The sequence below is a fragment of the Pleomorphovibrio marinus genome (genome assembly GCF_003347495.1).
GTDB lineage: Bacteria > Bacteroidota > Bacteroidia > Cytophagales > Cyclobacteriaceae > Pleomorphovibrio > Pleomorphovibrio marinus.
The window spans coordinates 1-57671 of the sequence record NZ_QCXY01000014.1 but is presented as its reverse complement, the minus strand read 5'-3'; the positions used below and the strand labels follow the sequence as shown (position 1 = coordinate 57671).

The following is a 57671-nucleotide window of genomic DNA, read 5'->3' as shown; positions in this document are numbered from 1 at the left end:
TTTCAGCCTTTGATTACCCCTTGGGGCTTTTTTTGGGGAATTGCAGACCTTGAAAAGTTGCTTCTCGAATACCCATTGGCAGCATTCCTAGAGCAGTTTCATGTCCGTAGGGAAACGGATATAGCTTTCATAACAGGAGGCGTCCCTGCCTGCGGCAGGCAGGCATGAAAAGCACGTGGGTGTTGTCAATGTCCCCCTTCCAGTAAGCCAGGAGTACTTCCTGCACCCTCTGCCAGTCGGCATGTTCGGCCACGTATGTCCGTACCCTGCCGACGATGCCCGAATCCCTTATCAGCTGTTTTTCCTTCAGGAGCTTGCCGCAGAAAAGCTGTATGCCCCAGTCGGTATTGAAATGCTCAACCAGTTTTTCGTCGCTGAGGTCAAAATAGGACTTGAGGAACATCAGGGCGAACATCCCCTTTGCGTCAAACCACTTGGGTGCGCCGGGCCCCTGGTTTTCGGGGGGGAGACAGGCTGCCAGTTCCTCCCAGGGCATGGTGTCGTGGAGTTTTCCCAAAAACAAATTCTTGAAAATGTACCATTTTGGAATAAATTCCTGAAAGTCTTGGAAAATGCGGAGTTGTGGAGTATCTTTCATTGTATTTGAGTTTCGTAGCTTCAAAATACACAACTAAAACCCCGGAAACAAGCCCTAACGGGCCTTTTTCGGGGTTTTTTAACAAAAAATATTTTGCTTTATCACTTGATTATCTGTGGGTTACGAATACTCAAGGAAACCCTAAATTAATGGATGGGACAGATTTTGAAGGAGAGGACATTATCATCATCAGATAAATCTTTAAATTTTAGATTTAAAAGGCGTTGGTTTCAAACCAACTTCTTTATTTCTCTTTTTCTCCCCTACAAATTCGGTAGGCGTAACACCATAATACTGCTTGAAGGAACGGCTGAAATAGGTGAGGCTGTTAAAGCCCAGGTTGAAAGCTACTTCACTGATGTTCCCATAATCCTTAGCTAATAAACAAGCTGCCCGTTTCATACGAAAAGTCCTTATGAATTCGGTAGGGGCCTGGTCGATAAGCGCTTTGAGCTTCCGGTGCAGGTTTACCCTGCTCATGCCGATTTCTCTACTCAACCTTTCCACATCAAACTCTGGATTGGAAAGGTTATCTTCCATGATGGAAAGAAGACGAGTCAGCAGGCGCTCATCGGTGGAGGTAACCGTGATTTCCGATGGTTCAAGGGAAAAGGACTGACTGTATCTCATCCTTAATAATTTCCTGGATTTGATGAGATTTTTAATTCTTACCAGTAGCTCTTCCATCTGAAAGGGTTTGGTCAGGTAATCGTCCGCCCCGGTTTCCAACCCATCCAGTTTACTGTCCTTGTCCGCACGGGCGGTCAACAGGATGATGGGAATATGGCTGGTCCTTTCATCCTTTTTTAGTTGGTCGGAAAGGGTCACCCCGTCCAAATCCGGCATCATCACATCGCTGAGGATGAGGTCGGGCATCAGTTCCACTGCTTTTTCAATACCGATTTTGCCGTTTTCGGCCTCTGATATCCGGTAATTTTCTTTCAAGTTCTCCCCAATAAACTGCCGCATTTCCGGATTGTCTTCCACCACCAAAACTAATGGTCGGTGGGATTTAGGGGGGGTGAAGGTTCCATTCTTGGTAGAATAGGGGGTAAGAATGTTTGGTTCTTGTGCCAGTGTCAGCGGTATTTCGGATTTGGGCAAGGGAATATCAATTGCAGGGACAGGTTTTAGCGGCAGGGTCAATTCAAAAACTGAGCCCTGACCGGGTTCGCTTATTACCGAAACATCTCCTCCTTGCAACCTTACAAGCTCATGTACCAATGAAAGGCCTATCCCGGTGCCCTCATAAGCGCGGGTGGAAGCTGACTCCACCTGATAAAACCGTTCAAAAATATGGGTCAGTTTTTCCTTTGGAATGCCGATTCCTGTATCCTTTACCGCAATTTGAAGGTGATGGATTCCATTCTCCAATGGCCCAACATCCACCCGGAAAACCACCTCCCCACCTTTGGGCGTGAATTTAAACGCATTGGAAAGCAGGTTGGAAATGATCTTTTCCAGTTTTTCGCTATCGAAATAAACATAAACCAGACTTTCATCCATCTCGATTTTATAGGTTATTTGTTTGCTTTCAAACAGGGACACAAAAGATCCCGCACACCTGCGCAAAAAGGATACAATCTCCCCGGGTTGTTCGTCAACCTTTAGCTTTCCGGCCTCCAGCTTGGACAGGTCCAGTAACTGGTTGATCAACTGGTGGAGTCTTGAGGCATTTCTATGGATAAGCCCATAGTCTTTATCCCTTTTCGACAGGTTTTCATCCTTGTTCTTCAGTTTTTCAACCGTTCCGGAAATCAACGTCAGGGGAGTGCGGAACTCATGGGAGATATTGGCGAAGAATGAAGACTTTGTGCGGTCAAGCTCATGCATCTTCTCTGCTTCCATCATTTGCAACTTAAGGTCTCCTTTAAGGCGTTCCCGGTTGACCACCGCTTTACGCATGCCCAACAGGGTCAATATCCCAAGTGCAACATACAGTGAATAGGCCCACCAGGTCTGCCACCAGGGAGGAAGGATTGTGATGGCCATGCTTGTCCCGGTTTCGTTCCAGACCCCGTCGTTATTGGATCCCTTCACCCGAAATACATAATTTCCGGGGTTTAGATTGGTATAACTGGCATAACGCCTGGTACCGGAGTAAATCCAATCTTCATCAAAATTTTCTAATTTATAAGCATATTGGTTTTTATGAGAATTGATGAAATTCAGCGCGGAGAATTCGAAAGAAATGAATTTCTGTTGATGGGCAAGCGTAATACCTTCCACTTCTTTCTCTTTCCAGCCTGAAAGGGGTTGATCCAAAACACGGAATTCGGTGATAACGATGGGGGGAATTTTTTCATTGACCCTGATTTGATCCGGATAAAAGGCATTTAAACCATTAATTCCTCCAAAATAAAGCCGTCCATCCTTTCCTTTAAAGCTGGATCCTAAATTTAAATGCCCTGTAGCAAATTGGTTGCTTTGAAGGCCATCACTTGCGTCGAAGGTTAAAATTTCCTTGGTGATAGGATTAAACCGACAAATCCCCTTGTTAGTGCTTAACCACAGATTTCCTTCTGCATCAATTTCTATCCTATTTATGGTATTACCAGGTAATCCATCTTCAATGGTATATGCGGTAAAAATTTCTTTTTCAAGATCAAAATGACAAAGTCCCCCTCCATAAGTAGCCAACCAAAGGTTTCCTTTTGAATCATCCTGGATATGGCGAACAGAATGACTGCTTATGCTATTGGGATTTAGAGGACCCTGGGAGTAGTGGATAATTTCACCTGTTTTTCTGTTCATTCTGTTCAAGGCAATACTCCCGGTACCAATCCATAGATAACCTAACCGATCTTCAAAAATGCTCAGGCAATGATGATCACTAATAATACCTTCTTTCTTATCTCCGGAAAAGAAATGTTCAATTTTTTTGGTTCTTGGGTGAATTTTCTTTAATCCGTCTTGGGTGCCCACCCAAATATACCCATCACTATCCTCAAAAATAGTCAAGACCTCCCGGTCTGCGCTCCCGGTCCTTTCTGAAGCCTGAATGGGGATATGGGTAAATTCACCCTTGTCCCTGTCCATTACACTTAAACCTCCCACTTTTTTGAAATAATTTCCCCCGGCATATCCTATCCAAAATACCCCGTTCCTATCCTCGAGCAACGCACTCACATTATTAGTCATCAAGCTTATGGGATTGTGGGGGTCATTCAGGTAATGGTAAAAGGTGTTATTTTTTCTGTCCAATTTATTCAGTCCTCCGCCTTCAGTGCCTACCCAAACCACTTCTTCACTATCTTCTAAAATGACCCTCACGTGGTTGCTTTTCAGGGAAAATGGAATTTCCGGATCATTTTTATAATGATCGAAAGGTTGCTTTGTTTGAAGCATTCTATTTATTCCTCCATTTATCGTCCCTATCCAAATTACTCCGGTTTTGTCGATCAAAATGGGAAGGATTTCATTGCTGCTGAGTGAGTTTGGGTCGTTGGGATCATGACAATACCTACTGAAGTGTTTTCGGTCTGGACCTAACTTATTTAATCCCTGGGAGCTGCTAACCCAGAGGTTTCCTAAAGCATCCTCAGCCATGGATGAACTGAGGTAATTGGTACTGATGGAAGTGGAATCTTCAGGATTGTGTTTAAAATGATGGAATATGTTTGACTTTTTATCCCATTGGTCCAGGCCATTGATGTGGGCAATCCATAAAAACCCCTTGTGGTCCTCAATAATAGACATGACGGTGTTGCTGCCCAGACTCTCTTCGTTGTTTTCATCGTGTTTCCATTGCATCAGGCTTTCGGAATAGATGTTGCCATTTTCTTCTAGCCTGATTTTAAACAGGCCATGGTAGAAAGTCCCTACCCATAGGCTTTCTTCTGAATCCAGGTACACCTTATTGATCGCAGTATTCGTTGCTTCACCCAAGGGTACATTAATTGCTTCAAAGGAGGTAAGGTCAATTCTAAACAACCCGTCCATAGTGCCTGCCCAAAGATAACCAAATCGATCTTCTACCAAAGTGACAGTGGTAATGGCGGATTCTTCCCCTAAAGAACTCGTAAGACTCAAGGTAATATGAGAAAAGGTTTCTGACCAAGGATCAAACCTGTTTAATCCCCCACCGGAAGTACCTACCCAAATAAACCCTTGACCGTCTTCATAAACTACTCTTATCGGATTTTTGGATAAGGAGGAAGTATCCTTATAAGAATATTGATATGCTTTAAACGTATATCCATCAAAGCGATTTAAACCATCCTGGGTACCAATCCAGATAAAACCTTTTTTGTCCTGAATTATGCTCACCACATTATTATGAGAAAGCCCATCATTTATCGTCAGGTGATTAAAGGATATATTATCATGCTGCCCCATTCCAATTCCAGGAAAAACAGCTACTAAAATCAAGGATATGTTCCAAAATCTTATCATACAAGGGGAATTTCAAAGAAATGGCATTATCAATATAACCTAATAATCTGAAATTGTGAAATTTATAAGTGCTTAAATAAGGTATTCAATTTTTAAAGTAGAAATTTGAATTTTACCTTTTCTTGAGCTTATGATGAGCTATCACTATACCAACCATTAATCCACCACTATCTTTCTCAAGCCTTCCTCACGTTTTCAATCCATATTTACTCTTTTCCTCTCCTCCTCTGAAGCAGATTTGATGTCAACAGGCTTTAGCTTTTTATTGCTGATGTTTCTTGTATAGGTCAACCTGAAGCTTTGGTTTCTAAGAAAATAATCCATACTAAAATTGATGGGAGGATCAGAAATTACAGATTTAGCAAGCGTATTTTCTGTAGCGAGTAAGTCAATGAAGGATAACCTGATTGAATTAGGCGCCTGATTAATAAGTGAGGGGGCTCTGTAAATCAATGGGTTATAAATTCTTATTTATTAAATTTCCCAGGCAATTTTAGCAAATTGAGTAATTTCCAGATCTAAAACGCAATTTATGGTCAATTGACATATATTTTAGTATTGGGTAAGTGCCTAATTCAATAACCTGATATTCCCTTTTTCCTCTTTTAATTTTTTTTGGAATCCGGCATTCAGGGAACCTCTTGGTTTATATATCCATATTCCCAAGTTTCGGCGTGATTGATAATATCCTGATAGTTCGGCAGAATAACCTTTACCTAAAACAAAATTGTTGACCATGTTTAAATTGAAATCAACTATTTTGAAAGCCTGGTCATTTGACAGGTGCGTGGTCCTAAAATGCCGGTGTTGGAATTGGATATTGCTTTGAATATCCCACCAATCAGTAATGATCCAAGGAATGGACAATACTAAACCCGAAATTTTAGTGTATTCCAAATTTTGGGAACGCATCACCTTAATATTCCTATCCAGATCGAATTCTGGCTGAAACTGTGCGATATCATTTTTGATGACGTTATGTTCAAATCCGATCAATGCACGCTTAAAGCTTAAATCAAGTTTAAAGCCATCAAGTACTGCCGGTAACAATGTTGGATTACCTGAAAGATAAGTATTGGGGTTGACTATCAGGATCATGGGTGATAAGGCGTTCAATGTCGGTCGGGTGATTCTCCGTGAATAACTGAAAAACAGATCAAGGTGATCTTTTAACCTTCTTTTGATATAGAAACTTGGGAAAAAATTACCAAAATTTCTGTTGATCAATTCTTCTTTCTCCGAAGTCTGTATTCGGGTGTCTGTTTGTTCGTACCTTATTCCCCCATTGATTTGAGTTTTCTCGTTGATCGTCCATTCTGTGGAAAGGTAGCCGGCCGTAATTTTCTCTTCCATTTCCGCAGACGCGGTAAAATCCTCCATTTCGGATTTCACACCCTGTACTGTGAAGAAAGATGCTACATCTTTTTTAAATGAAGCCTGTGTATTTTTATATCCAGCCTGGAGTTTAAAGCCAGTATTGGGTTGGAAAGTATATTCCACAGCCGAAATATTAAATCCCATTGGCGTTTCATTATTGATTTCTATTTTGTTGAAAGTCCGAGTACCATTTTCCGGGGAAAAAAAATCATTATCATAAGATGTTGGATTACTGTATCTATAACTCAGCCAATCATAATCGAACCTGATTCGATGATTGGTATTGAAAGAATGGATGATATGAAAATTCGTGCTGATATTTTTCATGATCCTAGTCTCGTCAATCAAAATTCTGGCAATTATACTGGAATCAGGTTTTATGCTGCTTTCACTATCAGTAATGGCATCATTGTGGAAATAGTTGTTGTTCAGGTTCAGGAGCGCACCGATAGTGGATTTATTATTTAGTTTTAAAATGATCCCTGTCCGGAATGTCTGTGACAAGTTAAGGTCAAATCTATCAAATTCCGAATTTAATTGGTTTACAAATCCCTGTTCCTCAAATCGATACTCATTGATAAACAACCGCCTGTTTCGGATATGCAAAATCGAATAATCCATAAACAGGGACACTTTATCCGTCCTATGATACATGCTGAAATTAGCACCCAGAATTTCTCTTCTTTTCATGCCTGCGGTCAACCCGAAATTGCCATTGGTGCCCAATTCAGGATTTTCCCGCATCACAATATGGATGATTCCTCCTGATCCTTCGGCATCATAATTAGCCGGAGGGTTGGTGATCAGTTCTATTTTCTCCACATTGGCCGCACTCATCCCCTCCAACATCTGCAGGGCGGCCTCTATGGACATGCGGGTGAGGTTATTGTTGATCATCACCATGACACCGCTTTTGCCGTTCAGAGTGAGGGTATAGTTTTGCTGGTTGACTACAACCCCCGGAGAGTGGGAAATGACTTCCAAAACAGAATTTCCAGCAGCCGTAATACTTTCCTGTACATTCACCACCATGCGGTCGATCTGTTTTTCATATAGGGGCTTTTTGGCAGTGACGGTGATTTCTTCAAGTTCCTCCTCCATTTCCTGCAAAATGGTGGGGGGCAATTGCACCACAGGTTGGGAGCTCCCAGGTAGTTTTTGGATATGTGACTGATACCCCACGAGAGAAACAGAAAGAAGGTACTCTTCATTTTCCAATTCGGCTACGGAAAAACGGACATTGTCCTCGGATACGGCTCCTTTAACGAGGGAGGAATCTAAAACGGAAAGCAACAGGACATTGGCATAAGAAAGCGGCTGTCCTTCCGGATCCTGCACCGTCCCGGAGATCTGCCTTTGGGCAAAAAGGGGAGTGATCAGCAGGAATAATAGGATGAAATCTGCCAGTTTTTGCATAATCATCGTTTTATGAGAATCCCAGAAACGTAAGGGATATTTTCCTAGGCTGCCAATTCAAAGGTTATTGAAAGATCCTTTGATGAATTTAGTGCTTACCGCCACATGGGGGTTAGTACAAATGTTTCAATAGTTGTAATTTTTGCCAGTAGCAGTCCCGCTCTGTATGACGTTTGCGTCATACTCGATTTCATCCTAGTTTTGATTGAGATATAGGCATTTTTTCCCTGGACCTATGAGGGTGGATGAAAAAAAATAAAAGTATTTATTCTTGGAAAGAAAAACCTTCCATCCTGTGACACAAAGCTTCGATCTTGTTACAGCCCGGGAACTCATTGCAGGGATCACCTCCTATACCACGGATAATCCACCCACCGAAGAGGAATTAGCTCAAAGCGTGCAAAACAGCCTGCTGAGTATTCCTGGGCAATGGGAAACCAATGCTGCCATTAATGCAGATATGAAATCGAGCCTGTCCTGACGGCAGTCAGGGCATGACGAGCACGTCACACACTGGGATGATTATCGTTGCGAGATTTCATGTGGCCGCTGAAAAGAAATTATAAACACATGAAAAGATTGGTCAATTTAGGGTTGGATGAATCTTATCTAGAGGGCTACCATGATAACCTTAGAAACTTGGACGTAAAAACCTTGATGGGTACGGCAAGGGAATTCCTCCATTCCAACCAAATTCATTGGTTGATCATTGGGGATAAAAGTAACTATTTGAAAGCATTGCAGGAGCTTGGATTAGCTGAAATCGAGGAGATATTAGTGGAGTGATGGTTAAGGTTGACTACTTTTCTTGTCTAGGTGGTTCCAATTCATCAATGCATTCCACAACATGGGGGCATCGTGGTGGTTTAGGAAGCGGTGTAAAGGGTTAAAGGTAAACCCCAAAATATGGCCTTTTCCAACCTGTACGTCGAAAATGGCCCCATGACCTATGATCTTTTCCTCGTTTCTCACCATACCTGAAAGCACATAGGGACCGGTTTCTTCCTCCTCCCGGACTTCACCTTTGTCATTATCAGCACCCCATACTTCTCCCTCATAGGGTTTTTCGTCCTTTAACAGGTCTTCGCCAAATTGAAGAACCATATGGTCTCTAAAATACAAATTGGTCTGCACCAAAGGGTCATTGCCCATAAAGAGGGGAAAGGTTTCCCCATACCCAAACAAAACAGGATGCTCTCGCTTTCTCACCTTTGCATTTACAATGGATCCCGGATGAAACAAGTCTGTTTTTGGTGCAGGGGTCAATTTGGGGATCAAACCAACTTCTGCCAATAAAGAGGTACTTCTTCCCATGGAAATCAGCACCCCTCCCTGCTCCACAAAATCGGACAGATTTGCTAGGCCTAGAAGCCCGGGGCCGCCCGTGATATCATCGGAGGAATCTGGAAACCCATGGGAAGGATAGGCATCGGTTTGCGTGTAGGCCATTGGGGAAAAATCACTGGAAATGCCATTGATGAAATCATTAGAACTCCCAGACCCAATTCTGGGAACAATGATGACATCATACTTTTCCTTAAGGTGCCCGGCCCGGATATGATCTTTGTGAAGGCTTTCGAAGGGGACCCCTCGCTCCTCAAAAGTGAACCTTGCCCATCCATGGTCTTGGGTGCTATACCAGGTATGATAGAGGCCAATTCTAGGAAGTGAAAGGGGTTTCCAATTTGATGCCTCCACTTCAATATCTACCCACTCCGAATCGATGGAAAAGGATTGGGCTAGGGAATTGGCCAAATCAGCATCAATGTTTTCGATCATTACGGACCCCAAAGGCAAAGTGTCATACTGAAGGATGATGGGCTTATGCAAAACAGCGACCCGGATATCAGGTTTTTCCTCACCAATTTGGTATAATGCGCCCAATAGAGTGTTTTGTCTTTGGTTGGGGATAAGCAAATTTTTCCCCTTGCCGGTTATTTTACCGATATAATGCATTTTTTCGCTAATCTTACTTCCTCCTACCTTTTCGGGCAGGGTGTCCAAAGTGATTACCTCCACCCCGTTCATTAAGCTCAGGGTCCAGGCCACATCATCATAGGGCGGAAACTTACTGTCCTTAGGATAATCCTGCTTGGAAAGCAGCGAAAGAGCAAGGTTTCGGTAAGGCTGCTGTAAGGGCACCAGATAATCCTCGTCTCTTTCTAAGACCTCAATTTTTTGTGTCAATAGTTGGTTTACGGTGTAGATTGCCATGGCAGGATCCCTTTGGGTTTTGGGGATGGTAAAAGCTTTTGGGCTTTCATTTTCACCTTTTTTCCAACTGTTGTATCCCTTTTGGTAGAAGTTTTTTAGGAGAAAATTAGGATTTTTGGCGGCGTATTCAAGTGAGGCAAGTACTCCTGCCTGCATATAGTTGATGTTGTTTCGAAAAGACCAATAGATTTTTTGAGGAGGGGGAGTCTGTCTGTACCATTGCTTTGAGGTCACGGGCTCTCCGGCATAATTGTAGAATGACAAGTCTCTCATCAGGGTGTTGGCACCTGCATTGCCGAAGGTCTCAAAAAACCTTCCCGTGCTGTTGTGGTTGCTGGCTACCCACATGCCGTAGCCAATCCACCACCCATCTGTAAATGCCCAGGTAAAGGCACCCGGAAGTCCTTGTTGGGCTAGGGTGTTCAGGTCATGGTGGGCCATGGTCTGCCATTCTGCCACCAAGATGGGATCATAGTTGTCATTATAGGGGCCTGTGCCCATGGAGGTGTAAAACAAGGGAAGAGACTCATGTAAGTCCAACATTACAGTGGGATGCCAATCATGATAGATGGAGTGAAGGGTTTTGGTGATTTCCTGGGTGACCTGTATGCCATCCCTGTTGTTGTCATGGAAGGTATATTTTCCCCAATAGGGCGGTGATAAGGTTAATTTAACTTCCTCTTCTTTCTCCAGGTGTTTCGTGTGTCTATTGTACCAATCGACCTGCTTATCCCAACCGTCAGGCTCAGATATGGGGTTGATTAATATGACCAGGTTTTTCCTGATTTCTTTGATGTTATTTTCTTCACTTGTCACCAATCTATAGGCAAGCTCCATGAGCATCTCAGGAGAACCTGTCTCTGTGGAATGCATGCCCCCATTCACATAATATACAGGCTTAGAATCGGAAAGTATTGTTTCCAAATCATTGGAAGAAAATTCTCTAGGATCGGCCAATTTTGCCAGTTGGGACTTATAATGGTGAATTCTATTCAGAGTTTCCTCACTGCCTATTATGGCCAAATACATGGGTCGGCCTTCCTCAGAAGTTCCTACTTTTTCCCATTTCAGCCGTGTTGAGGTGTTGGATAGTTTATCGAAATAGGAAAAAATTTCAGTGCTGCGATGGAGGATGTCAGGTGCTCCGATGATTTCCCCGAAATGTGCAAGGTGAGATGGGATTTTGGGGTGCAAGGGAAGGTTGAGCACCGTCTCAGGTAGGAAACGTTCGTCTGTGGTATAAGCCTTGATTTTTTCGTTATACGCTTGATCAATTTGTTGGGCAATAGTCTGGGAAAGCCCTATTATCAAACTTATGAAAAGAAGGGAATATTTGGTCATGGAAGTATTGGGTTCTAGTAATTTACATAATATAAAAAAGAAATCTCAGCCTTTTAAGCTATTAGCGGATTTATCCATCATTTCAATCAACATAATTTTTGTGATTTAAGCTTTGAATTTCAGTTTTTTCTTCCACCAACCACCCCATCCTCCTGGCCAGGGCATCGGTATTGGGCTCCCTGCCCCTAAAATTGACAAACATCTCCATGGGGTCTGCAGAGGCACCTTTGGCGAGTATTTCCCTTCGGAAGGATTCCGCCAGCTCCCGGTCGAAAATGTCCCCTTTTTCCAGAAAGGCCTCAAAAGCATCTGCATCCAGCGCCTGGGACCAAAGATAGCTGTAATAGCCTGCATCGTGATTGAATACTATGTGAGAGAATTGAGTGATTCTGTCCGGGAAAGGTAAGTCACTGAATTTATCCCCAAATTTCTTTTTGACCCTTTCCGAAAAATTAGAGATATCACCTTCAAAAACTTCTCTAATTGTATGTAATTCCAAATCCAATAATGTAGGAAGAAGAAAATAATAAGCTAAAGAGTAGCCATTATAGGCTTTTTCATTCATTAAAATTTTTTCGATCAGCCCTTCATCGATTTGTTCACCCGTTTCATGGTGTTTTCCAATTTCTTTTAAAACAACTGGGTGACGTGCCCAGTTTTCCATAATCTGTGAGGGTAATTCGATAAAGTCCCAGGAAACCCTGTGATAATTTAAATTTAGAAATCCCACTTCCGAAAATAGCCCGTGCAGAACATGGCCAAATTCGTGAAAAAGAATTCTTACCTCGAAAGGGGTTAATAAACTTGGGTGGTTTTCGGAAGGTCTTGGAAAATTACAAACTAGCGATACAACTGGAACATTTTCATCTGCGTTATTTGGAAGGTTATAAAGTGCGACCCACGCTCCTGGGTTTTTTGAAGATCTAGGGTGAAAATCCATGTAAATTACTCCCAGAACTTCCCCGGATTCTTCCCTAACCAAGTACGATTTAATCTCATCATGGTACCTGGGTATATCATTCTCTAATTCAAACTCAAGTCCATAAATCCTATTTGCCACCAGAAACATTCCATCGATTACATTGTCCAAGGGGAAATAGGACTTTACCTGGTTTTCATCATAGTTTAAATTAGAATTTTGTAGTTTCTTCAAATAATAATCTATGTCATAACTTTTTGGAAAATCTTGAATTCCTTCATCGAGCATTTTTCTCTCTATTTCCAGAACCTCTTGATTTGCCTGGGTTAAAATTGGGTTCATTAGCTTGGATATATAATCCTTGACTGCCTCCGGATTCTTAAGCATATAAGGTTCTTGACGATAGTGGGCATGGTTCGGATAATTTAAAATTTGTGACTTTTTCCTTCTTAATTCAATTAATTGAAGAATGATATCCCTATTGTCATATTCATCCCCATTTCTACCTAAAGAATTGAAAGCATTATTCAGTTCTTTTCTTAATTCTCTGTTGTCAGCATATTCTAAAAAAGGATAATAAGAAGGTTCAATAAGGGTAAAAACCCACTTACCTTCAAGTCCATATTCTTCTGCGGTTTTTTTTGCAGTTTCAATCATATCCGATGCTAAGCCAGAAAGATCCTCTTTGCGGTCAATGACCAATTTGTAAGCATTCCTTTCGGCCATTATGTTTTCTCCAAACCTTGATTTAAGTTCGGAAATTTCCATATTAATTTTTTTTACTTTCTCTTTATCACTCTCATCCAGAAAAATTCCGTTCCGTTTTGAATCCAAATAATACATTTCCACCAATTTTTTACGCTCTGCATCTAATTCATCTCGTTTTTCCCAGATCCTGTCAATTCTTTGAAATAAAAGCTGGTTCATTTTCAGTTCATCCTCAGCAAGCGACATTGTAGGGGCTAAATTCCTTGCTATTTGTTGAAGTGAGTCATTGGTATTAACCGCATTCAGATTAGAAAGCAAAAATTGAACTCTGAACTGGTTAACCTTGACCTTTTCCATAGGTTCAATGGTATTCTCAAACGTAGGCTCCTCATCTTGTCCGGTGATCCTCTCCACCTCCTTTTCCACTTCCTCAATCAGGTGCAGGATGGCGGGTTCAAAGTGGCGGGTATGGATACGGTCAAAGGGAGGAACCCCATAGGGGGTGTCCCAAGGTTGAAGCAAGGGGTTATCGGATAAGTCTTCTTCCTTGGAACAGGAAGAAAAGAGGGTCAGCAAGGCAAAGAGGTAGCAAGCTAGGTTTTTCATGGCTGGGCATGGGTTTAGGAATAGAATCTTGTTTTGAGGATTCTAAATTTACTTTTAATCGGCTCCGCCAAGCTTCAATCCTGTGCCAAAAAAGTTTGATTTTGTGACAAGGATTCTAGAAACTGCTATCTTTTCAAATTAATCCAGATTTACCATGACAAAACCCTTTCCCAGCTAAATACCTCTTCCTATACCTTTTCAATTAAGAAATCCCTTATAAAAGCCTCTGTTTCATCTGGATGAGAAAGATAGAGATAGTGATTTGCTCCTGTTATCTTTTTCACCGAACCTTTTTTCACTTCTTTTTCAAATAGTTTAATTTGGTCTCTATCATACTTACTTATTATCGTAAAAAGAGTGTCGGCTTTTATTCTGTTTTTTTCGTCAAGGGAATCGTAAAAAGGAAAAACTTGGGATTTAGTTGTTTGAAACGCATAAATTGCGAGAGCGGGGCATAGAATTCCACCATAATTTGGCCTTTCAACTCCTAGCATAATTTTTCCTCCAATTTCATAAGAAGTTTTTTCATTCAGGTATATTCCTTCCTCTGAAAAAACAGAAATACTTTTGATTTCTTCATCAGGAATCGAAACTCCATAAATATTTTTTAGAAAACATCTATAATTTTCAAAAGATGATAAGTCTTCGGCTGTTGGAGTTGGTGTAGACGGCATATATGGGTCAAACATATTGACAAAATTGCTACGGTCATACGCAGCATCTAAACAAATTACCTGATTTACCTTATTTGGATAAGTGGATGCAAACTTTGTAATCTCGTCACCCGCTATCAAGAATATGCTTAATATATTTTTCATTTTAAGGTAATAATTTGATGTCAAAGTTTTTGATGACCATTTTAAAAGAATCCGAATGAATACATCCGGATTCTTCTTTAAAAATTCTTATGTTGAATCAATTACCTGGCATAATCGACAAGCTTCCATAGTTCTGTTTTTACAAAAGCTCTGCTTGATACCAGTTTTGAGGTTAGTTCATCTATATTTTTTATATCAGGATTTGCCCTTGTGAGTAAATCTACCCAACCATAACTTCCTATTTGATCAAACTTGTCATAGAAATCTGCACTGATCCAATTATAACCCAGATCATCCCCACTGGGGAAAATAGTTACCCATAATCCCCATCCTCCCATTTTCCCTTCTTTTACAGCAATATCAAATGCCGGTTTTACATGGTCTGAGCGAAGGCCGTAATAATTAAACTCGGGTATGGACTTTTGATAGTTGACCACAGCATAGCGGCTTGGTTCCCTTGGAGTATCTGGGGATGATAGGAGTGTCCATTGCAACAACCTGTTTCTTACGAGTTCTCTACTTTCTAGGGTCTTTGATATAAATTCGTTTATCTCCACTTCTGGATGTATCTTGGTAAGTAATTCGGCACTATACCATTCCTCTTCCATATTACTACTTCCCTTTATATGTGTAACAGTAACATAATTATATTCATCACCGGTTCCGGTATATGGGATACCATATAAATACCATCCTACTATTTTACCTTCCTTTACCAGCTCTTGATGTATCGGTTTCCAATAGGTTTTTTCCATATCTACATAATCAGCCCCACCACCTTGTTTGACTTTCATAAAATTTACTATGGTATAGATGGGTTCTTCTTCCTGTGCCAGACATGTTTCTGATATCATCAAGAATATTGGCATGGCAACAATAAGCGAATGGAGGAAACTTTTCCTCGCGGTAAGGATTGATGTTTTCATTTTTTTTGGGTTAAGTTTTAATTGATTGGCTTAAAGGCTTCTATTTCCTAATACAATTTACTCATAATAAAGGGATTTTAATCCTTATATTATGAATTTAGCTAATATATACTTCTATAGATATAATCCGATAAATGGTTTTTAAATCTGGTAAACCCTCTGAGATTATTGCCTTCTGATTTGAGTAAATGAAAACTTGTAACTATCTGAATTATAACAGTTTTTAATTTATTCATTAAGTGCTTAATTCAATTATTTTAACTTATATGAAACCACTATACCTCCTTTATGAGAATATTAGCATTTGTTGTTTCAAAGGCACATCTGATTTTCCTATCATACAGTAACTCAATTCTTTGAAATCAGATAAAAGTAAAAAATAGCTATTGTAAAAGGCTTCAATCCTGTGCCAAATAGGTTTGATTTTGTGACAAATAGCTGGGAGTGCTAGGGTTTCCTTATAAACGCCATCTTTTGTATACCAAACATGCTGATCTCAAAACGGTTTACCCCCGCCTCCTCCTCTCTCAGAAATGTGATGGGTACCAATAATCCTCCTATTTGCCAGATAAATTTCCCCTCACCCATAGGGATAAGCGCCTTCTTTCCATGCCGAAGGTGATGGATGTACAACCGCCCATTTTCGTTTGAGATTTTATAGAAGCTAAGCAGTTCATCACTGAAATACATCCCTATGTAATCTGAATCAGAAACTGAATCAGTGCTTTCCGGCAATTTCTTGCCTTTAATTTTTTCTTCATTTGGGAAGGAAATAGCGATATTTTTGGCATCCTGGTCAAAAGTCAATATTAATGATTCCTCTTCTGCAATAAATGATGTATCACTAATTGGGAAAAGCATATATTGAAGATTCTCGTGAATCCAAAGTGACAAGCCATGCTCTATCTTTTCTATTTTGATCACCATGTTTAAATCGTTCAATTCATATAGACCGGTTAGTTCTTCCAAGGTTTCAGTAGTAAGATTGACCTTCTTAGTAATAGAGCCGTCTTTTTGATTTTCTGTTTCCAAATAAATTTGCGCAATATGATGGGCTATGCTTGTGGCAGTAATATTGGCCTCATTGGCGAGTAAGATCACGCTGAGTTTTTTCTCAGGAAGTCTTAAAAAATGGGTTCTAAATCCGGCATCCCGCCCACTGTGTTCCAAGGTAGCAAATCCATCTAATTCTCCTGACTCCAACCCTAATCGATAGGGGATTTCCTCTCCGGAATTCAACTGATGGGTTGCTGTCATTTTCTGGAAAGCTTCCGAAGGGAAAGTGTCATCCCGGTCAGACGGTTCCAATCCGTCATCCCGGTCAGACGGTTCCAAACCGTCAGACCGGTATAGTTGTGAATTATCCCATGCCATGGCCCACTTGGCCAAATCCTCCGCAGTGCTGAACAAGCTTGTGGGACCTACCGTCTCATAATTCAGTAACTTATTCTTGACAGGGTTTTCAGATTGGTCATAGGAGTAGGCACGGTTTTTTACTATCTGTCCAGGATCTGAAAAGAAAAATGTGTTATACATTTTCAATGGCTCAAATATTTTTTTGCGGGTAAAAGATTCAAAAGATTCCCCACTTATTTTTTTCACCACTTCCGCCAACAGTGTATAGCCTGTGTTGCTATAATCAAATTGATCTCCAGGGGAAAAATTCAAGGATTGTTGACGTTGGATAATTGAAATAATTTGTTCTGTCTTTATTACATCCTCCCATTGCCAACCAGCTAGCATAAGCAATGCGAACTGTTCCCTCAGTCCCGAGGTATGGTGGACCAAATGTTTTAAAGTGATGGAGTCCCCCCAGGCAGGAAATGCAGATCGGTCTGAGGGTTTGGCATCGGGTGACCCAAAGGTGGATCGGTCTGACGGTTCGAAACCGTCTGACCGAAAGAACTTGCCAAGGGGGTCGTCCCAACTTAGTTTGCCTTCGTCCACCAAGAGTTGTACAGCCATTGCAGTAAACTGTTTGGAAACCGAGGCAAGGTGGAAAGGGGTTTGGGTTGTAATAGGAATGCCATATTCCAGATTCGCCTGCCCTTGTCCCAGGGCGCAAACCAATTCGCCTTCCGACACCACGGCAAGGGCAATACCCGGCCCATCCTCATTTACATATTTCGAAATTAATTGATTGACCTTATCGATCTTAAGGGAGTCTTCCATTCCTGAAAACTCTTTGGATTCTGGCACCACAGTGCTCTGCAAAGCAGAGAAAGGGTTACTTGAGCTGAGTGAAGCATATAAGGTAAAAGCAATTATTGCTAAATAGTTATGGTGCATGTTTACTAATTATTTTCCCTTTTACTGTGCCCTTTCGTTGATATCTTCCGAGGCCGTTTTCCTTTTTCTGGCCTGCTTTACTTTATCCCCTCCAAAGCCACGTGAGAAGCTTACCCTGAAAATCCTTGATTCATAATTATCCCACATATGGGAGTTAATCGGCCCCTGGAAGAAATCGTAGGTCCAGTTCCAGGTATTGAATATATCGTCAACGGATACCCTAAGGTTGTTTTTGCCCCACTTTTTGGAAATACCCCAGTCCGTTCTGAATTGATGACCAACGACCCAGCCAGCCATTGCCAACGGGGAATTGTACTGAAAAGATAGTTCCATCATCAAATTGGCCGGGAGGTTTATGGTGTTTTGCACTTTACTCTGATAGGAGTACATATCCAAGTTGATCCTGCTGTTTTCAATAAAATCAGAAATGGTTTGCATATATATGCCCGTGAGGGTCATATTTACTGTCCAAGAGTCTATTGGGTTAAATATACCTACCAGAGTGGTATTTAGGTTTCTAATGGTATTGAAGTTCCTACGGGTAAGGAAAAAGGGTTGTCTTCCAGGGTCTTTTTCCATTACAAACTGTATGGCATCTCGGGTAACCTGGTAATTACTTATCCAGAAAAACCTCCCTTTTATACTGTAATTCATGTTTAGGATTTGGGCGATTTCCGGTTGTAAAAAGGGGTTTCCCCTATAAAAAGTAAAGGGGTCTGAAATACTTTCAAAAGGATTAAGGTCTTGGTAATTTGGACGGTTGATCCTCCTACTGTAGGAGAGGGATAGGTTTTTTCCACTCCCCACTTCTCTGGCAAGGGTAATATTAGGAAAGAGGTTAAGATAATCCCTATCCACTATGGAATCCATGGCCACGGAGTTGGCAATTGCCCGGGTATGCTCAGCTCTTAAACCTGTTTCAAGCTGCCAGGTATTGGCCCATTTTCTTTTAAAACTTAGGTAGGCGGCATTGATGTTTTCATCGTAAATAAAATGATCGCTTACATCTTCTTCGACCAACCATTCTTCCCCCTCCCGGATCCTGAAATCAAACAGGTTCTCAGAATATACCTTACTGCCTTTAATGCCCGTTTCCATCTGCCAACCTTTAAGGTTTTTGGTATAATCCAATTGATAAGCCATTATGGATAAATCTGAATTGGCTTCTATTTCTACTTCTGAATTGCCAACAGCCAAATTTTCATTGTTGACATATTCAGTGTTTAAATCCCTGTATGCAGAGGTTCTCCATCCCCCCCAGTCAAGATCAGCATTCAGTTTCCCACCTTTGCCAAATTCATGAGTTAAGTTTACATTAAAATTAAGGTTATTATTGTTTCTTTGTTTACGAGTGAAGGTTTCAGTACCCTGGTAGGGGTTTTGGAACTCCCCAAAAAGTCCGGAGATTACATGATCCCTTCCAAACCTATAACCAAACAGTGTGGACTTAGCTAAAATACCAATAGTGGTATTTTCTGAGACATACCAATCCGTTCCCACATTGAAGTTGTGACTACTTTGGGGATATATGGAATACAATGCCTGATCTATAATGGTGGTACCGGGTAAGGGTTCTCCGGTTTCCAAATCCAGATTATCCAGTTCCCTATAAATTTCCAATTCCCTAAACCTCTTATTATAGTTGTAGGAATACCCTCCGAATAAATTGAATTTCTCTGCCCTATGGTTGACGGTAAAAGAAGGGTTTATTTTTTCGAACCTGCCATTACCCCCGATTAAACTAACAGTGCCATTGGTGCCCAGACCCTCCGGCTTTTTTAATACGATATTGATCATTCCGGCGGTACCAGCAGCGTCATATCGGGCTGGCGGATTATCCATCAGTTCCACCTTTTCTACCTGTTCGGCAGGGGTGTTTTCCAGTAGCTCTGCGAGTTGCTGTTGGGAAAGAAAGGTCTGCTTGCCATTGATGACCACCAATACATTCCCACTTCCTTTATATTGGATGTTATTTTCCTGTCCGAAGGTAATTCCTGGCAACCTTGACATCATTTGAAGAAGGTTGCCGTTTTGTAGCACCGGGCTACTGCTTACATTGACCACCAATGCCGCACCGTCCATTTCGAATGCGGGCCTGGAGGCTTCCACCACCACTTCGTCAAGTTCAGAGGTTGCCTCTTCCAGCAACACCTCGCCCAGATGCGTTTCACCATTTATTTCCAACTCAAGGTATTTGGCTTGATACCCCATGGTATGGCACAACAACAGATATTTTCCCTGGGAAATATTAGTCATGCCAAAAACCCCATTCTCATTGCTTATCGCCCCCTCGGCAAAAACAGAGTCTTCGACGGTAAGCAACTGGGCATTGGCAAAGGGTACGGGCTGCTTATCCTCGTTAAGTAGCTTGCCGGTAAGCTGGTGCTGGGCCAATGCCGGTAGAAATTGGAGGTACTGCAGTGCAAACCCAAGGAAGATGAATTTAATGCCACTCATATTTCTAAGTTATTTTCAGGTGTAAGAAATTGTCCCGATCCTACCCGAAAGGCTAGCTAGTAACGGGACTTGTCAACCGTGGTGAATATTTACGGTTTAGTTTGAGGGTTCCATTATGTTGGATTTTATCAAATCATCTTTGGGTTTTTTTCCGAATGCCTTTTTGTAACAGGTAGAGAAATAGTTGGCGGAGGAAAAACCCGTTTGATAGGCGATTTCTGAAACACTTGAAGCCTCACCGGAATAAATCATTTCCTTGGCCCTCCGTAAGCGGAAATCCTTGATATAGGCATTTGGCTTCTGCTCCGTAACTTCCTCTAGTTTTCGGTATAGGTTCCTTCTGGACATATTCATTAGTTCGCTAAGCTTATCCACTGTGAGGTCCGGTTGATCCAGTCTTTCTTCCAATAATTGGTTGAGCCTTTTTAGAAGGGTGGGATTTCTGATGTCAGGGGAGCTGCTGGCCTGCCGACTGTCATCAATAAAGGATAATGTCCATTTGCGACCCTCATTTTTGCTGAAACGATGGAAAGGTTTCCATAAAATGAAGGTCAGTATTAACGTAATTGCGATTATCCAAATTGGTGGAAAAAGAGGTGGCTCATGAGTTCCCTGCAATGGCATCCAATTACCTTGGGCCATCACGATTTCATCAAGTTGCAAATGGGAATCCAAGTTTATCCTTTGAAAATAGGTCTGGAACCCCATATAGTGACACATCAATAGGTATTCCCCCTCAGAGACATCCTCCAAATGAAATTCACCAGTCTCATTGGTGACCACTTCCTCAACCTCCTTAAAGTTGGAAAGATCCAATAGTACCGTTTGAACAAAGGGCATGGGCTGACCCCGCTCGGAAAGTAGGCTACCCCTAAGCTGGTACTGGGATAATGCAAGGTTTGGTATTGCAAACAGAAAAGCGATTAGAGAAAATAATATGGACTTCATAAGCATTAAAATTGGAGTGGTTAGCAATATTTTCCTGCACTCAAGGTAGGATATTAACCATTTTTTCAATGGTGAATTCGTTCCAATTACTGGTAATTTTGTTTCAAAACATCTGTAATGGGTTCTATTAAGTGGTTATTATTTGTAGAGCAGGGGAATAATCGAAAAAATATACCGAAGGCCTTGTCCCCCGAATATGGATTCCATTTACTGGTGATGGCAAAAAAAATGGATGGATTATTAGAAGATGAAATCGAGCCTGCCTGGACCGCAGTCAGGTGTGACGCGAGCGACACACGGGGGGATGATTATAGATTGCGAGATTCCATCTGACCATTGAAAAACAAATATAAACAGATGAAATCGAGCATGACGAGCACGTCACACACTGGGATGATTATAGACTGCGAGATTCCATATGACCGCTGAAAAGACAATATAAACATATGAAAATTTTAAAATCTACTAATGTAATGCTGGCCGAATGCTTAAGTTCCTCACCACCTCACCCTCAATCTCCATCATTTCATTCAATCTGCCATAGACCGTTTTCTCATCGAAATAATGAAGAGCCAACTCCACAAAAATATTCCCATGTTTGGCCTCTGATGTCCACAGCATCTTGTAGAATTTTTTCAGTTCAACATCTTCCAGTGCCTCTGAAACCATGCGAAACCTTTCACAGCCCCTACATTCCACGATGGACCCCAACAGCATCCTAGACAAAAAACGGCTCTCTGCCGTACCCCCGTGGGTGAGGGGCATTAGTTGCTTAATGTAGGGGTCTTCCTTCATCTCTTTGTTCAGGGGCACTCCCCTTTGCTGCATAATTTCAAACACCTGCTGAAAATGTTCCAACTCCTCAATGGCCGTTTCAATCATATCGGGGATGATTTTTTCCCGATCAGGATACTTGGCGATCAGTGAGGTGGCCATGGCAGAAGCCTTGCGTTCGCAATCGGCATGGTCTTTTAGGAATTCATCAAAATCCCCCATCACGGCGTCCAGCCATTCCTGAGAGGAGGGCACTTTCACATCTATGGAATACTTCATCTGTTTATTATTTGCTGCACCAGTCAGACGGTTCCAAACCGTCAGACTGTTAATCAATTTGCTGCACCAGTCAGGACGGTTCCAAACCGTCTGACTGTTAATCATTATCATTCCCTACCAAAGAATCCATGCCCAGCAGCATGCCGGTTGCAACGATAATCATTCCACTGTTTATCGCCTGCGCCATGCCCTGACTACCCCTCAGGACAGTCCTGCCAGGTCCGGTAGGCAGGCTCGATTTCATCTATGACAAATTTTACTTCTTCCTAGACAGCCATTGGATCTTATTCCCAATCATTGATAATAAGTTAAAGCCGAACAAAACTGTCTGGAAATTTGCTTCAAGAATGCTAATTTGGCAAAAATAAACCTAAAAGACATGAGATTGATTTTCCTTTTATGCCTGCTTTTACCCCTTCAAACCCTGGCCCAGGATTTTGTCCCTAATTACGATGAGGGCAAGGTTCCTGATTATCAGCTGCCTGATCCCCTAGTTTTGGAAAATGGTGAAAGTGTGAATAACCAAGGCGATTGGGAAAAGCGACGGAAAGAAATATTGGGGTACTTTGAAAGAGAGGTTTATGGAAAAAGCCCGGAATGGGATGGGGAGATAGAAGCAGAGGTTGTCTTGGAAAATGACAATGCGGTAAATGGGAAAGCGCATAGAAAAGAAGTTAAACTCACTTTAAAGCGTGAAGGAAAGAAAGCGGAGGTTTTCGTGTTGATCTACCACCCTAAAAACAACCATCCTGCTCCTTTTATTTTGGGGCTCAATTTTTATGGCAACCATACCTTGTCGGAGGATCCTTCCATCCGAATAACCGATGCTTGGATCAGGAACAATGAAACCTATGGTTCTGCCAACAACCGTGCTTCCGAAAAAGGACGCGGCAAGAGAAGGGCCAATTGGGCAGTGGAGGAGGCCATTGAAAGGGGGTACGGTATTGCGACCCTTTATTATGGAGAATTGGATCCAGACTTTGATGATGGATTCAGGAATGGGGTGCACGCACTTTATGAGGAAGAAAGAAACGAGAGTTCCTGGGGAGCGGTAGCTGCATGGGCTTGGGGACTTTCCCGGGTCATGGACTACCTGGAAACCCTTGAAGAGGTGGATGCAGAGAAAGTTGCTGTGCTGGGTCACAGTCGATTGGGCAAAGCGGCACTTTGGGCGGGAGCCACGGATACTCGGTTTGGCCTGGTGATTTCCAACAACTCAGGTAGTGGTGGAGTAGCACTATCCAGAAGGAGATACGGTGAAACAGTGGGCAGGATCAACAGGGTATATGGCTATTGGTTTGCAGAAAGGTTTAGTCGATATAGTGAAAATGAAGATGAGCTGCCCATAGATCAGCATCAACTGATTGCCCTAATGGCGCCGCGACCTGTGTATATCGCCAGTGCAGTGGATGATCAGTGGGCGGATCCCAAAGGAGAGTTTTTTGGGGGACTTCACGCTAACCCAGCCTATCAATTATTTGGAAAGACCGGTATGCCTTCCAATCAACAACCGCAAGTGGACCAACCCGTGATGGGAGATATTGGATATCACCTACGAAGTGGGGGACATGGGATGCTGCCCTATGACATGCAGCAGTATTTCAATTTTGCCGATAAGCATTGGAAGGGGAAATAACACAACTTTAGGAGCCGCAAATAAAAAATTTGGAAGAGAGTTAGTCAGGTAAGCGAGTTTTGTATATAAAATGCTGGGTTTAATATCAAATAGGAAAACAAACTGGAAAGGAATAAATTTTTTCAGTTATCTCCATAGGTGGATAAACATGAAACTTTCAGCGGTTCTGACAATTTGAAACTATATTGCAGAAAATTATCTCACAAACATGTCGACGTTACCTTTTAAAACCTTTTTCCTTCTCCTTTTATTTTCCTCTAGTGTAGTGGCCCAAACCCAGAAAGTATGGTTGGATGCCGATACGGGCAATGAAATGGACGACCTTTATGCCATTGCAAGGGTGCTCAAAGATGAGACCATAGACCTTAGGGGCTTAAGTTCCGCCCACTTTAATAATCCCGACCTGTTGGTATTCGAGAAATGGAACGCCTACGATACAGAAGGTTTGGTAACCATAGAAGACAGCCAGCGGCTTAACGAGGAGATGTTGGAAATTATGGGGATGACGGATCTTCCCCATCCAATAGGTGCGGACAGGCAGATAGGCAGGGCCTGGGGTGGCCGGGAGCCAAGGGATTCCCCAGCCGCACAGGCCATCATTCAAGAGGTAAACGAATTAGGAAACGATGAAAAGCTGGATATCCTTACCTTAGGAGCCTTGACCAATGTGGCCTCCGCCATATTGTTGGAGCCAAGTATCTTACCGAAGATAAGGGTTTATTCTTTGGGGGCCAGGTATTTTTTGGATCGAAAGGCCTGGAGTAAGAATGAATTCAATATCCGAAATGACCTTAACGCTTTTGATTACCTGATGGACTTGGAGGAACTGGATTTTACGGTGCTGCCTGTGGAAGAGGCCCTTCCCCTGAAATTTGACAGGGATGAAACTTATGCAAACCTGGACGATGACCAACCCCTCGAAAAGATGTTGGCTGACCGATGGAGGGAGCAAAACCCTCAGGACAAGACCAGGGTGATGTGGGACCTGGCGCTTGTGCAGGCTTATCTTCGTCCCGACCTTGCCGAAGTTTTAACGGTAAACGCCCCTCCGGAGAATAAGAAATTCAGTGTGAAGATCTACGCACGTATCAATGCCCCTGAAATGGAAAAGGAGTTTTATGAGGTATTGAGAAAATAATCCGGGATAGTTATATGGAAGTTTCTTTTAGCCATATATAAAGGGTTTTACGGCTGATGCCCAAGGAAGCCGCTGCCTTGGTTTTGTTTCCGTCGGCTTCGCGAATAGCCATCAGGGCCCTTTCACTTTTTGGAACTTCCATTTCAATAGACCTATTCGTTGACGAAGAAGGTTGAAAGTTTTTTCCTTCCAATATGGGCTGGTCTTCCATAAGCACCTGTCTGGTAATTACCTGTTCCAGCTCTCTTACATTTCCCTTCCAAGAGTGGGTCATTAATTTCTCCATAAACCCATCTGTAATTCCTTGGATTTTTTTATTGAACCTCACAGCAAGCTTTGAACGGATATATTCGACCAGTGAAGGAATATCATTTCTCCTTTCCCTTAATGGAGGGAGCTTCAAAATGATGGTGCTTAGTCGGAAATATAAATCCTCCCTAAACTTGCCCATTTCCACCAATTGTTCCAGGTTTTGATTGGAGGCGCATAGGAGCCGCACATCCACAGGGGTCACCTTTTGCCCACCAAGGGTGACAACCTCTCCCTGTTGGATTACCCTCAACAATGCCGCTTGGGCATGGGGGCTGAGGTCAGCCACTTCATCCAAAAAAAGGGTACCCCTATGGGCAAGTTCAAATTTACCTTGTTTTCTAAAGTTCGCGCCGGTAAAGGCCCCCTTCTCGTACCCGAAAAACTCGCTTTCTACCAAGGTGTCAGGTATGGCTCCGCAATTTACAGTGATAAAAGGATGACCCTTCCTTGGGCTCAGAAGATGGATTTGGTTGGCCACCAATTCCTTACCAGTACCAGACTCCCCATCAATGCACACATTTACGTCATAGGGAGCCACTTTTTCAATCCTCTCATAAAGAGCCTTCATCACTGGTGTACTACCCACCAGGTTTCCGAACTGCGGTGCATTTCTCTTTTGTTGGTGGACATCGATTAATTTGAAACTCTTGACCTTTAAAACCACCGATTCCAACACCGGGAATCGATCAAAGACTGATCCGCCGGCATAGCCATGAATGGGAAGCTGCAGGAGGAACTCCTCAAAATCCGCTGGTTCCGTGAGGGATCCTCCATAAATCAGACAAATAGGATGCTGATCAGAGCGTTGCACCTCCGCCAACATTTTTTTTGCCTTTGTGATCGACAATTGTAGCTGGTTTCTTTTTTCTATGGTGTCCTCAATCTCAAAAGTAAGCCCAACGTTCAAAATGAGTGCATCCACGCCGCTCTCGGCAAAAATAAAGGCATCCTCCGCCGAAAGCGCAAAACCAAAAGTCATAAAGCCCAATTCCTTGGCTATTTCCAGTAATGCTACCTCCGCTTGCACTCCCAAACCATCCTCCTCCATGGCCTTACGAATTTCACCATCTATAAACCCAACGGCAGGCCAATTGGTGATTCCTTCGATACCCAGCTCCTTCAGCCTTACTAACCTTTTCCGAATACTTGTGGTTGGATCAGATGCAAAAACGCCGGCAATTACCGGGGTGTCTTTCCTATGGGGCAAAATATGCTGTAAAAGTAACTTTTCAGTTTGGTCGTTGGCGTTCCCATAGGGCATAAAGGCAGCCAAGGAACCGAACCCCATATTTCTGTATAACCCGGCATTTAACGCGATGATCATATCCGCCCCCGACAACACGGCGGACTTGGTGACCTGACCACTTCCCGAAACCACGGAAACAATAGGGTAGCTCCTGTTTTTTAAATTTCCAATCATGTTGGTTACTAACTTAACTACAATTTCCTAGTGTTACTAAATATTGTTAATCTGTTACGTCAAAAGTAAACAATAGTAACGTTTTTACTCCATCAGTTGTAGTGAATTTCACTAAACCCAAGAGATGGGAGTGGGAAAAATCAATTTTAAATCACTGAAATTTAACACCTTGTATTTTTTTGCTTACATTCAAATCACAGGTTCCAAAAATGGATCGGGATTTGTCTTAATATTGGAAAACCGTAGTATAATGAGATTAACAATTTACCCATTTACCTTTTTAAAAGTTATTTTTCTTTCGGTAGTTACCCTTTTATCAGCCTGTAATTCAAGCAGGGAGGCTGAATCGGGGGAGCCAGATCCCCCAAAAAGGGATCGATTAAATAACTATGTGGAATGGGGAATTTACAGGGGGGATAAAAAAGCCAATCAATTTGCGGAAATAGGGCAGATCCATGCTGCAAATGTGCACAGGTTAAAACCGGTCTGGGAATACCGCACTGGTGATTCCGATGAGGGGTCGAACATGTATAGCACTCCAATAGTGATCGATGGGGTCATGTACTTTTCCACCCCTGCGTTAAATGCGGTTGCTTTGGATGCGGTTACCGGGGAGGAAAAATGGGTGTTTGAGTCCTGGAAGCACAACAAAGATCAAAAAGTCCTGCGGGGGAGAAACAGGGGCGTTACCTACTGGGAAGGGGAAGAAGGTCAGCGGATATTTTTGTTTGTTCGAGACAGGATATATGCGCTAAATGCAACATCAGGTGAGCTTATCACATCCTTTGGTAATCAGGGTTATATTGATTTAACGGAAGGTTTAGATATGGAGGAAGGGCAAGCCTACATTGAAGTAACCACACCAGGAATAATCTATAATAATCTCTTGATTATGGGGTCAAAGGTCCCGGAGGATTATCATTCAACCCCCGGCCACGTTAGGGCCTATAATACGGTTACCGGTGAATTGGAATGGACATTTCATACTATTCCCCAAGAAGGTGAATATGGTCACGATACCTGGGAATGGATAGAGGGGGAACGGTATGGGGGTGCCAATCCCTGGGGGGGATTTTCGCTGGATGAGGAAAGAGGTTGGGTGTTTTTCGCCACAGGCTCCCCGGCAAACGATTTTTATGGGGGATTTAGAAAAGGCATTAACCTTTTCGGCAACTGTGTCATTGCGCTGGACGCCGCTACCGGAGAAAGACAATGGCATTATCAGACAGTGCGCCACGATATTTACGACTATGACAACCCTCCTGCCCCTATCCTGGTGACATTGGATAGGGACGGGGAGTCTAAGGACGCAGTGGTTCAGATGACTAAGATGGGGTTTACTTTCGTGTTAGACAGGGATACGGGTGAGCCCTTATTTCCAGTGGAGGAAAGGGAGATTCCCGTTTCTGATGTTCCAGGAGAAGAATCATGGCCTACCCAACCATTTCCAGTAAAGCCCCCACCTTTGGTAAGACAGAACTTGACAGCAGCTGATATGAGCACGGTGACCCCAGAATCTTACGCCTATGCAAAAGAGCAATTTGAGCGGTTTAGGTTGGGAGGAGTCTATGCCCCACCTTCACTACGGGGCACCATCAGTCTGCCCGGTCATCTCGGGGGGATTGAATGGGGAGGTGGTGCCTATAACCCCTTTTTAAATGTGCTGTATGTCAATTCCAACGACCTTCCCAGCATCAATAGACTGCTGGAAGTACAGGACAAAATTGAGGGGGATTTTGACGACCCGATTGAGCTAGGGGCTGCCTTGTACCAACATCAGTGTACTGTCTGTCATGGTAATGATTTGAAGGGAAATCCACCAGTTCACCCTTCCTTGGAAAGCCTCTCTTTAGCGAGGGAAGAAATCGCCCGGACCATCCATCAAGGAAGGAACCTCATGCCTGCTTTTAATCATTTGAAAGACAATGAGGTAGAAGCTATAGTTAGCTTTCTCCAGACAGACCCCACGAGGAGAACTAAGTCGCTTGATGACCTTAAGGCTGAGGGTAAATCAGAAACGAAAACCAGGTACGTAATTGATGGCTACAAGTACCTGAAAGACCCCTATGGAGCACCTGCCATCAACCCACCTTGGGGAACCCTGAGTGCCATTGACCTGAATAAAGGTGAAATCCTTTGGAAAGTGCCGCTTGGTGAATACCCAGAACTAGTGGCAAAAGGTATCCGAAATACCGGTGCCACCAATTTTGGTGGGCCGATCACCACTTCAGGAGGGTTGGTGTTTATCGCTGCCACTCCGGATGAAAAGATCAGGGCCTTTGAATCCCACTCCGGCAACGAATTGTGGGAATACCAACTACCTGCCGGGGGCTATACGATTCCAAGTACCTATCTGATCAATGGAAAGCAATACCTGGTGGTTACTGCAGGGGGCGGAGGGAAAAATGCCACCCCATCCGGTGATGCTGTTATCGCATTTGCCTTGCCTGATGCTGAAGGGGTTGATGAATTTACTGAGATTCCTCCAGGCGAGGATGAATGGGAGGACCTTTTTGATGGGAAATCCCTGGATGGCTGGGTGCACCTAAATGGGTTCCATGAGTTTTTTGTGGAAGACAAAGCTATCATAGGCCGTACGGTGGAAGGGAGCAAAAATTCTTTCCTCTGCACCAAGCGGGAATTCGGGGATTTCGAGCTTGTCATGGAAATCATGATTGACAGCATTACCAATTCTGGAATTCAGTTTCGTTCCACGGCCAAGACCCTAAAGGAGGGCGACCATTACAATGAAAGTGCCGGAAGGGTAGAGGGCCCTCAAGTGGAGATCAGGCAAAACCACGGACAAGATATGCTTACCCCAGAGGGTTTTTCACCCACAACGGGAGTGCTTTATGGTGAGGCAATGGGCACGGGATGGCTGTCCAATGAAAAACTGATGAAGGAAGGACATCCCCATTACCGAAGCTGGGACTGGAATGAACTCCGCATCCTTGCCGAAGGGCCTCGCATCCGCACGTGGGTGAACGGGCAGCTGATCGAAGACTATACCAATGAAGAAATTTATAAAACCCACCCGACAGGATTTATTGGCCTACAGGTCCATGGGGTAGAGGGAAAAGGCCCTTTTGACATGAAATTTCGAAATATCAAACTACGCAGCATTTCCAATGAGAAATAAGACGCAATATTTCAGTGTTCTAAACCATCATTATCTAAATAAACTATGAAAACATTTTCGCGAACGGAGATTTTAAGTAACCTAAAAGAAAAAATAGCAAAGGGGGAACCCATAATAGGAGGAGGAGCAGGCACTGGACTTTCCGCGAAATGCGAGGAGGCAGGAGGAATTGACTTGATTGTCATATATAATTCGGGTAGGTACCGAATGGCAGGAAGAGGGTCATTGGCAGGTTTGCTATCTTACGGCAATGCCAATGAGATCGTGAAAGAAATGGCCTATGAGGTCCTGCCTGCTGTCAAAAAAACACCTGTACTGGCTGGTGTTTGCGGAACAGACCCTTTTATGCTTAGGGAGCAATTCTTGAAGGAACTCAAGAGTATGGGGTTTGCCGGTATACAGAATTTTCCTACAGTGGGCCTGATAGATGGCGTATTTAGGGCCAATTTGGAAGAGACCGGAATGAGTTATAAACTTGAAGTGGATTGTGTGAGGGCCGCCCGAAAATTGGACATGCTCACTACCCCATATGTGTTCAATACGGAGGAGGCCAAGTGGATGACAAATGCGGGTGCGGACATTATCGTGGCACATATGGGACTGACCACCAGCGGGGCAATAGGCGCCAAAACCGCGAAATCCCTGGAAGATTGTGTGGTGGAGATCCAGCAAATAGTCGATACCAGCAAAAACATCAACAAGGATGTGATTGTACTATGCCATGGTGGACCCATTGCCAACCCTGAGGATGCCCAATATATTTTAAATCATGTGAATGGGGTGGACGGTTTTTACGGTGCAAGTTCGATGGAGCGATTGCCCACCGAAACGGCGATTACTGAACAGATAAAAAGATTTAAGCAGATCAGTTTTCAACAATCCCATACCCAACATGGCTCATAAAATTGTCGTAGTAGGCACCTTTGATACCAAGGGGGAGGAATTTAACTATCTCCTCGATTTGATCAAATCCAAGGGGAATGAAGTCATTACTATCAATGCAGGGGTGATGGGCACTACAGATCATTTTGAGGTGGATATCTCTGCTGCTGATGTGGCTCAGGCATCAGGAAATGAGTTAATGGCGCTCAGGAAGGACGGGGACAGGGGCAAGGCGGTGGCTGCCATGTCGGTAGGCGTGGCCAAGGTCATCAAGGATATATATAATAAAACCGGTTTCGATGGCATCATAGGGATGGGTGGCTCCGCAGGAACCAATATCGTGAGTTCCTGTATGCGGGAACTTCCCTACGGCTTGCCAAAAGTTTGCCTCTCCACAATTGCCTCTGGCGATGTTTCTCCCTATATAGGTATCAGTGATATGGTTTTGATGCCATCCATTACCGATATTTCCGGTATCAACTCCCTTAGTAAAATCACTATTGGGAATGCGGTAGGAGCCCTTTTGGGAATGTTGGAGATCCCCAAGCCATACATGGATAAGAAAAGGGCCATAGCGGCATCCATGTTTGGAAATACCACTCCATGTATAGACCTATGCAGGAAAATCTTAAATCAGCAGGATTATGAAGTCCTTGTCTTTCATGCCACAGGAAATGGTGGAAAAACCATGGAAAAATTGGTTAAGGAAGGCTTAGTTCAAGGTGTATTGGACATTACCACCACCGAGTGGGCGGACACTTTATGTGGTGGTATATTTTCTGCAGGCAAGGAAAGACTTGATGGCCCCGGCCAAAGGGGTATTCCCCATCTTATTGCTCCGGGATGTATCGACATGTGTAATTTCGGTAACCCCTCCACGATTCCTTCTCGCTACAAAGACCGCCTTTTTTATGAATGGAACCCCAATGTAACCTTGATGAGGACAAACGTGGAAGAAAACCGGGAGCTCGGCAAAATTTTCGCCCAAAAAGCAAATGCCGCCAAGGGGAAAACGGCCTTTATCCTACCCATGAAGGGGTTTTCCATGCTGGACGCCTTAAACGAAAAAAACGAACCCGAACTTTTCTGGGATGAAGCTGCAGATAAGGCGTTTCTGGAGGGGCTGAAGCACCACCTCGATCCGAAGATAGAAGTAGAGGAGCTGAACATGAATATCAACCACCCGGATTTTGCAAAACGTGCCGTGGAAAAACTTTTGGATATGATGTAGGTGAATAGAAACCTTTGAGGTCTTTTTTTGGGCCTCGAAGGTTTTTTTGTTCCCAAAATGGGTTTACGGTATTGAAGTTCATTCTCCGGTGAAGACCTTCGGGGTTCGGGAAAAACCCCAAAGGTCGGTTGTAGTTAACCTTTGAGGTCTTTTTTTGGACCTCGAAGGTTTTTTCGCCGTAAAATTGTTGTGACTATTAGATGTTCCGTTTCCGGTGAAGACCTTCGGGGTTCAGGAAAACCCCAAAGGCCGGTTGTAGTTAACCTTTGAGGTCTTTTTTGGACCTCGAAGGTTTTTCCGCTCGTAATATTTGTGGGATTTTAACCAAGAAACAACAACGGGTTAACACAAATTATACAAAGCCTGCGAAGAAAACCTTTAGGTACAGCCCTTGAAAATACTATTAAAGAATAAATTATTTGTGCGGGTTATTTTTTTGAAAATTATCGGTTATTTTGAGAAAATTTCCAAAAGGTATGCGATGTAAACCCATTATTAATCAACTTCTTTTAACTTCCCCCTCCATCCATATACTATTTGATCAAGCAGAAAATGCTCGGATTAGTAAAATAGAAATGGGAAACGATTTTTTATAACGGTTTGCGAAGATGATAATAAAAAGCGCGACGAGGTGGATGGTAATGGTGATGTTAGTAGCAGGTTCCTGCCAAACCACAGCTGAAAAATATGATTATTCCAATTGGGAAGTATTTGGCGGAACCAAAGATGCTGCACGCTACTCTTCCCTTTCGCAGATCAACAAAGAAAATGTGGGTAAATTGCAGGTAGCTTGGACCTATCATACCAAGGACTCCACCGCCACAAGTCAGATTCAATGCCAGCCCATAGTGGTAGATGGAGTCCTGTATGGCACCAGTCCACAGGTCAATGTTTTTGCCTTAGAAGCCGTTAGCGGAAGGTTAAGGTGGAGATTTAACCCTTTTGAGATGTTGGGTGGACAGAATTCTTGGGCTGGCACCAACCGTGGGGTCACCTATTGGGAGGAAGGAGAGGATAGACGCCTCTTTTTTGCTGCCAGCCATTACCTTATTGCTTTGGATGCTGACAGTGGCAGACCTGTACAGGGTTTTGGAGACCAGGGAAAGGTGGATTTGCGCAGGGACCTGGATACAGACCTAGAGGAGTTTTTGTTGGTAGGCAACACCCCAGGTATCATTTATCAGGATAAGCTGATCCTAGGGATGCGCTTATCAGAGGGCTTGGATGCGGCTCCTGGCCATATCCGGGCATACAACGTGAAAACAGGTAAAAGGGAATGGATATTTCATACCATACCCCATCCTGGAGAGCTTGGCCATGAGACGTGGGAAGAGGAGTATTTGCCTTATATGGGTGCCGCCAACAACTGGGCAGGTATGAGTTTGGATGAGGAAAGGGGCATAGTATATGTGCCTACAGGTTCCGCTTCCTATGATTTTTGGGGAGGATACAGGCATGGGGAAAACCTTTTTGCGAACTCACTAATTGCGTTGGATGCGGCGACGGGGGAACGGATATGGCATTTTCAAGCCGTCCACCATGATATTTGGGACAGGGATTTCCCCGCCAATCCTAATTTGGTGAGGTTGAATAAAGACGGAAAATGGATTGACGCAGTGGCTCAAACTTCCAAACAAGGATATCTTTACGTTTTTGACAGGGTTACGGGAGATCCGGTTTGGCCCATAGAAGAAAAACCGGTGCCCGAGTCCCAATTACCTGGAGACAAAAGTTGGCCTACACAGCCTCATCCCACCTTACCTGAACCATATATGAGAATGGTTTTTAATGACAAGGAAATCCTCAATTTAACCCCAGAATGGGAAGAGGATATCCGTAGCAAGTTGGAAAACGTCAAGTATGGAGACATGTGGCTGCCTCCCAGCCATGAGCACGGTATCGTTCTTTTTCCAGGAATGGATGGTGGAGCGGAATGGGGAGGGTCTTCCTTTGATCCCGAAACCCAAACCATGTACATCAATGCCAACCAGATACCTTGGGTAATCAAAATGAGTGAAAACCCCAAAACTGCCGAACTTGGTGAGGGGATATATGTGAACTTTTGTGCCAATTGCCATGGGATTGATAGGAAAGGGAACCCACCTGCTTTTCCGGCTCTTGTGAACATAGCTGAATCCTATAACAAGGTAGACCTTGAAGTGGTAATTAAAAATGGGAGAGGGGCAATGCCAGCTTTTGCCCATATACCGGAGGATCAACGGAAGGTGTTGGTAGATTTTCTGATGGGAAATACAGATGCGGAAAAAAAGGAACTTTCCGGGGGGCTGCAACGGCTTAAGCCACAATACGTGATGGAGGGTTATTCCAGGTTGCTTACCGAGGACGGGTATCCGGGAATCAATCCTCCCTGGGGGACCCTTACGGCCATGGACATGAATACAGGAAAGATCAAATGGCAATCGGTTTTGGGTGAATTGGAAGAGCTTACCGCAAAGGGAATCTCCCCCACAGGCACAGAGAATTACGGGGGCCCTGTAAGTACAGCTGGGGGTTTGGTTTTCATTGCCGCCACAAAAGATCAAAAAATTAGAGCCTTTGACAAGGATACCGGGGAGATATTGTGGGAACATGAATTACCGGCTTCCGGCTTTGCCACTCCGGCAGTTTATGAAGTGGGTGGGAGGCAGTTTGTGGTTATTGCGGCAGGAGGGGGCAAGGGCACTCCATCGGCAGACGCTTATGTGGCGTTTGCTTTGCCACAAGAATAAAATGGTTATGGACGCAAACCCTTGAGGTCTTCGGGAGGATCATTAACCATATATTAAAATGTTGAAACAAATAAAATTCGCTTTCTGGAAAGACCTTCTGGATTTGTAAAACCCTTAAGGTCTAAGTAGTTACTCCACCAACTCAAATTCACCGGGCTTGCTTTTGTAAATGATTGCCTCATGGTCTGTGCCGGCTATTTTTGCCTTATTCTCGCCCTCTTTTAGCTCTATGGGGATGAGTTTTGTCCCTTCGCCGTTAAAGGTGATGTTGTATAGAATTTCATTGATGATCACATCAAATTCCTGAGGGTTCAGAGTGCCGAAATTGCCCATGGTCGTGTGGACCAATACCGCAAAATTCCGCTGCGGATCTATACAGTCCCCCTCCGTAATTACTTCCCCACTTCTATAGGCGAAGTCCACCCCTAGGGCCTCTATAAAGATTTCATCCTCCCTACCGCAGCCGACAAGTAGTAGTTGATAGCAACTAATAAAAAGAAATAGTATTCGTTTTTCCATGGTCTTACTCTACGGTTACTTGCTTTTCAAAAGCCTCTGCACTTACCAGGTAGTTTCCCTGTACCAAATTTTCAAACAGTACCTCCCCATTTACCATGGAGCGAGTACTGATTACTTGTCCCTGCCTCATCAGAGTAAAGTTTTGTCCCTCCCTGTTACCGGTTACTTTAATGGCTCCTCCTCCAAAGCAGGTGGCATTTCTCCGAAAGACCAAAATGTCCCCCAATAACTCCACCGATACCGTCCAAGGCTGCATTACGGAGCGATCCTCTGAGCGTACATGAAGGGTAACAGGTTCGGAAAAGTCAATGGAATTGTCCCCGGAGATAAGCGGTTGATTGTTCCAGAACAGTTGGGCTCCGTCTTCCAGTTCGAATTCTAGGGTGTTTTCGCCAAGGTTAGTGCCGTTTTCTACTTTAAAGGTTATTTTTCCCTCCTCCTTGGTCTTGCCCAAAGGCACTATATTTGCCAAGCCCAGACTTGCAATATTCGCCGTGGCCCGCAAGGCTGGTTGGGCGATGCTGTAAGGCTGAAGCAGGTTTCCACTGTGGGCATTGATCCTGAATACGAGGGTTTGGTCCACGTCCAAGATGCGGTCATTTTCTGCCTCATAGATTTTAAAGTTTACTAATTCATTGTTGGTATTTCCAAAGACAGTAAGGTAGGCAAAGTGTTCTTGATGGCTTTTTACCTCGGTAAGTTTGCTTACCCCCCTGCATACCCCATCCACAAAGGCTGCAACCCTATCCTGATCGCTTGTTAGGGTCCGGCCATCCACATTCACGAAGGCAACCAGGGACATGGTATGCTCATAATCATGTTCTGCCACCTCCCAGTCCGGTTGCTGTCCATAACTGGTAGTGGTCAAAAAGAGAGCTAGTAATATGCAGAACAATGGTTTCATGGATGCTTATTTTCTAATGATTTTCTTATGTAGTATCTTACCATCTACCTGCAAGCGCAAGAAATACACCCCACTGGCGAGTGATGGCTGGAATAACACGCGGTTGGGGCCTGGCTGTGCTTGGACAAGTTCTTCCTGAAGTTTCCTTCCATCTACTGCATAGAGTTCTACCTGCACATTTTGGGCTTCCTGTGCCCCAAATTTCAGTTCAAAACTGTGATCAAAGGGGTTTGGAAGTACCTGAAGGAGGTCTTCAGCAAGTTGGAGCACTACGGGCTGCCTCAAGGTCCCCATTAGGGTGTTCCCTTCAAAGTCAAAGGAGGTGCTAGACATCCTTTCCTCAATTCCCTTGCTCATATAAAAGGTAAGTGGCTCCTTTTGATCCCCATAAATGGTGAGGAAACAGAGTTTTTGGCCTGCCACCTCCATTTGTCGGCTTTGCCCTTTAAGCAGGCCATTTAGATCATAGACCAGTACTGTTTGATAAGGTTCCGGAAGTTGCACGATGGCATTCATGGTTTCCGGCAATTGCAGCAGTGCGGCAGGAATGATTTGCTCCTCATAATCTTCGTCCCTCTCTGCTTGCGTATTGGCAGTGGTTCTTAGATTGCCTTGGAAGATGGAGGGATAGCTGAAGCGCTGTCCATCGCTGGCCCTTAGCATATATCCCCTTCCGGCTCGAAGGAAGGTCAAATTCCCGCTCCATCCATTTCTGGCATCATAGATGGAAAACTGATTCTGGGATTTGATCAGGTCTCCTTCCTTAGGTTGGAATGTAGCTAATGCATCCCTCACGGGAATGTTTTGACCCATGGGGAAAGGAAGCCAGTTCCAGTTGGGTTGGATGACAAATTGCCATTCGGACAGGTCCACAGGCCTTCCTCTTAGGTGGAGAGATTGCTCCTCCTGCATATATACTTTATACATCCTTTCAGGCGTCATGCCACCATTATCGCTGATGGAGCCAGCCCATGTACTTCCCGCTGGATTCATGTTATCCAAGAAATAGGTTTCCAGTAGGGCAGGAGAGTGGCTTTGTATCCTATCCTCGGTATGGAGGCTCATATTGGCCGTAAGTTGGTTGAAGTCGGTAAATCTAGGGTCATGTACACGGGGGCTGATCCAGGTCCATCCGTTATTGAGGGGGATGGATTGCTCCAGCACCTCGGTATTGGCAAATATCCCGGGAGATTGCAGACTACCCAGCACCTCATTTAGGGTAAAGGGTACGCTAAGCTCATCGTCAAGGGTTACCTCATAGATGTTTCCATCCGTAGCTTTCCAGATTTTAAAGGAAATGGGTTCGTCAAACAGTTCATTGCTGTAAACGGTAAGAAAGGTAAAGTACTCATCGTAGGCTGGGTCGTAGTTTAATTCCGCCAGGCCACGGATTTCATCCCGGTGGAAGGCGGCTACTTGATCCAATCCATCCCGACTAAATACCCCATTGACCTGAACCCTACCTATGATGGTCATGCTGTAGTTAAAAGCCGCAGGGTCAATCTGCCAATTGGGGCTTTCAGGAAGTACCCTTAAGTTGAGTACCTTTGTTTGTGCAAACCCAAAATCGGTGTTTAGGGCCATGTTTTCTGTAAAAATCCCGGGGGTCATGGCTGGATCAATATGTGCTTGAAGGCTCACTTGGCTTTGTGGGGCTAAGGTTCCTGAAGTCCTACTCAGGTTGAGCCATCTGGGAATTCCGCTGATGCTGTAGGGCTGTGGGGTGCCTCCATGATTTTGAACCACGATGTTGAAACTCAAGCCCTGATCGGTTTCTTTGACAAGATCCACAGTCTCGGGATGCCCTTCCACGTACCAATTGACCACATTTTTCTGTACATAAGCCGTCCAGGTGATGGGGGATTCCTGTTGGTTGTTGGCACCATCAAAAAGGCGGTGAACGGTGATGTCCAGCACCTGGCCCTCAATTTCCGCCCATCGGTTGATTACAGGTTCCAGGATCATTTCGTCCCCATTGATGATCTGGTTTACCTGGAACCTCACGATGTTCCTTGCAGGTTTGATGGGTGGGCCATCCGGGCTGTAATTTACATCCCCATGACTGAGCAGGGCAGGAGTGGAAATCACATTGTTGTTGCTGAAGGCATGGAAATACCTAGGACCATTGTTGTTCATGGGGTCAGGGGCATTCATCCTGGCATATAGGAGCAGGCCAATGGAGGTTTCCTCAATTTCAAAATACCTGTCCCGGCTGATTTGTTCCACGTTTCTTAGGGTGTTCCACAGCCTCAATTCATCGATTTGGCCCTGGAAAGGCCGATCCACATTTTCCGAGCCATCAAGTGCCATGCTGCCTCTGGCCCCAATCCATATTTTGTTTCCGGAGAACCCTCCAATCCCCGTGGAGAGGTGGGAGGAGACCTCCTGAGCATCCACCAGGGTCCTTAAATTTCCGGAGCGGTTAAGCAATAAGGTAATATGATGCCAGGTATCATCAGCAATGGAGGTGGTGGTCAAGGGGAGGTCCAAGCCCTCACTTGCAAAGGAAAGGTTACCTTCTGCATTCATATTAACGGCCCACTTATTGGCAAACCCGTTACTTTGAATGATATCCGTGCCATCTCCTTTTCCATTAGAAAAGAGGGTTCCCTCCTGTCCGGAAGCTGTTTTAACCCAGAATGAAAGAGTAGCATCCATAATGGGGGTCATTTGCACGAAGCCCACGTTGTCTAAGGTCATATACTGGCCGTTTTCAAAGTGATAGGCGGTTCCTTTTGGCCGGATATCCCAGTCGGTTTCCACCCTACCATGTTTGAAGCGGGCAAGGTCATGGGCAATATTCCCCCTTCCTTCATCCAATGGCCAATAGCCCACAAGTGCATGTTCGTTGCCCCGCAGTTTATTGTACATATTTGCGAAGGCTTCTTGCATGGAAATGGCCCTTTGCCATATTTTGAGGGAATGCAAGTTCCCTATAAAAGTGTTACCGCCTATGATGATGGGGTTGTTGGAGGCTATGTTCATGTTTGCCCCTCCGTTTCCTGAAGCCACCACCTTACTCTCTTCATAAATCTTAAGGTCTCCATTACTGTGGTCGTGGGTAAGGGTATAATGATGAAACAGTCCGTCATCAGAGATTACTCCTTTGATTTTGGTGTTGCCAAGCGTAAAGGCGAGCTCACCATTTTCCAAACCGATTTGCATACCCCCGTTTTGATAAAGGATAGTGGCATTAGGGGTTTGGGTGGCATTATTCATCCAGAATTCAATCGTCAGGTCTTCATTAAGGACCTGTGGGTTTTCGATAATCATGGTGTTTTCCTGACCCTGAAAACGTAGCGAAACTTCATGGTTTACGGGCAACTGGTTGGTCTGTCCCTTGATTTCCACCAATGATACTGCAGAATTGTAGAAAATAGGCTCATTAAACCTCACCTTCAAATCCGAGCCTGCCGACAAGATGCCATCCGTAGGGGAGGGTGTTCCAAAGCGCAATGGTGCATTTAGGTCCACCCTTCCCCTGATGGGATTGGATATGTATTCGGTATCGTTGGTACAGGTGCTCCTGGCCCTGATTTCGTACTGACCATCGGCAAGACCTCTTTCCACAATGTCAAAGGGAAATACCAAATTCGGTGACTCAATTAAGCTGATGTTTGGCCTATTTGCCGCCAAAGCACTTTCATAGCTATCCTCTAGGTTATAATAGGTGTGCAGTCTACTCCAAGTTGGAAAACCCACAGGGCGGTATTCCAGGTCAATTCGTTCAAAACCCCCAAAATTTCTGTTATAATCCCCAAGATTGATTAAGAGGGGGTTGCTGCTCCCATCAAGGTTAAATGCCGTTTCCCGGTTAAAGGTCCAGTTTTCAAGAGGGGCACTTAGGGTAACCTGGGAGCAGGAGGGAACGAATTGGGCAGAAATCACCACCTCGTCAAAGGTGTTCACAGGGTCACAGAGTGACTGTAAAATCACCTTGATATCCTTGTAATCATATACATCAGTGATGGATTTGCCGAGCGTTAGTGCATACTCCACCCTTTCCCCATAGGGGACAAACACCACTGTGCCATTTTGGTTGATATTGAAAATGGCGTTGTTGGGATTGGAAGTATTGTCCACGATAAGTTCGAAGTAGCCGTCAATTCCCGCCACACTGTTATTTTCCAGGATCAGCTTAAACTCGGCATTACGGGTTTCCGGGATATTGGCCAGGTCTGCTACTTCCACGCTGATTTGGGGTACTTCTATGCGTTGGGTGGCGTAGCTTAGTTGAAGCCGTTCCTCTTCGGTGAGTGGAGCCATGGGATAGCCTTCGTTGGGATGTAATGGATTGAAAAAGTGGGACATTTCGGCTCCCTCATATGGGCAAGATGAGCTGCCTCCAAGAGTGCTGAAAACTGGTCCGTTACCATCGAAGGTGTTCATGACATTGACGCTAAATACGTTGAATGGGTTGTCATCTTTTAGCGTATAGGAAATATTTACTGTGGAAGCTGATTCTTCCCTCAACCCGGCATTTAAATCTTGGGTAGCAAAACCACCCCCAGATACAACAAATCCAATTCCTCCAGCCCGTAATCCTAAATCAAAACCAAAATTTTCATCGATTTGAAGGTTAAATTCCCTAATTGATTCGTTGATGACAACGGTTTCAATACTACGGGTAATTTCACCTGCCCCAGCATCAAAAGAAATGTTGTTGACTTGGCTGTTTTCTACGAGTTTTTTTAGTTTTTCTGATTTTTCGAGTCTCCTGCGGAGCCTGGCCTCATAGCCCCCGGAACCATCTCCATGAAGTTTTGAATTGTTGATTTCATCGATTAAAATTTGATTATAGTTCTCAAGGTAATTTCTGGATTCTCTCGAAAAGTGGCCTCTGTCATTAATTGCCAGGTATTTAGACCTTTCATTATCCCGAATGGTTTTTCTCCAACCGTGGATTTGTTCCAAATACTCAGCCTTTGTCAATACTCCAGGGTCTGTTTCCTGAATTACTCCATTTTCAATATTTTTTACTATAGCTTCCAGGTCAGGAATAAGCGTATTTAAAATGTGATGCTGGGAATAGACAAAAAATGTTTCAGTTGGTCTTTCACTGAAGAACATCGCCTTTTGGGTACTTATGTATGCTTTTTCACCGATTACATTAGTCAGCATCAAACTATGGTTTTCGCCAATTTGCTCGGCAGAGGACTGCACATCATCAAATTGCCCATATACATAATTTTTGGAATTACCTATGTAAAGATCCCCGTCAGAACCAACAAATCTAGGGTCGTCACTGGTAGCAAAACGTTGATTAAAGGTGTATGTTTTAGTTAGGGTATTGATATCTGTATATCCTGTCTCTAATCTTATGCCCAACTCCACATTATTTATCGCCTCATTTTTCACCATTACCCCAACCCCACTTGTTATCTCTGGGCCAAAATAGGCTTTTACCCCCAATGAAACACCTCCTGAAAAGGTGTTTTCAAGTTTGGTTTCTAAGGTGACGCTTTCGCCTATTTCAATTGCCGCAAAACTATTTGAGCCTGGTGGATCTCTGAGGATGATATCTGGGAACTCTGGGGCCCTGGTGATAAAAGTTTGGCTTCCATCCGGCTGACCTCCCAACACAATGCCTTCCTTGAAGTAGTTCTCAGCAGGGAAATCAACTCCTCCTACCCTTAAACGGATATCAAGACTTCTTGTAAATGGAGGTGAGATGGCTGGTGAACCGGCTATAAAGGTGTAATGGATTATACTTTGATCTTCCGCATCCCTTTCATAATTCTCAGAGTCTTCAAGAGCAAAATTGTTATTTACGATCATCTCTCCGTCCATGATGGGTACCTGATCTTCCACCTCTTCATCATTGTCAAAATTTATATATCTCTCAAAACTACTCATCGCTATCTCATATTCCCTTAACTGAGTGAAAATGGGATACTGCATACCTTCTGTAGATATGCTAGTTGAATCAGTAGTTGCAATAGTTTGGTCAAAAGTCTGGGACAAAACACGCAGAACAGGGTTAGTGCGATGGATGAAATTTAATTCATACTGGTAGGGATTCCCAGATATTACCTCCTGATTAGGCAAAAGGTGTTCTGGAGTAATTTCAGGCCGTATCTGTTCAAAGTTCACCTCCTCATTGGCTTCCAAAAGCGACAAAGAGGGGTTGGAAGGGATACGTAAGCCGGTGAGTTGATTTATCTCGTACTGAAGGGGCAATACCTTCGTCCTAAATTCACCTGACTCCGGATGGGTACTGAACCTGTGCATGGTATTTTCTGTGGGATTACTCCCACCAGCTGAGTGCGCAAACACTAACTCCGCTTGTCCAATATTGTTGATGGCGCTGATAATTTGTTCCCTTTCAAAACCTTCTGAATCCAAGTAGGTTTCCACTCGAATACCATCACCCCCAAAACCTATAGGCTTCTCAGCCTCCACACTTCCACCTACCACTTTCCCCACTATGGTCACCTTGGTGGTGTCGATAAAATATACGGTCTCCGTGGCATCCTCAAAAAATTCCTTGAATTCACCCTCATCAGCGGGATACCTTCCCTCAAAAAGAAAATGATGGCCTGTTTTTTCCACAGAGATGGCATGGTCTCCTATGGGCACCCTGATTTCGAATTCTCCTTTTTGATTCGGTTTCACCGGGCGGTTGTTTGGGCCCATCACAATTTGTCCGTCTACCAAGATGTTGAAATCTTGGGGGCTAGCAGTAGCATATTCCTCCAGGTAATCATCATCTGGATCCTCCGGAGTGCCGTTGTCGTTGTACCAATATTGGCCCTTGGGGTATTTGAATCCCCCTTTCTCATAATAATTGTACCCCTCGTCTATTATGCCGGGATTGGACACAAATTCACCTCCATCAGCTAAACCCTCGAAACTACCCCCATTGGTTTCCACAAAGGATGGGAATACCCCTCTTGAGTCAAAAAGCACTCTGCCTCTGAAAACAAATGAGCTGATATCCGTAAAATCTATCCTATTCACCACCTCTGAACCCCTACCCAAAAACACCATTTGCTGGGCAGGGTCAAACTTGTGCTGCCCAAACACCGGGGTGATGTTAAAGGATTCACCTGTTCCGGCATAGGAAATCGCATTTATCTCATAATTGCCATTGCTGTTGGTGATGCCCATTACTCCCAATTGGTCGCTGTTGGGAATGTTTCCTCCGCCACTTACCCACTTGGGACGTTGATCTTCCGGGGTAAGATCCGTGTACAAACGGATATCGTTTTTATGGTATTCGAACCCTGTCCTTGAAAGGTCGTAGGCATATTGCCCAGTGCCTTCATTGGCACGGAAATAGCCTATCAAAGAACGGTCATTGCCCCCAATGTAGCGTTTGTAATCCTGGCGAATGCGTGCCGAATCCAGCCGGCTTTCCCTGTTGTCCCACAGCCTGATTTCATCCATGATCATCTGGCCTTCCCCTCCCATACTGAAATCCTGCCATTTACCCTCATTTCCACCACGCTCAAGTATAACCGGCCTTATTTGGGTAAGGATCTGCATGGGGGATTGGGAATAGTCATCGTCCTGCATCCTTTCTGTCGAATTGATCAGGGATTCATAATCTCTCCCCATTTTGCGACCGTTGATGTACAATTCCGGTTCTTCGTTGTCTTTTAGGGCGATGGTAAAATGGGTGAATTGCTCCGCAAAATTCCCTATCGGCACCAACACATCTTTGCCCCTTGCATCGATAACTCCAGTGGGCATATGGTTTCTTAACTCAAAAATGCTGCCGTCAACATCCACCTTTAGGGCTTTGGCATCGGAATCAAATTCATAATGGGCTTCAATACTTTCCTCAAAATATTGCATTCGGAATATTCTCCCTCTATTGCCATTGCCATCAAAAAGGGGTTTGATCCAGGCCTGGAAGGCCATGCCCTCTTCCAGGGGACGGTTCACCAAATTCAGGGATAGCATGCCTTCACTTGGGATTTGGAGGGCACTTCCCTTGCTGATGGGGGTGCCGGTGGGCTCAGCGAAAACGGTCACGTCGGCTACAGGGTTGCCCCCTTCAAAAGAGATGTTTCCGGTGACGGTGGCAGTGGGCGACCTAAAGCCAATCCCCGTGATAAAATTCACCATGGGCATCTCCGCTTCCAAGATGCCCTCTGCCAAAATCTTATACTCATACAAAACCCCACCTTCCGCAAATTCGTCTTCAAACTCTGTGGTGGCACCTGGGCGGTTGGAGAGTAGTTCGAAGGGCTGTTCTCTGCCTGCGCTATACCGTCTTCGGAAAATCTTCACACTGGTGATCCTGTCCTGATTATTTCGAAATTCCCAATTTATCCTCACCTTATCGCCGAAATACCCTTTGGATACATCAAAAGACTCATGGGCAAAGGTCTGGTACTGGTAAAAGATGTCCCAGGGGAAGCGTAGGTCAATAGGAGTATAAACCCGTTCTGTTTCATCCATTTTGGTCCCTAGTATAGGTACACCCACCTGTAGGGAGAACCCCTGGTTTTGAATGACCTGGGAGGCGGTGGCATTTTTTACGTTGACCTGCTGCCCAAAGGCGAGGCCAATGCTAAAGCCCAAAAATGGTAATATAAAGAGTAGCCGTTTCATGCTTTGGCCTACAGCTTGATAATGTAATTCACCCCCATATTGATGGGACGCGTCTCTTCACCGCCGGTTTCCGCGGTGGTTCCTTCAATTTGATGAGAGTGCTCACCAGTCCCAGGTTGTGTGGTGAAGTTTAAATATGCAGCAGAATTAGCTACTATTGTGTTATATAGTATGGTTCTGTGCTGCCTGTTCAAATTTGGGTCGGTATTACCATCTGTTGGCAGCCTATGTTCATGCCCCCCATCATTTGCAGTCACCAAATCCTCTCCAGCCTCATGACTGTGAGATGCCACCATGTCTTCTTGCGTTTGCAATAAACCTGGCCCTTCATTTCCAAATTCCTGGTTTTTCCCCGTACCTCTTAAAAACATCCCCCTCAGATCGGGCACTGTGGCTGTACCTAAAAGATCCCTCAGCCTGGCAGAACCCGGAACATTCGATATGTCTTGTCCCTGGCATAAGACCCATCCATGTGGGGCTGTATCTCCTATGTAAGGCATAATGGATCCCGTGGGCACCCCGTTTCCTGCACTCACTGCATAGGGAACCTGCTTGAGCTTTTCATCTGAGATCACATTGGTGCCCTCTTCAATTTTGAGAAAGGCCTCGTAATAGGCTATAATAGGATAGTATTGTTGTTCTATTTCCAGCACATGCGAAAACACCCCGAAAGCATCCGTGCGCAAGTTCTGACTTGCATCCAGAATATTCTGTTCCGCATTGTTTTCGTTTAAATAGTAGAGGGTAAACCTTAGGGTAATGTCCTCATTGGAACGGGCATTGTTGTTAGCATCTCGGGCTATGCCCTGAATACCTATACCTGCCTCACTGGCGATCATTTGGGAATAGGCAGCATAAAAATGCCCCATCATTAACAAAATGAGTAAACTATTTTTCATGGTTGATCAATTGGATTACCCTGTAAATGTGGGTGTTTTGTCCCCAAAAAAATGTTGATTTTGGGTCAAAAAATATAAAATTGGGGACATTGAACAAGGCTCAAGCACTTAAGCCCTTTTCTTTTCCTGGCTTAGCTGCTTGCGGTATTCTTTTGGGGTAAGGCCGAAGTGTTTTTTGTAGCAATTTGAAAAATAACTGCTGGATCCGAACCCAGACTTGTAGGTGATTTCGGCAATGTTCAACTCAGCGATGGACAAAAGATTCCTGGCATATTCCAGTCGTATTTCCTTTATGATTTCATTGGGGTTTTTTCCAAGGAGCTGGTTGGTTTTGCGGTATAGGCTCTTGCGGCTTACATAAAGTGCCTCACTGAGTTGGGTTACCCCAAATTCAGGGGAAGAAATATTTTTGCGTACGATCTCTTCTAATTTTTCCACAAACCCATCAATGGGTTCTTCCACACTTTGAGTGGCGATAAAGGTTGGTTTTGGGGTAGGGTGGATGGGAAGGGTGTTTTTATCTATTTTTTGTCTGTATAGGATAAAGCAAACACCAGCAGCTACCACAATGCCAGAAAGCCAAAGTGGGAGCTTACCCCAACCCTTTTTGTCCTGCTGAAAATGTAGGGGCAGAGCCAAGTATCCCTTAATTTGGCCCACATCATCAATAGCCCTTATCAAAAGTTCATCCGCCTGGTTCGGAAATTTGGTTAGGGAAATTTGCGTTGCATCTGTTTTTTGCCAAGCTGTGTCCTCCTCTTTCCATTTATATTCAAATTCCCCAAAGCCTCCAAGATTAAGTAGGGTGAGTGTAAGCCCGGTGGTGCTGCCGTTCAATGGGATAGGGTTTTGTTCCTTTACTGCAAGGGAAATATCTTCTGATTTTTTCTGGGTAGAATGTGTGAGTTGTGCAGTTCCCAAAGCAAGGGGCTGAATGGTGTCGGGGTGGGTTTGATAAAAATCTGAAGGATTGATCACATTTATTCCTGCTACTCCCCCAAAATACATGGTACCATCCTTAGCACGGAAATGGGATATACGGTTAAACTCTTCATCAGAAAGCCCATTGGCCTTTCCGAAGCGAATTGCCCTTAATTCATCTGGGTAAAACAGAAACAGACCATTTTCAGATGGTATCCACATTCTACCCTTATGGTCTTCATAGATAGCATGGAGGTGCTTATTGCTAAATCCGGAGGAAGACCCAAACTTATTAAGAAGGGAGAAGTCGGAATTCCATCGCATCAGGCCTTCCCCATGACTAGCTAACCACATATCCCCATTTTTATCAAAATGAAGGTGATAAATGGAAATTCCTTCTGTGAGTTTTTCGAGTAATAAATGTTGCCTATTCTCTATTTGAAAGCCGTTTACGAAGTCAAAATACCGTATTCCCAAGGAAGTGGCCAGGATAAGGCCATTTTTTGTGGGGTGAATGTGATTGATTTTCGCCACTGGTTGGGAAGGGTTTGAGGGAGAGGATAGAAAACGGATGGGACCATCCGGGCTGTCCAAAACCGCCAAACCCGCATTGGTCCCTATCCATACTTTTCCTAATGTATCCTCAGAAATTGCCCATATTTCAAGGCTTTTATAAGGAAAAGGCTCCAGAGAAGGAAGGGGATAAGTATGCGGTGGGGTGTTGGGGTCGTAAAACCTTAACAATTTTTGTCCTTCGCCCAACCAAAGCGATGTATCATTACTGCAATGGGCGGCCAACTTGTGAACGTCCACTTTGCTTTTATAAAACAGAGATTCCTCTTCACCAGAAGGGTCATAGTTCACTTTTCCGGAATAGCTATTGGCGTAAATTTGGCCTCTCCATTCTGTTATTCCCCGGAAACTGAAAGCATTTCCCAAATGGTCTTTTTTTGTGAACAGGGATTTGCTTATTGAAAAACTTGGCTTCAAGGCGAATATGCCGTCATTGGTGCCAATCCACACTTGGTCAAATGGATCCACCAAAGCACATTTTATGCCCTGAGCCTTGGGGAAATCCTTTAGGAGATCACTGAAATCCTTCCAATCGCCGGAATTATTATCATGGCAGAATATGGATTTGTTCTTTAAGATCCAGGTCACATTCCGGCTTTCTTGGTGAAACCTAAAATACTTTCCTGCCTGAAAGGGATAAACTGGGGATGGAAGAAGACTGGGCTGAGCAGTAAAAAATTGCTCCTCCTCTATGTCTACTTTTAGACTTCCAATTATTTTTTCATCCCCATCAAAATGCACCGGTTCAATCGAGGGCAATTCATCAGGATCCAGCCGTTTGCTATTCACTTCCTGATCCACTATGAAAATTTCATGGTGGGAATTTTGAACGAGAAACTCTTTTTGGTTGATTTTAACATTTATAATGGGGATTTGATCGGGAGATTTAAAAACCCATTTTAACTTGCCTTCTGCATATTGATAAATTTGCTCATCCAGGGATATTACCAAGAATTCGCCTGAATTAGACGGTAACAAGGCCTTGATCGCCATAGGGAAAAGACTGCTGTTTTCTACAGGGACCAGCACTCCTGAATCAGGCTGTAATGAAAAAAGGTGTTTTTGATCCCATCGGTCTTGACCTATGGCATAGATAGTTCCCTTTTCGTCGGAAACGGCACAGGTAAAATTGATGGACTTGGATTCCCTTCCTTCCGGTTCGAAACTTAAAAAATCAGTACCGTCAAAACGAACCAGTCCCCCCAAGGTGGAAAGCCATAGGTATCCATCTGCATTTAGGAATAAATCATTGACCATGGGCAATTCCAATCCATGCTCATTGGAATAATGCCTCAGGTCAATCGCACGGACTTGCCCTAAGGTCACATTTATCAGCGTTACATACAAGAATAGACATAATGCGAACCCAAAGCATCTAAACCTACCTAACCGGCTGATAAATAAACCCCAAACCATTTTAACACCCCCCTAACTATACTAAAACAATGGACACCCTAAATAAATCAAATTTAATAATAAATCAAAGTTGGATAGGGTAATGAATCCTATTTCATTTTCAAGTAGAAACATTTAGGGTTGAAATGTAGGGAATAGGGTTAATTCTGTAAAGGAAATTAAATGATAGTAATTTAGATTGTGATTTTCTTAAGGTTTTTAACGGAATTGATCATATTGCAGGTTCCACACTATACACTGCAATTATTCGATTAGCAGCATGCTGTCGCATCCTTTCAAGGTTCTGCACCTGTCGGGAATCACTCCCATCAAAGTTTCCATAAGAAGGTCCCGCTCCTATCAGCGCATATTTCGTTTTACCTAGGCCAAATATATCTGATCCATAGCCTTTGATAAGTTGCTCCTGATCGACTAATGCCCCTCTGATAGAGTGGACAAAACTGGTGCCAGGAGGGCCAGTGCTCCACCCTTCTCCGGCAGGTTCCTTTACTGTCATTTTATAGTGTGTAAAACCCGGGACTATCTCAAAAATAAATGCACTAACGAAAAGAATATTTATTCTGCCGGGCATAGACCCCTCTGTGATATACTCATAGTTGACCCCGTGTACAATTTGTGGCTCATGTCTTTTTACAGTCACATGGGTGGTATCTACATCCAAGAGTGTTCCCAAGGAATTGAAAATTTCCACGATTACCCTATCCTCACCACCTGGGTTTCCGATTGGGTTGGCCACATATTCCACCGATGAGCTTCCCTGCGAGGTTTGTTCTTCAAATTGGTAATGGTTCGGATCATCGTTTATACTACCATATTTACCGCTCATGCTCCATTTATAAGTGAGTGCTGCATTGGTTCGGGGATTGCTGCTGGCCGTAAGACGTACTACTCCATTCTGTTCGATTTCAGTATCCCTTGGTTGCAGTGATATTTTTAAATCCTGTGGGATTTCATCCCCATCATTGGGGTCACAGGCAATAAGGAATAAAATTAATGGTAGCGCAAGAATCATCCAAGAAGAAATGACATCTGCTCGTTTAGAATTGATTTTTGGTTGTAAAGGTTTTTTCATGATCAAACCATTTTTACCAATCATCGTGATCAAAATGGTTTTGTCATCATAGGGTGATCAAAAAAATCAGTAATTATATTTCGATCAGAGTGGACTTTCCCTTACCTGATTTACCAGATATCCAACTCCAAGACTCATGCAGGCGGATTCTGCCATCAGGTAGCCATTCGGGCTTGGAATGGCATTTGCCACTCGAAAGTTCTTCCTCTGTATTGATTTGATGATAAACAAAATGGAGTTCCCCGTTTTCGGTGTCCACTTTTCCCAAAATATGGCCTGAAAGAATAGTAGACCCGGAATAAGTACAGGAAAGTACCATCCCTGATTGCCAGTATTCAAAGACTAATCCTTCCTCCAGCTCTCCACCAGATGAGTTGGATTCCACTTTGAATTTTTTTCCGTTGTAATTGATCTTTCTCATTTTAATAATGAATAGGTTGATATCCTTATTAGATTACCTTACATGTCATATAGGAGCAGCAAACTATGCGATGATAAATCCGAATGTTGGCAAATCCCTCCTAAAAACCGAAAGTTTCACCTGTATTGGTTTCTTTACAAGACAAAAAACTAATTTAGACATGATAAAAATTCGCAACTATTCCAGATTGTTCACGATTATGGATGTCTCAAGCCTTTCATAAACCGTACCCTGCCATAATCCTTCCAGTTCTAGAAAAACCCCGCTTTCTTTTTCTTTGAATTTTGTAGAAAAACCTGACTTAACTTCTCTCAGGTATAAAGTAGCGGTATAGATTAATTCCGCATGGGCAGGGACAGTATATGAATCCGAAAAGTGAATAGAGAAGGGAAGTTCCTGCGGTTCAGTTGCCAACAACACCTCTTTTCCCCCACTGATATAGGAATAGCTTTCTGACAACAAATCAGGGTTGGTTGGTGGTGTTATATGAGTTGGCTCCAAGTTCAACTTGTGAAACCCAATCGAGTCCACAAAATTAAATGTTGAGGATCCTCTGGTTTCACTTAACGGATCTATTTCCACCTCCATTAGTGTATTGCTGTGGTTAGAATAGGTTTTTTCGGGGAGTGTTATTTGTACTAATTCACTATTGTCATTTTCCACTCGTTTCCATCGAATTTCGGCAAGTTCGAACGATTTTGGTTGTTGTTCAAAAGTTTCCTCCAACCCATTACAACTTAAAAAACATAACGTGATTACTAAGTAAGAGAGATTTTTTTTCATATGATTATAATTTGTTTTTAGCGGTCATATAGCCTGCCCCTGCCTGTCCCGAACTTGATTCGGGGAACTCGTTTCGGGGGAATCTCGCATCTCCCCGATAGCTATCCGGGGCATCCCAGTGTGTGACGTGCTCGTCGTGCCTGACTGCCGTCCAGGCAGGCTCGATTTCATCTGTTTATAATTTCTTTTCAGCGGTCAGATGGAATCTTCGCATGTTTTATAATCATCCCTACGTGTGAGGTTCTCCTCATGCTCGATTTCATGGGATTCTACTTTGTCTTTCAATGGGGATAGCTTCCCAATCCCCTCTGGATTCTCGAATGCGCCTTAATCCTCTCAAAATGCTCTCTTACCACGTGCTCGATTTTATACAATAAGGTATAGGATTATAAAGGTAAATAAAAGAAATTATTCAAACAACTAAACCTAATAAATTAGCTGTAAGATTAATTAATTTATATTTTTTAAAGTTAATGTCGTAAAGGTTTGTCTATAAATCGTTTTTTAATCATCCTTTTATTGATCGACAACAAATAATTTCTAATATGGTTATCGGAATCGTAACCCTTGCCCACAGTTACCTCGAAATAGGGCAACTTGTATTCCATTGAAAGTATAGATGAAGATTTAAATTACTCACTATAAGTTCTTTATATCAACCTGTGTAATCCCTATTTTCTTTTCTTATAAAATTTAAGGATTTTTATTAACTTCAAATTTAATTCACGACCGTAATTTTGTTGTTGGTTTCTATTTATTGTTGACTTATACTTGAAAAAATTCATTTTATCTGAATGGAACTATCCTTACTGCTTATCCTTCTTTTGTTGTCTATTTCAACCATTAACGGTCTGGCATTGGTGCTAAGAGGAAGCAGGGGAAAGGTAAAAAATGATATGTTGGGTGCGGCACTTTTCTTTTTATCCCTCTATTTTTTGGCCCATTTTCTATGGTTTCATGCAGGGATTATTCTTGATTATCCCCATTTGATGCGGACGGCAAATCCTCTTTTATTCTTTTCAGGTCCGTTCTTCTATTTTTTTGTTCGCAACTCCCTCTTTGACCGAAAAGGGCTGGAGAAAAAAGATTACCTCCATTTTATACCTGTCTTTCTGCATGGGTTGGACCTGATGCCATTTTACCTTTTGGATTATGAAACGAAATTAGAATTGGCTGAGGAAGTGGTAAAAAACCCTGGTAATTTGGATCTTATAGCACATGGTTTTTTGCCTACCGATTGGGTCAATTTGTTTATGGTGCTGCTGATGACCGTTTATTTTATTTATAGTCTTCTTTTATTATATCGGGTTAGGCCTGATTGGATGGTTCGTGTCAACCGCCAAAAACTCAAAGATTGGCTTTTTGTGGCAGTGGTTATTTTTGGGGTCTTCAATTTTTCCTATCTCGGTTACCGGGTGTTTTTTAGTTTGGATGTTTTGCACATGAATATTGACATGGGAGTCATGATTAAGATATTTACTTTCGCCACTTTGTTATCCATTGCACTGCTTAATATCTATGTTCATTTGCGGCCGGAATATGTCTATCAATTCGATGACCTGGCTTTATCCCCTTCACTTTTTGAGCCGGAAAATAAAACTGTCCCCCTTATGGTGGAAAAAGTGGGTGAAGTAACTGAGGAAGAGCAATTAATTGCGAAGAGAGTCTTGGATCTTTTGGAAAAAGAGGAGTGTTTTAAGCAGGCTGGGCTTTCTGTATTGGAATTGGCGGCCACACTTAATGTAGGCCCAAGGTTCCTGAGTGCCGTTTGCAAAAAATGTTTGGATAAGTCTACTAAAGATTTGATCAACCATTACCGTGTGAATTTCGCTAAGGATGAAATTACATCAGGGTACTTGGATAATTATACCCTGGATGCACTTGGAAAGGAGGCTGGATTCAATAGCCGGACCACTTTTTTTAATGCCTTTAAAAAGGAGTTTGGTTGTGGTCCCAACGAATATTGGAAGCGATTTCAAGAAGGAAGCGAAATATAAAAATTTGCAGCTTTTATGGAGTACTTTTTAAGCTGAATAAGTTTGGGAAATTTTCAAGGATGTTCTGAAGTTGTTCTAAGTTAATCACTCAAAAGTATATACTATCAATTTCTGAAGAATACAACTTCAACTTAAATTTACCTGTGTGACTTTCAGTTTTGCAGTACCTTTTTTTGGTATAGTTGCTTTCCCATACTATAGAGCCACCGTTCGAAAATCCGGTGATTTTAAGAAAATTTGGGTGGGCAAATTTTTTACGACATAAAACCTTCATTTTTTCACCCAGTCCTTTTTGCATTTGGTTTTAAAGTTTTTGGTGTTCTCTGACTTTATGTTTCAAAAACCGCTTTTGAAACATGTAAATGTTGAATTATGGCGAAGTTTTGTTCTGCTTTACAAGCATAATTACAGGGGAAAATTCTTTAACATTAATTGTTTTAAAATGGTAAAAAGCATTACTAATTTATTTTTCAACCGAATCAAAAATCAAAAACGAAACCAGTTTGTTGCTTTGGAGTTTTGTTCAATCAGGTTGATTTTTTCACTCCTATATTTTGGACTAATCATTAATTCAGTTTCTGCACAGACTACTGAACATTTTAATCAATCACCTACCTTGATTTCACATCCCTCAGTGCCTTCATGGAAGACTACTGCAGAGGTAACTATTGGAGGTGTGGTATACGTATTGACAAACGGAGGAAATGGCGGTTGGGCATTTTCTTCTTCAGGAGGTTTCAACAATAGCTCCTGTCTTCACTATAGTACTGCGGCTACCACCTCGGTAAATATTAGAAGAAAAGATGGGGAGCGATTTCAGTTTTATGGGGTTTGGTTAAAGTACACCAATTCCAATCACAGTGCTTACACTCCTCCCTACCTAACGGTAAACTATATTGGCTCAAGCACATCCAGTGAAACTTACGGCCGGAACACCACAGTAAATTTATCCAAGGACGAAAATGTTACCAGCGTATCCTTGATGTTTTCAGGCCTATTTGAACTTTATCTTGACAATTTAATAGTTGGTCCTGCAAAGGCCTCAGCTCCATCAGTAAACACCTCCGATGCCTCCAATGTAGCTGGGACCATGGCCATTTTGGGAGGAAATGTAACCAATGATGGGGGAGGTACCATAACCGAAAGGGGAGTGGTGTATGGAATTTCTCCCAACCCCACAGTTGCAAACACTAAAACGACTATGGGCAATGGTTCAGGAGCTTTTTCATCACAGGTTTCAGGGTTGAGTCTCACCACTACCTATTATGCCAGGGCATATGCCATTAATAGTGCAGGGACATCCTATGGGAATCAGATAACTTTTACTACTACTGATGGCTCAGGTCCATTGGTGATAAACCCCGTAATGGATTCTGCTATTGACGATCAAGGTAATTACCCCAATGATAATACTTTATACATAGGGAATGAACCGAACTGGGGGTATGGATTTATGGAAGGGTTCATGAAATTTATAATTCCTCATGACCTAACTGGTTCTGTTCAAGAAGCAAAGCTAAGGGTGAATGTCAACTATTCTGAAGGAGCGGATATTTTCCTTAAAGCTTTTGGTTCTAATGACGATAGTTGGGTTGAAACTACCGCAACTGTTCCCTCTAAAGACCATCCTTTAGGTCAAACCAATATCAATTCGAACGGATGGGTAGAAATAGATGTCACTTCATTTGTCCAAAATGAATTTAACGGAGATAAAATTGTCACCCTGGTGTTAAATGGAAATAATAATGGCAACTCCTATGTTGGTATAAATTCCAGAGAATCCACAAATAAGCCTGAATTGGTGCTTTCTATGGCCTCTGGGCCATCTCTGCCTACTGTTTCCACGGCAATTGCCACCGATATTGGTTCAAATGAGGCAAACTTGGGAGGCACTATTTCGGATGATGGCGGTGCTACCATTTTAGAAAGGGGCATAGTTTGGTCAACATCCAGTGAGCCCACCACCTCTGATAATAAAGTGGCCATGGGTGAAGGAGTAGGGGCTTTTTCTCAAACTGTAAGTGACCTTCCATCCAGTTCGACCATTATTGTAAGGGCCTATGGGGTAAATGCCGAAGGTACATCTTATGGCTCAGAAGAAAGTTTTGTGACCTTAACACCTACCGTATCAATACCTTCCATAACCAGCACCCCGGTTACTTCTGTACCTTACGATCAGGAGTACCTCTATAATGTGGTGGGGTCCATTGAAAAAGATCAAAAGACTAGCCTTTCAGCCCCTACCTTGCCGGCTTGGTTAAGTTTTAATGCCGATGGACAGGGAACTGCGGCTCAATATGGGGATATACCTGAAGGTGAGAGGTTATCTGGGGTGGCAGGAGACGAGTCAGGAAATATTTTTGCAATTCGTCAAAACGGAACAGAAATCTTTAAAATAGCTCCCGATGGAACCACTACTTCCTGGAAATCAGGGTTGATCTCAAGTGCTGTTTATGCTCTCCATATAGCAAATGGGTATGTATATATACCAAGATACTTGAATTTTTCGAATTCTATTACCCGAATCCCCTTAAATAACCCCGCGGCCAGTGAGGAAGTATTTTTGACAAGGCAAGGAGGAATTCTTTCTTTGACAGACAAGGACGGATTTATATATGCTACCAATTATAGTGAAAGGGAAATATTAAAAATAAATGAAACCACTAAAAATGTTGAGGTAATCATAAATTCAGATAACGGAGTTCCTGTTGCTGGGCCATTTGGTTTAGTATTGGACGATAACAATGACATTTTTATCGCTACGTACACGAATTATTCAATCATTAAGTACGATGGTAATTCACTTACCACTGTGATACCAAGTTTGCCAAACATGCCCACCTCTATCAGGTTGGATGCCTTAGGGAGTTTTTATATATCTATGGCTAATGGGGGAGTAAGAAAATATACTTCCGACTTTTCATCTTTTGAATTGGTTTCCGAAAACACAAATGACGATATCTGGAGTTTATCATTCACCTCAAGTGGGGCTTTAGTTTATTCAAAATTTAATACAAATGAAGTTTTTCGGCTTCAGACGGGTGCAGTTTTGACAGGAACACCCACCAAAACTCATGTAGGAGATCATCCCGTGGTACTTCGTGCCGAAAACACAGATGGCTATTCGGAGCAGGAATTTACCATTACGGTCACCGATGAAAACCCACCTGTTGTTACCTCTTATCTTCCTGCCAAAAATGAAACCGAGGTAGAATTACAGCCTACCTTGACCCTCAGCTTTGATGAAAAGGTGGTGCTTGGCGATGCCGGATACCTTACCCTAAACGATGGGGGTGCAGTATTAAAGATATTCGACCTCTCTATTCAAGAGGATAGGGATGTCGTTGAATTATCAGGAGACCAGTTGAGTTTATCCATAGTCCTTGATGAGCCTTTACCTCTAAATACCAAGGTTTCAGTCGGGATTTCTCCCGGATTTGTAAAAGATGAACATGATAATGATTTTGTAGGGTTTGCGGGGACATCCAAAACCTGGACTTTTAACACTTTCAACAGGTTTGAGCAAATCATTACCTTCCCGGAAGTTGTTTCTAAAAGCTACGGCGATGGGCCGTTTTTGCTAGGGGATGAGAAAACGGATACAGGACTACCCATTACATACATCGCAGATGACTCTAGCATTTTAAGTATCTCCGGAAACCAGGCAACGATCCTAAAGGCTGGCACTGTAACCATTACCGCCACTCAGGAGGGAGATGACACCCATTTCCCAGCACCTCCGGTGGAAAGAACCTTGACGATAGGAAAAGTAGGATTGACCATCACAGCAGATGACCAATCCAAAGTATATGGGGAAGAAAATCCCGAATTAACCTTCACTTACCAAGGATTAGTAAATGAGGAAGATACTATTGCCGATCCACCAGGTATTTCAACAGTAGCTAATGTGTCCTCAGGGGCTGGCACCTATCCGATCACCTTGAATGGCGGCTCCGATGACAACTACGATATCACGCTTAATGATGGGGAGCTTGCAGTGACCAAGGCAGCCCTTTCCATTACGGCGGACGATCAATCCAAGGTATATGGAGAGGAGAACCCATCGCTGACCTTTACTTACTTTGGTTTGGTGAACGGCGACACGGAGGTTTCCACCGCACCAGGCATCAGCACGACTGCATTGGCCAGCTCAGGGGTGGGCACCTATCCCATCAGTTTAGATGGGGGCTCCGATGATAATTACGACATCACCCTTAAGGCAGGTGAACTTGAGGTGACCAAGGCCTCCCTAACCATCACTGCTGACGACCAGTCCAAGGTGTATGGGGAGGAAAACCCATCGCTGACCTTTACCTACTTTGGTTTGGTGAACGGTGACACGGAGGTTTCCACCGAGCCGGGCATTAGCACGACTGCATTGGCAAGTTCAGGAGTGGGTTCTTACCCGATAGCCTTGGATGGCGGCTCTGATGACAATTACGACATCACGCTTAAGTCAGGTGAGCTTACAATAAGCAAAGCTCCCCTTACCATCACCGCCGACGATCAGTCCAAAGTATATGGGGAGGAGAACCCATCGCTGACCTTTACTTACTTTGGTTTGGTGAACGGTGACACGGATGTTTCCACCGAGCCGGGCATTAGCACGACTGCTTTGGCAAGCTCAGGAGTGGGCACTTATCCGGTCAGTTTGGATGGCGGCTCCGATGATAATTACGACATCACCCTTAAGGCAGGTGAACTTGAGGTGACCAAAGCTTCCCTTACCATTACGGCTAATGACCAGTCCAGGGTATATGGGGAGGAAAACCCAGCCCTGACCTTTAGCTATGATGGTTTAGTTAACGGCGACACGGAGGTTTCCACCGAGCCTGGCATCAGTACAACTGCTTTGGCCAGCTCAGGAGTGGGCACTTATCCGGTTAGTTTGGATGGCGGCTCCGATGATAATTACGACATCACCCTTAAGGCAGGTGAACTTGAGGTGACCAAAGCTTCCCTAACCATCACGGCTGACGATCAATCCAAGGTATATGGTGAAGAGAACCCATCGCTGACCTTTACTTACTTTGGTTTGGTGAACGGCGACAT

Annotated in this window: 32 protein-coding genes; 10 read left to right on the top strand and 22 right to left on the bottom strand. The window is 43.5% G+C overall.

The window, feature by feature from the left end:
- Positions 1–127 precede the first annotated feature (127 nt).
- The 4 genes from DB520_RS27395 to DB520_RS24800 all read right to left on the bottom strand — a co-directional run bounded on the left by DB520_RS27395 (position 128) and on the right by DB520_RS24800 (position 7786).
- Positions 128–598 carry a transposase gene (locus DB520_RS27395; RefSeq protein WP_232835143.1) on the bottom strand — a complete coding sequence of 157 codons (471 nt, stop codon included), beginning with the start codon at positions 596–598 and terminating at the stop codon, positions 128–130.
- 201 nt (positions 599–799) lie between these two features.
- Positions 800–4993 carry a hybrid sensor histidine kinase/response regulator transcription factor gene (locus DB520_RS24810; protein ID WP_114752489.1) on the bottom strand — a complete coding sequence of 1398 codons (4194 nt, stop codon included), beginning with the start codon at positions 4991–4993 and terminating at the stop codon, positions 800–802.
- Positions 4994–5188: 195 nt separating this feature from the next.
- Positions 5189–5317, bottom strand: a complete 129-nt coding sequence (locus DB520_RS27515; RefSeq protein ID WP_262511332.1) for a hypothetical protein — start codon at positions 5315–5317, stop codon at positions 5189–5191.
- A 246-nt stretch (positions 5318–5563) separates the two neighbouring features.
- Positions 5564–7786, bottom strand: coding sequence for an outer membrane beta-barrel family protein (locus tag DB520_RS24800; RefSeq protein ID WP_198675451.1), 2223 nt, complete (start codon positions 7784–7786; stop codon positions 5564–5566).
- A gap of 295 nt (positions 7787–8081) precedes the next feature.
- On the opposite strand from DB520_RS24800, the gene DB520_RS24795 reads away from it, so the two are divergent.
- Together DB520_RS24795 and DB520_RS24790 are read left to right on the top strand one after the other, a co-directional pair.
- Positions 8082–8267: a hypothetical protein gene (locus DB520_RS24795; protein WP_157972243.1), complete on the top strand. Its 186-nt coding sequence runs from the start codon at positions 8082–8084 to the stop codon at positions 8265–8267.
- Between the two features lie 89 nt (positions 8268–8356).
- A complete protein-coding gene (locus tag DB520_RS24790; protein WP_114752485.1) occupies positions 8357–8572 on the top strand; it encodes a hypothetical protein in 216 nt (71 codons plus the stop codon).
- Between the two features lie 3 nt (positions 8573–8575).
- Here the strand turns inward: DB520_RS24790 and DB520_RS24785 are convergent, their stop codons facing one another.
- The 9 genes from DB520_RS24785 to DB520_RS26880 all read right to left on the bottom strand — a co-directional run bounded on the left by DB520_RS24785 (position 8576) and on the right by DB520_RS26880 (position 22309).
- On the bottom strand, positions 8576–11341 hold the full coding sequence (locus DB520_RS24785; RefSeq protein WP_114752484.1) for a M14 family zinc carboxypeptidase: 2766 nt from the start codon (positions 11339–11341) through the stop codon (positions 8576–8578).
- Between the two features lie 82 nt (positions 11342–11423).
- Positions 11424–13574, bottom strand: coding sequence for a M3 family metallopeptidase (locus tag DB520_RS24780; protein ID WP_114752483.1), 2151 nt, complete (start codon positions 13572–13574; stop codon positions 11424–11426).
- A 188-nt stretch (positions 13575–13762) separates the two neighbouring features.
- On the bottom strand, positions 13763–14392 hold the full coding sequence (locus DB520_RS24775; protein WP_114752482.1) for an alpha/beta fold hydrolase: 630 nt from the start codon (positions 14390–14392) through the stop codon (positions 13763–13765).
- A 101-nt stretch (positions 14393–14493) separates the two neighbouring features.
- A complete protein-coding gene (locus DB520_RS24770) occupies positions 14494–15318 on the bottom strand; it encodes a hypothetical protein (RefSeq protein ID WP_114752481.1) in 825 nt (274 codons plus the stop codon).
- Positions 15319–15765: 447 nt separating this feature from the next.
- On the bottom strand, positions 15766–17607 hold the full coding sequence (locus tag DB520_RS24765) for a serine hydrolase domain-containing protein (protein WP_114752480.1): 1842 nt from the start codon (positions 17605–17607) through the stop codon (positions 15766–15768).
- Between the two features lie 21 nt (positions 17608–17628).
- Entirely contained in the window at positions 17629–20064 is a 2436-nt protein-coding gene (locus DB520_RS24760; RefSeq protein ID WP_114752479.1) for an outer membrane beta-barrel protein, read from the bottom strand.
- 96 nt (positions 20065–20160) lie between these two features.
- Positions 20161–21012 carry a helix-turn-helix domain-containing protein gene (locus tag DB520_RS24755; RefSeq protein ID WP_198675450.1) on the bottom strand — a complete coding sequence of 284 codons (852 nt, stop codon included), beginning with the start codon at positions 21010–21012 and terminating at the stop codon, positions 20161–20163.
- 465 nt (positions 21013–21477) lie between these two features.
- Entirely contained in the window at positions 21478–22065 is a 588-nt protein-coding gene (gene miaE, locus DB520_RS24745) for a tRNA-(ms[2]io[6]A)-hydroxylase (protein WP_114752521.1), read from the bottom strand.
- A gap of 97 nt (positions 22066–22162) precedes the next feature.
- On the bottom strand, positions 22163–22309 hold the full coding sequence (locus DB520_RS26880) for a hypothetical protein (protein WP_157972242.1): 147 nt from the start codon (positions 22307–22309) through the stop codon (positions 22163–22165).
- Between the two features lie 135 nt (positions 22310–22444).
- Here DB520_RS26880 and DB520_RS24740 point away from each other — a divergent pair, with 135 nt between their 5' ends.
- Positions 22445–23701, top strand: a complete 1257-nt coding sequence (locus DB520_RS24740; RefSeq protein ID WP_114752476.1) for a glucuronyl esterase domain-containing protein — start codon at positions 22445–22447, stop codon at positions 23699–23701.
- Positions 23702–23909: 208 nt separating this feature from the next.
- Positions 23910–24839: a nucleoside hydrolase gene (locus tag DB520_RS24735; RefSeq protein WP_114752475.1), complete on the top strand. Its 930-nt coding sequence runs from the start codon at positions 23910–23912 to the stop codon at positions 24837–24839.
- 10 nt (positions 24840–24849) lie between these two features.
- On the opposite strand, the gene DB520_RS24730 is transcribed toward DB520_RS24735, so the two are convergent.
- Complete coding sequence (locus tag DB520_RS24730; RefSeq protein ID WP_114752474.1) at positions 24850–26571, bottom strand: phosphoenolpyruvate hydrolase family protein; 1722 nt, start codon at positions 26569–26571, stop codon at positions 24850–24852.
- Positions 26572–26821: 250 nt separating this feature from the next.
- Between DB520_RS24730 and DB520_RS24725 the strand changes: the two genes are divergently transcribed.
- The 4 genes from DB520_RS24725 to DB520_RS24710 all read left to right on the top strand — a co-directional run bounded on the left by DB520_RS24725 (position 26822) and on the right by DB520_RS24710 (position 34552).
- Entirely contained in the window at positions 26822–29710 is a 2889-nt protein-coding gene (locus tag DB520_RS24725) for a family 16 glycoside hydrolase (protein ID WP_198675449.1), read from the top strand.
- 45 nt (positions 29711–29755) lie between these two features.
- Complete coding sequence (locus DB520_RS24720) at positions 29756–30613, top strand: phosphoenolpyruvate hydrolase family protein (protein ID WP_114752472.1); 858 nt, start codon at positions 29756–29758, stop codon at positions 30611–30613.
- Positions 30603–31823 (top strand): Tm-1-like ATP-binding domain-containing protein, encoded by a 1221-nt coding sequence (locus DB520_RS24715; RefSeq protein WP_114752471.1) that lies wholly within the window; start codon positions 30603–30605, stop codon positions 31821–31823. The genes DB520_RS24720 and DB520_RS24715 overlap by 11 nt, the downstream gene beginning before the upstream one ends.
- Positions 31824–32458: 635 nt before the next feature.
- The gene (locus tag DB520_RS24710) at positions 32459–34552 is read left to right on the top strand and encodes an outer membrane protein assembly factor BamB family protein (protein ID WP_394340956.1); all 2094 of its coding nucleotides are present in this window, start codon (positions 32459–32461) and stop codon (positions 34550–34552) included.
- 129 nt (positions 34553–34681) lie between these two features.
- On the opposite strand, the gene DB520_RS24705 is transcribed toward DB520_RS24710, so the two are convergent.
- The 8 genes from DB520_RS24705 to DB520_RS24670 all read right to left on the bottom strand — a co-directional run bounded on the left by DB520_RS24705 (position 34682) and on the right by DB520_RS24670 (position 50622).
- Positions 34682–35071: a hypothetical protein gene (locus DB520_RS24705; protein WP_114752469.1), complete on the bottom strand. Its 390-nt coding sequence runs from the start codon at positions 35069–35071 to the stop codon at positions 34682–34684.
- Between the two features lie 4 nt (positions 35072–35075).
- Positions 35076–35975 carry a hypothetical protein gene (locus tag DB520_RS24700; protein WP_157972241.1) on the bottom strand — a complete coding sequence of 300 codons (900 nt, stop codon included), beginning with the start codon at positions 35973–35975 and terminating at the stop codon, positions 35076–35078.
- A 6-nt stretch (positions 35976–35981) separates the two neighbouring features.
- Positions 35982–44537, bottom strand: a complete 8556-nt coding sequence (locus tag DB520_RS24695; protein ID WP_114752467.1) for a LamG-like jellyroll fold domain-containing protein — start codon at positions 44535–44537, stop codon at positions 35982–35984.
- An 8-nt stretch (positions 44538–44545) separates the two neighbouring features.
- Positions 44546–45436: a tail fiber protein gene (locus DB520_RS24690; protein ID WP_114752466.1), complete on the bottom strand. Its 891-nt coding sequence runs from the start codon at positions 45434–45436 to the stop codon at positions 44546–44548.
- Between the two features lie 108 nt (positions 45437–45544).
- A complete protein-coding gene (locus DB520_RS24685) occupies positions 45545–48256 on the bottom strand; it encodes an AraC family transcriptional regulator (RefSeq protein WP_157972240.1) in 2712 nt (903 codons plus the stop codon).
- Positions 48257–48557: 301 nt separating this feature from the next.
- Positions 48558–49418 carry a hypothetical protein gene (locus DB520_RS24680; RefSeq protein WP_157972239.1) on the bottom strand — a complete coding sequence of 287 codons (861 nt, stop codon included), beginning with the start codon at positions 49416–49418 and terminating at the stop codon, positions 48558–48560.
- Positions 49419–49491: 73 nt separating this feature from the next.
- Positions 49492–49839, bottom strand: a complete 348-nt coding sequence (locus DB520_RS24675; protein ID WP_232835142.1) for a n-acetylglutamate synthase — start codon at positions 49837–49839, stop codon at positions 49492–49494.
- A gap of 177 nt (positions 49840–50016) precedes the next feature.
- Complete coding sequence (locus DB520_RS24670; protein ID WP_114752463.1) at positions 50017–50622, bottom strand: hypothetical protein; 606 nt, start codon at positions 50620–50622, stop codon at positions 50017–50019.
- 794 nt (positions 50623–51416) lie between these two features.
- Here DB520_RS24670 and DB520_RS24665 point away from each other — a divergent pair.
- Both DB520_RS24665 and DB520_RS24655 read left to right on the top strand, forming a co-directional pair.
- Positions 51417–52619, top strand: coding sequence for a helix-turn-helix domain-containing protein (locus DB520_RS24665; protein WP_114752462.1), 1203 nt, complete (start codon positions 51417–51419; stop codon positions 52617–52619).
- A gap of 616 nt (positions 52620–53235) precedes the next feature.
- On the top strand, positions 53236–57671 hold a 4436-nt coding region (locus DB520_RS24655; RefSeq protein ID WP_232835141.1), incomplete at its 3' end, for an MBG domain-containing protein.

Excerpts from the sequence above, each read along its gene's own strand:
- DB520_RS27395 (WP_232835143.1), bottom strand. The coding sequence starts at position 598 with ATGAAAGATACTCCACAACTCCGCATTTTCCAAGACTTTCAGGAATTT.
- DB520_RS24810 (WP_114752489.1), bottom strand. The coding sequence starts at position 4,993 with ATGATAAGATTTTGGAACATATCCTTGATTTTAGTAGCTGTTTTTCCT.
- DB520_RS27515 (WP_262511332.1), bottom strand. The coding sequence starts at position 5,317 with ATGGATTATTTTCTTAGAAACCAAAGCTTCAGGTTGACCTATACAAGA.
- DB520_RS24800 (WP_198675451.1), bottom strand. The coding sequence starts at position 7,786 with ATGCAAAAACTGGCAGATTTCATCCTATTATTCCTGCTGATCACTCCC.
- DB520_RS24790 (WP_114752485.1), top strand. The coding sequence starts at position 8,357 with ATGAAAAGATTGGTCAATTTAGGGTTGGATGAATCTTATCTAGAGGGC.
- DB520_RS24785 (WP_114752484.1), bottom strand. The coding sequence starts at position 11,341 with ATGACCAAATATTCCCTTCTTTTCATAAGTTTGATAATAGGGCTTTCC.
- DB520_RS24780 (WP_114752483.1), bottom strand. The coding sequence starts at position 13,574 with ATGAAAAACCTAGCTTGCTACCTCTTTGCCTTGCTGACCCTCTTTTCT.
- DB520_RS24775 (WP_114752482.1), bottom strand. The coding sequence starts at position 14,392 with ATGAAAAATATATTAAGCATATTCTTGATAGCGGGTGACGAGATTACA.
- DB520_RS24770 (WP_114752481.1), bottom strand. The coding sequence starts at position 15,318 with ATGAAAACATCAATCCTTACCGCGAGGAAAAGTTTCCTCCATTCGCTT.
- DB520_RS24765 (WP_114752480.1), bottom strand. The coding sequence starts at position 17,607 with ATGCACCATAACTATTTAGCAATAATTGCTTTTACCTTATATGCTTCA.
- DB520_RS24760 (WP_114752479.1), bottom strand. The coding sequence starts at position 20,064 with ATGAGTGGCATTAAATTCATCTTCCTTGGGTTTGCACTGCAGTACCTC.
- DB520_RS24755 (WP_198675450.1), bottom strand. The coding sequence starts at position 21,012 with ATGAAGTCCATATTATTTTCTCTAATCGCTTTTCTGTTTGCAATACCA.
- miaE (WP_114752521.1), bottom strand. The coding sequence starts at position 22,065 with ATGAAGTATTCCATAGATGTGAAAGTGCCCTCCTCTCAGGAATGGCTG.
- DB520_RS26880 (WP_157972242.1), bottom strand. The coding sequence starts at position 22,309 with ATGAAATCGAGCCTGCCTACCGGACCTGGCAGGACTGTCCTGAGGGGT.
- DB520_RS24740 (WP_114752476.1), top strand. The coding sequence starts at position 22,445 with ATGAGATTGATTTTCCTTTTATGCCTGCTTTTACCCCTTCAAACCCTG.
- DB520_RS24735 (WP_114752475.1), top strand. The coding sequence starts at position 23,910 with ATGTCGACGTTACCTTTTAAAACCTTTTTCCTTCTCCTTTTATTTTCC.
- DB520_RS24730 (WP_114752474.1), bottom strand. The coding sequence starts at position 26,571 with ATGATTGGAAATTTAAAAAACAGGAGCTACCCTATTGTTTCCGTGGTT.
- DB520_RS24725 (WP_198675449.1), top strand. The coding sequence starts at position 26,822 with ATGAGATTAACAATTTACCCATTTACCTTTTTAAAAGTTATTTTTCTT.
- DB520_RS24720 (WP_114752472.1), top strand. The coding sequence starts at position 29,756 with ATGAAAACATTTTCGCGAACGGAGATTTTAAGTAACCTAAAAGAAAAA.
- DB520_RS24715 (WP_114752471.1), top strand. The coding sequence starts at position 30,603 with ATGGCTCATAAAATTGTCGTAGTAGGCACCTTTGATACCAAGGGGGAG.
- DB520_RS24710 (WP_394340956.1), top strand. The coding sequence starts at position 32,459 with ATGGTAATGGTGATGTTAGTAGCAGGTTCCTGCCAAACCACAGCTGAA.
- DB520_RS24705 (WP_114752469.1), bottom strand. The coding sequence starts at position 35,071 with ATGGAAAAACGAATACTATTTCTTTTTATTAGTTGCTATCAACTACTA.
- DB520_RS24700 (WP_157972241.1), bottom strand. The coding sequence starts at position 35,975 with ATGAAACCATTGTTCTGCATATTACTAGCTCTCTTTTTGACCACTACC.
- DB520_RS24695 (WP_114752467.1), bottom strand. The coding sequence starts at position 44,537 with ATGAAACGGCTACTCTTTATATTACCATTTTTGGGCTTTAGCATTGGC.
- DB520_RS24690 (WP_114752466.1), bottom strand. The coding sequence starts at position 45,436 with ATGAAAAATAGTTTACTCATTTTGTTAATGATGGGGCATTTTTATGCT.
- DB520_RS24680 (WP_157972239.1), bottom strand. The coding sequence starts at position 49,418 with ATGAAAAAACCTTTACAACCAAAAATCAATTCTAAACGAGCAGATGTC.
- DB520_RS24675 (WP_232835142.1), bottom strand. The coding sequence starts at position 49,839 with ATGAGAAAGATCAATTACAACGGAAAAAAATTCAAAGTGGAATCCAAC.
- DB520_RS24670 (WP_114752463.1), bottom strand. The coding sequence starts at position 50,622 with ATGAAAAAAAATCTCTCTTACTTAGTAATCACGTTATGTTTTTTAAGT.
- DB520_RS24665 (WP_114752462.1), top strand. The coding sequence starts at position 51,417 with ATGGAACTATCCTTACTGCTTATCCTTCTTTTGTTGTCTATTTCAACC.